47 protein-coding genes and 1 other RNA gene (1 of these 48 running past the window's edge) are annotated in these 57,671 nt (G+C 39.8%); 20 read left to right on the top strand and 28 right to left on the bottom strand.

What is annotated here, in order from left to right:
• From glgC to sohB, 4 genes are all read right to left on the bottom strand, one after another.
• Positions 1–905 carry the 5' portion of a glucose-1-phosphate adenylyltransferase gene (glgC, locus tag KSO91_RS04980; RefSeq protein ID WP_238741846.1) on the bottom strand. It extends 355 nt beyond the left edge of the window, so the window shows 905 of its 1,260 coding nt (coding positions 1–905); the start codon lies at positions 903–905; its stop codon lies beyond the left edge, outside the window.
• Positions 906–1,053: 148 nt separating this feature from the next.
• Positions 1,054–1,548: a hypothetical protein gene (locus KSO91_RS04975; RefSeq protein WP_238741845.1), complete on the bottom strand. Its 495-nt coding sequence runs from the start codon at positions 1,546–1,548 to the stop codon at positions 1,054–1,056.
• 193 nt (positions 1,549–1,741) lie between these two features.
• The gene (topA, locus tag KSO91_RS04970) at positions 1,742–4,393 is read right to left on the bottom strand and encodes a type I DNA topoisomerase (RefSeq protein WP_238741844.1); all 2,652 of its coding nucleotides are present in this window, start codon (positions 4,391–4,393) and stop codon (positions 1,742–1,744) included.
• 193 nt (positions 4,394–4,586) lie between these two features.
• Positions 4,587–5,630 carry a protease SohB gene (sohB, locus tag KSO91_RS04965; RefSeq protein ID WP_238741843.1) on the bottom strand — a complete coding sequence of 348 codons (1,044 nt, stop codon included), beginning with the start codon at positions 5,628–5,630 and terminating at the stop codon, positions 4,587–4,589.
• Between the two features lie 129 nt (positions 5,631–5,759).
• Here sohB and KSO91_RS04960 point away from each other — a divergent pair, with 129 nt between their 5' ends.
• On the top strand, positions 5,760–6,497 hold the full coding sequence (locus KSO91_RS04960; protein WP_238741842.1) for a YciK family oxidoreductase: 738 nt from the start codon (positions 5,760–5,762) through the stop codon (positions 6,495–6,497).
• Between the two features lie 35 nt (positions 6,498–6,532).
• On the opposite strand, the gene KSO91_RS04955 is transcribed toward KSO91_RS04960, so the two are convergent.
• The 5 genes from KSO91_RS04955 to KSO91_RS04935 all read right to left on the bottom strand — a co-directional run bounded on the left by KSO91_RS04955 (position 6,533) and on the right by KSO91_RS04935 (position 12,278).
• Entirely contained in the window at positions 6,533–7,498 is a 966-nt protein-coding gene (locus KSO91_RS04955; protein ID WP_238741841.1) for an LpxL/LpxP family acyltransferase, read from the bottom strand.
• 50 nt (positions 7,499–7,548) lie between these two features.
• An RNA gene (gene ffs, locus KSO91_RS04950) (signal recognition particle sRNA small type) lies at positions 7,549–7,646 on the bottom strand.
• Positions 7,647–8,003: 357 nt separating this feature from the next.
• Complete coding sequence (gene pssA, locus KSO91_RS04945) at positions 8,004–9,356, bottom strand: CDP-diacylglycerol--serine O-phosphatidyltransferase (RefSeq protein ID WP_238741840.1); 1,353 nt, start codon at positions 9,354–9,356, stop codon at positions 8,004–8,006.
• Between the two features lie 100 nt (positions 9,357–9,456).
• Positions 9,457–10,647, bottom strand: coding sequence for an amino acid aminotransferase (locus tag KSO91_RS04940; protein ID WP_238741839.1), 1,191 nt, complete (start codon positions 10,645–10,647; stop codon positions 9,457–9,459).
• Positions 10,648–10,736: 89 nt separating this feature from the next.
• On the bottom strand, positions 10,737–12,278 hold the full coding sequence (locus tag KSO91_RS04935) for a fumarate hydratase (protein ID WP_238741838.1): 1,542 nt from the start codon (positions 12,276–12,278) through the stop codon (positions 10,737–10,739).
• A 134-nt stretch (positions 12,279–12,412) separates the two neighbouring features.
• On the opposite strand from KSO91_RS04935, the gene pabB reads away from it, so the two are divergent.
• Positions 12,413–13,837 carry an aminodeoxychorismate synthase component I gene (pabB, locus tag KSO91_RS04930; protein WP_238741837.1) on the top strand — a complete coding sequence of 475 codons (1,425 nt, stop codon included), beginning with the start codon at positions 12,413–12,415 and terminating at the stop codon, positions 13,835–13,837.
• 36 nt (positions 13,838–13,873) lie between these two features.
• Here the strand turns inward: pabB and cysB are convergent, their stop codons facing one another.
• The gene (cysB, locus tag KSO91_RS04925; RefSeq protein ID WP_238741836.1) at positions 13,874–14,848 is read right to left on the bottom strand and encodes an HTH-type transcriptional regulator CysB; all 975 of its coding nucleotides are present in this window, start codon (positions 14,846–14,848) and stop codon (positions 13,874–13,876) included.
• A 143-nt stretch (positions 14,849–14,991) separates the two neighbouring features.
• On the opposite strand from cysB, the gene KSO91_RS04920 reads away from it, so the two are divergent.
• The 7 genes from KSO91_RS04920 to KSO91_RS04890 all read left to right on the top strand — a co-directional run bounded on the left by KSO91_RS04920 (position 14,992) and on the right by KSO91_RS04890 (position 22,305).
• Positions 14,992–15,678, top strand: coding sequence for a sensor histidine kinase (locus KSO91_RS04920; protein WP_238741835.1), 687 nt, complete (start codon positions 14,992–14,994; stop codon positions 15,676–15,678).
• Positions 15,679–15,748: 70 nt separating this feature from the next.
• Entirely contained in the window at positions 15,749–16,525 is a 777-nt protein-coding gene (locus KSO91_RS04915; protein ID WP_238741834.1) for a DNA repair ATPase, read from the top strand.
• A gap of 319 nt (positions 16,526–16,844) precedes the next feature.
• Positions 16,845–17,234, top strand: coding sequence for a TraR/DksA family transcriptional regulator (locus KSO91_RS04910; protein ID WP_238741833.1), 390 nt, complete (start codon positions 16,845–16,847; stop codon positions 17,232–17,234).
• A gap of 134 nt (positions 17,235–17,368) precedes the next feature.
• A complete protein-coding gene (locus tag KSO91_RS04905) occupies positions 17,369–19,003 on the top strand; it encodes a S16 family serine protease (RefSeq protein WP_238741832.1) in 1,635 nt (544 codons plus the stop codon).
• 148 nt (positions 19,004–19,151) lie between these two features.
• Positions 19,152–19,691: a bifunctional 3-hydroxydecanoyl-ACP dehydratase/trans-2-decenoyl-ACP isomerase gene (gene fabA / locus KSO91_RS04900; RefSeq protein WP_238741831.1), complete on the top strand. Its 540-nt coding sequence runs from the start codon at positions 19,152–19,154 to the stop codon at positions 19,689–19,691.
• A 91-nt stretch (positions 19,692–19,782) separates the two neighbouring features.
• On the top strand, positions 19,783–21,633 hold the full coding sequence (gene sppA, locus KSO91_RS04895) for a signal peptide peptidase SppA (RefSeq protein ID WP_238741830.1): 1,851 nt from the start codon (positions 19,783–19,785) through the stop codon (positions 21,631–21,633).
• Between the two features lie 189 nt (positions 21,634–21,822).
• Entirely contained in the window at positions 21,823–22,305 is a 483-nt protein-coding gene (locus tag KSO91_RS04890; protein WP_338049735.1) for a DUF2919 domain-containing protein, read from the top strand.
• 382 nt (positions 22,306–22,687) lie between these two features.
• Here the strand turns inward: KSO91_RS04890 and KSO91_RS04885 are convergent, their stop codons facing one another.
• The 7 genes from KSO91_RS04885 to fabB form a co-directional block, all read right to left on the bottom strand.
• Positions 22,688–23,974 carry an NAD(P)/FAD-dependent oxidoreductase gene (locus KSO91_RS04885; protein ID WP_238741828.1) on the bottom strand — a complete coding sequence of 429 codons (1,287 nt, stop codon included), beginning with the start codon at positions 23,972–23,974 and terminating at the stop codon, positions 22,688–22,690.
• A gap of 270 nt (positions 23,975–24,244) precedes the next feature.
• The gene (gene ycfP / locus KSO91_RS04880) at positions 24,245–24,784 is read right to left on the bottom strand and encodes an alpha/beta hydrolase YcfP (RefSeq protein ID WP_238741827.1); all 540 of its coding nucleotides are present in this window, start codon (positions 24,782–24,784) and stop codon (positions 24,245–24,247) included.
• 135 nt (positions 24,785–24,919) lie between these two features.
• Positions 24,920–25,930, bottom strand: coding sequence for a beta-N-acetylhexosaminidase (gene nagZ / locus KSO91_RS04875; RefSeq protein WP_238741826.1), 1,011 nt, complete (start codon positions 25,928–25,930; stop codon positions 24,920–24,922).
• Between the two features lie 83 nt (positions 25,931–26,013).
• The gene (locus KSO91_RS04870) at positions 26,014–28,209 is read right to left on the bottom strand and encodes a FimV/HubP family polar landmark protein (protein ID WP_238741825.1); all 2,196 of its coding nucleotides are present in this window, start codon (positions 28,207–28,209) and stop codon (positions 26,014–26,016) included.
• A gap of 162 nt (positions 28,210–28,371) precedes the next feature.
• The gene (locus KSO91_RS04865) at positions 28,372–29,448 is read right to left on the bottom strand and encodes an aspartate-semialdehyde dehydrogenase (RefSeq protein WP_238741824.1); all 1,077 of its coding nucleotides are present in this window, start codon (positions 29,446–29,448) and stop codon (positions 28,372–28,374) included.
• On the bottom strand, positions 29,438–30,589 hold the full coding sequence (locus KSO91_RS04860) for a 4-phosphoerythronate dehydrogenase (RefSeq protein ID WP_238741823.1): 1,152 nt from the start codon (positions 30,587–30,589) through the stop codon (positions 29,438–29,440). Before KSO91_RS04860 ends, KSO91_RS04865 begins: the two co-directional genes overlap by 11 nt.
• Positions 30,590–30,655: 66 nt before the next feature.
• A complete protein-coding gene (fabB, locus tag KSO91_RS04855) occupies positions 30,656–31,870 on the bottom strand; it encodes a beta-ketoacyl-ACP synthase I (protein ID WP_238741822.1) in 1,215 nt (404 codons plus the stop codon).
• A 121-nt stretch (positions 31,871–31,991) separates the two neighbouring features.
• Between fabB and mnmC the strand changes: the two genes are divergently transcribed.
• The 5 genes from mnmC (at position 31,992) to oleD (ending at position 38,923) form a co-directional block, all read left to right on the top strand.
• A complete protein-coding gene (gene mnmC, locus KSO91_RS04850; RefSeq protein WP_238741821.1) occupies positions 31,992–34,007 on the top strand; it encodes a bifunctional tRNA (5-methylaminomethyl-2-thiouridine)(34)-methyltransferase MnmC2/FAD-dependent 5-carboxymethylaminomethyl-2-thiouridine(34) oxidoreductase MnmC1 in 2,016 nt (671 codons plus the stop codon).
• Positions 34,008–34,169: 162 nt separating this feature from the next.
• Entirely contained in the window at positions 34,170–35,219 is a 1,050-nt protein-coding gene (locus KSO91_RS04845) for a 3-oxoacyl-ACP synthase III (RefSeq protein ID WP_238741820.1), read from the top strand.
• A 1-nt stretch (position 35,220) separates the two neighbouring features.
• On the top strand, positions 35,221–36,102 hold the full coding sequence (locus tag KSO91_RS04840; RefSeq protein ID WP_238741819.1) for an alpha/beta fold hydrolase: 882 nt from the start codon (positions 35,221–35,223) through the stop codon (positions 36,100–36,102).
• An 84-nt stretch (positions 36,103–36,186) separates the two neighbouring features.
• Positions 36,187–37,866: an olefin beta-lactone synthetase gene (gene oleC, locus KSO91_RS04835; protein WP_238741818.1), complete on the top strand. Its 1,680-nt coding sequence runs from the start codon at positions 36,187–36,189 to the stop codon at positions 37,864–37,866.
• A gap of 7 nt (positions 37,867–37,873) precedes the next feature.
• A complete protein-coding gene (oleD, locus tag KSO91_RS04830; protein ID WP_238741861.1) occupies positions 37,874–38,923 on the top strand; it encodes a 2-alkyl-3-oxoalkanoate reductase in 1,050 nt (349 codons plus the stop codon).
• Positions 38,924–39,122: 199 nt separating this feature from the next.
• On the opposite strand, the gene KSO91_RS04825 is transcribed toward oleD, so the two are convergent.
• Complete coding sequence (locus tag KSO91_RS04825) at positions 39,123–39,626, bottom strand: M48 metallopeptidase family protein (protein ID WP_238741817.1); 504 nt, start codon at positions 39,624–39,626, stop codon at positions 39,123–39,125.
• Between the two features lie 145 nt (positions 39,627–39,771).
• On the opposite strand from KSO91_RS04825, the gene KSO91_RS04820 reads away from it, so the two are divergent.
• Positions 39,772–41,367: a protein adenylyltransferase SelO gene (locus tag KSO91_RS04820; protein ID WP_238741816.1), complete on the top strand. Its 1,596-nt coding sequence runs from the start codon at positions 39,772–39,774 to the stop codon at positions 41,365–41,367.
• 37 nt (positions 41,368–41,404) lie between these two features.
• Here the strand turns inward: KSO91_RS04820 and KSO91_RS04815 are convergent, their stop codons facing one another.
• The 7 genes from KSO91_RS04815 to KSO91_RS04785 form a co-directional block, all read right to left on the bottom strand.
• Complete coding sequence (locus tag KSO91_RS04815; RefSeq protein WP_238741815.1) at positions 41,405–42,808, bottom strand: glycoside hydrolase family 1 protein; 1,404 nt, start codon at positions 42,806–42,808, stop codon at positions 41,405–41,407.
• Between the two features lie 757 nt (positions 42,809–43,565).
• Positions 43,566–43,775, bottom strand: a complete 210-nt coding sequence (locus KSO91_RS04810) for a cold-shock protein (RefSeq protein WP_238741814.1) — start codon at positions 43,773–43,775, stop codon at positions 43,566–43,568.
• A gap of 213 nt (positions 43,776–43,988) precedes the next feature.
• Positions 43,989–44,888, bottom strand: coding sequence for a putative metalloprotease CJM1_0395 family protein (locus KSO91_RS04805; RefSeq protein ID WP_238741813.1), 900 nt, complete (start codon positions 44,886–44,888; stop codon positions 43,989–43,991).
• 12 nt (positions 44,889–44,900) lie between these two features.
• Positions 44,901–45,173: a hypothetical protein gene (locus KSO91_RS04800; protein ID WP_238741812.1), complete on the bottom strand. Its 273-nt coding sequence runs from the start codon at positions 45,171–45,173 to the stop codon at positions 44,901–44,903.
• A gap of 231 nt (positions 45,174–45,404) precedes the next feature.
• Positions 45,405–46,898 (bottom strand): carbon starvation CstA family protein, encoded by a 1,494-nt coding sequence (locus KSO91_RS04795; RefSeq protein WP_238741811.1) that lies wholly within the window; start codon positions 46,896–46,898, stop codon positions 45,405–45,407.
• Between the two features lie 205 nt (positions 46,899–47,103).
• Positions 47,104–47,832 (bottom strand): two-component system response regulator BtsR, encoded by a 729-nt coding sequence (gene btsR, locus KSO91_RS04790; RefSeq protein WP_238741810.1) that lies wholly within the window; start codon positions 47,830–47,832, stop codon positions 47,104–47,106.
• 3 nt (positions 47,833–47,835) lie between these two features.
• Positions 47,836–49,530: a sensor histidine kinase gene (locus KSO91_RS04785; RefSeq protein WP_238741809.1), complete on the bottom strand. Its 1,695-nt coding sequence runs from the start codon at positions 49,528–49,530 to the stop codon at positions 47,836–47,838.
• A gap of 586 nt (positions 49,531–50,116) precedes the next feature.
• Here KSO91_RS04785 and KSO91_RS04780 point away from each other — a divergent pair.
• The gene (locus tag KSO91_RS04780) at positions 50,117–51,418 is read left to right on the top strand and encodes a DEAD/DEAH box helicase (RefSeq protein WP_238741808.1); all 1,302 of its coding nucleotides are present in this window, start codon (positions 50,117–50,119) and stop codon (positions 51,416–51,418) included.
• A 246-nt stretch (positions 51,419–51,664) separates the two neighbouring features.
• On the opposite strand, the gene KSO91_RS04775 is transcribed toward KSO91_RS04780, so the two are convergent.
• Both KSO91_RS04775 and KSO91_RS04770 read right to left on the bottom strand, forming a co-directional pair.
• Entirely contained in the window at positions 51,665–52,258 is a 594-nt protein-coding gene (locus KSO91_RS04775; protein ID WP_238741807.1) for a PhnA domain-containing protein, read from the bottom strand.
• Positions 52,259–53,065: 807 nt separating this feature from the next.
• Positions 53,066–54,118: a glycosyl hydrolase family 18 protein gene (locus KSO91_RS04770; protein WP_238741806.1), complete on the bottom strand. Its 1,053-nt coding sequence runs from the start codon at positions 54,116–54,118 to the stop codon at positions 53,066–53,068.
• A gap of 116 nt (positions 54,119–54,234) precedes the next feature.
• Between KSO91_RS04770 and KSO91_RS04765 the strand changes: the two genes are divergently transcribed.
• The gene (locus tag KSO91_RS04765) at positions 54,235–55,383 is read left to right on the top strand and encodes a methyltransferase (RefSeq protein WP_238741805.1); all 1,149 of its coding nucleotides are present in this window, start codon (positions 54,235–54,237) and stop codon (positions 55,381–55,383) included.
• A gap of 78 nt (positions 55,384–55,461) precedes the next feature.
• On the opposite strand, the gene pyrD is transcribed toward KSO91_RS04765, so the two are convergent.
• Positions 55,462–56,472 (bottom strand): quinone-dependent dihydroorotate dehydrogenase, encoded by a 1,011-nt coding sequence (pyrD, locus tag KSO91_RS04760; RefSeq protein WP_238741804.1) that lies wholly within the window; start codon positions 56,470–56,472, stop codon positions 55,462–55,464.
• A gap of 176 nt (positions 56,473–56,648) precedes the next feature.
• Between pyrD and KSO91_RS04755 the strand changes: the two genes are divergently transcribed.
• From KSO91_RS04755 to tnpB, 3 genes are all read left to right on the top strand, one after another.
• Complete coding sequence (locus KSO91_RS04755; protein ID WP_238741803.1) at positions 56,649–56,822, top strand: hypothetical protein; 174 nt, start codon at positions 56,649–56,651, stop codon at positions 56,820–56,822.
• 224 nt (positions 56,823–57,046) lie between these two features.
• Entirely contained in the window at positions 57,047–57,406 is a 360-nt protein-coding gene (locus KSO91_RS04750; protein ID WP_238741802.1) for a hypothetical protein, read from the top strand.
• Positions 57,403–57,671 (top strand): IS66 family insertion sequence element accessory protein TnpB (gene tnpB / locus KSO91_RS04745; protein ID WP_238741801.1); only part of this gene is annotated, 269 nt, incomplete at its 3' end. The genes KSO91_RS04750 and tnpB, both read left to right, overlap by 4 nt.

The raw sequence follows: 57,671 nt of genomic DNA, 5'->3' as shown, positions 1-57,671 counted from the left end.
GGTAGCTGCTGTTGAAAGGAATAGATGGGCCAGTGTTTATCGTATAAATTTAATTCAGGATCAATTTTCACTAAATCTAAATTGGCTTCAAAATATTGATCGATAGTGCCGACATCTTTCCAATAAGCTTGAACATCTGCGCAACCTTCACTGTCAAAGATATAAGCGCTAACATGGTAGTCAACAATCGCTTTAGGAATAATGTTATAACCAAAATCATGCAGTGACTCCGCTAAGTTGGCATCTTCTACAAGTAGTTTTTCTAGGATTGCAAAATTAAAAATATAAACGCCCATAGAAGCTAATGATTTTCCTGGTTGATCGGGTATTTCTGCGGGTACTTTGGGTTTTTCTTGAAATTGGATGATTTTCATATCAACGCTAATATTCAAAACACCAAATGAGCTAGCGCATTGACTATCGACTGGAATAGAGGCAATTGAAATATCTGAATTATGTTTAGCATGTTCGCGTAACATACGGCTGTAATCCATTTTATAAATATGATCACCACCTAATATTAATACATATTTACATTCCTCTTTACGTAATTTTCTTAAATTTTGATAGACAGCATCAGCGGTGCCTCTATACCATTGATCATCAATCTGCTGCTGTGCTGGCACAATATTGACATATTCCCCTAGCTCCCAGGGCATATGACTCCAAGATTTTTGTATATGATCTAATAACTCTGATGATTTATATTGGGTTAATACGTCCACCCTTCGGATCCCTGAATTCATACAATTAGATAATGTAAAATCGATTATTTTATATTTCCCTCCAAAAGGCAATCCGGGTTTAGCGCGATCTGCTGTTAACTGTTTTAAACGACTTCCTTTACCACCGGCAAGAATGACTGCAACCGTATCCCGAGTTAATAATCCAATATGCTGATTCATTATTGATCCTTGCGTACTTCGTTAATCCACTGCGCTAATATTCACTTATAATCGTTGAAATAAAAGCGAGCTAAACACAAATAATATTTGTATTTTTGTTGTAGACCTATGTAGATCATTGATTAGGTGAAATTACGATAACAATTATTTAATCAATCAAGGCTTTCCCATATTTAGCATGACTTAAAGGTACCGCTTTTAAAATATCTATCCAGGAATCATCGATTATTTGTAAGGCAGAGTGGATGGATCGGCTATTGTTTGCGATGATGTTTATATCATAGCCGTGATTTTGATAATTGAAATAAACTTTTAAAATACCCCGCTCTAAGTGCCACTTCCCAACATAATGGTCGTTATCAAATAAACTACTTATATTTAGCTGGTTGTTGTTATCGAACTTTAGGAGTAAAGGGGTGTTATTTTTGGAAGTAACAAGCCATGAATGCGCTATAATTTCACTTTCTAAGAGTTTTCTTTTTTCTAATTCCCAGAGAATATACTCCCCTTCGGTTAAAATATAAGAGCGATCTTCCTCAGTGAACACATCAAAAGGTAATAGTTTTTGGATACCACCTCTTTTTTCGTAAGTAAATAGAATTACTTTACGATCAAATTCACTTAGTAATGAGTACAAGCACATAAACAGCTCTCTTTAATATTTAATTAATATTAAATTAGTCTGTCTGAGCGAGAGTGTGGTTTGTAACATGAATAAGTATGAATGAGTTCAACAAATAACAGATATGGTTGTTTTTTTTTAGCGTGTGATCACATGTTTATTTGTAATACAAAGGTAGCGCAAGCTACCTTTATATTACAAAAGAAGGGTAAAATTATTTCTTTTCCTTCACTACTCTTTTGGCTTTTTGCTCTTCGATCCATTTACCATCGCTGAATTTAGCTGTCCAACCCGTCGCCTTCTTCTCTATCTCGGTCATCACATACTGTTCTTTATTTTTACGACTGTAACGTACCACCGCGAGATTGCCTTCAGGATCTTGTTGTGGGGCATCAGCTAGATAATAGAACTTAGGAGAAATTCTATCTCTAAATCGAATAAGCTCCGCAACCTTAGGTGCACGCGTTTCACGAGAACGAGGGAAGGTATTTGCTGCCAAGAAGAGGCCTGAAGCGCCATCTCTTAGAATAAAATACGCGTCACTTTGTTCACATTCTAATTCTGGTAGAGGAACTGGATCTTCTTTTGGTGGTGCAACTTCGCCACTGCGTAAAATTTTGCGAGTGTTGCTACATTCCTCGTTGGTACAGCCCATATATTTACCAAAGCGGCCATCTTTTAGCTGCATATCACTGCCACATTTATCACATTCAACAAGTGGGCCGTCATAACCTTTAATTTTAAATTCGCCTTGTTCGACGAGATGGCCGTCACAAAGTGGATTATTACCACAAACATGCAATTTGCGGTTTTCATCAATAAGATAACTGTCCATCGCCATTTCACATTTTGGACAACGTTTTTTGGCCATTAATGCAGCGGTTTCTAAATCTTCTGCGCTTAAAATATCAATAGCTTCTTCACCATCAATAAGATTAATAGTCGTTTTACAGCGCTCTTTTGGTGGTAGTGCATAACCCGAACAGCCTAAAAACACGCCCGTAGACGCGGTACGAATGCCCATTGCACGATCACATGTCGGACATCTGACGTCTTCAATAATTACCGGCTCATTAAGGCGCATTCCCCCTTCATCGACGGGAAGTTCTGCCTTCTCTAATAAATTGGTTAGATCTTTATAAAAGCGATCTAATTCATCGGTCCAACTCGCTTTACCTTCGGCTATCGCATCTAGATTTCTTTCCATCTGCGCCGTGAAATCATAACTCATCAGCTCAACAAAATTTTCACTCAAGCGATCGCTGACAATTTCACCCATTTTAACAGCATAGAAACGGCGCTTATCAACTCTTACGTAACCCCTGTCTTGGATTGTTGAAATGATACTTGCATAGGTTGATGGTCGTCCAATACCTAATTTTTCAAGTTCTTTAACTAATGCGGCTTCAGAAAAACGAGCCGGTGGTTTCGTAAAGTGCTGTTTAGGATCAAGTTCAATCAGATTTAATAGATCACCAACCGCTAAATCGGGCAGTTGTACTTCATCTACTTTACTTTTCGCAACGGGTTGTGCTTTGGTCCATCCCGCGAAACGCAACGTACGACCTTTCGCTCGTAATTGATAATTACCTGCCGCAATAATCAAGGTGGATGCATCGTAAAGTGCGGGCAACATCTGGCAAGCTAAAAATTGACGCCAGATCAATTCATATAAGCGCTGTGCATCTCTGTCAACATCATTAAGAAAGGCTGCAAGTTGATTAACATCAGAAGGACGAATCGCTTCATGAGCCTCTTGAGCCCCGGATCGACTGCTGTAGACCTGAGCTTCTTTCGGCAAATAATTTTTGCCGAATTCATCCGCAATATAATCCCGTGCCGAGGCAACGGCTTCTTTGCTTAAGTTGGTAGAATCCGTACGCATATAAGTGATATGCCCAGCTTCATAAAGACGTTGTGCAAGCATCATGGTTTTTTTAACACCAAAACCTAAACGGGTGCTGGCTGCTTGTTGCAATGTGGACGTTATAAACGGCGCGCTGGCTTTACTTTGCGTTGCTTTGTCTTCACGAGAGAGTAATTTGTATTGTGCTGATTTTAAGGCTTCAACTGCAGTAAACGTCTGCTTCTCTGTGGTCGGTTTAAATGATTTCCCATCTTCTTTAAATACTTCTAAACGTAAATCAGTTTTGTCAGCACTTTGTACATCGGCATGGAGATCCCAATATTCATCGGGATTAAATGCTTTAATTAATCGTTCGCGTTCAACGAGTAAACGTACCGCTACCGATTGTACTCGACCCGCTGATAATCCGCGTGCCACTTTTTTCCACAGCAGTGGAGACAGCATAAACCCAACAACCCGATCTAAGAAACGGCGCGTTTGTTGTGCTTTAACACAATCAATATTCAACTCTGTGGGGTGTTGGAAAGCTTCTTGAATCGCACTTTCTGTAATTTCGTTAAACACCACACGTTGATACTTAGCATCATCACCACCGAGTATTTCCCGTAGATGCCATGCAATTGCCTCACCCTCTCTATCCAAATCCGTTGCGAGATAGATAATAGGTGCATCTTTAGCTAGCTTCTGCAGCTCGCTGACAACTTTTTCTTTGCCTGGTAATATTTCGTAATGCGCTTTCCAGTTATTATTGGGATCAATCCCCATACGCGTCACAAGCGCTTCCTGTGCACGTTTGTTTTTTTCTTTCTCTTTTTTAGCGGGTGTCAGACCTGCTAATGACTTGTTGGTCTTGGCATCAATTTTTTGCTTAGCACTGCCGCTAGTCGGCAGATCGCGTATATGTCCAACACTCGATTTAACAATAAAATCTTTACCTAGATATTTATTGATTGTTTTTGCTTTTGCGGGAGACTCCACAATAACAAGTGATTTGCTCATAATTCTTCTATACCTAAAGTAGTCGTATTCGAGGGTGAAAATCTAATTTTCAATTCATCTAGTGAACTTTCTTTTTATATAAGCGAAAGTAACCACGAATAGCAAATTTTTTTTTCAATAAACAGAGAAATACACTAAAAAAGCCAACCATATCGAAGTTGGCGTAGCATATAGCATAAAAATCAATCAATTATTAAAATAAACGATTGCTGTTTAGCTGTAATAATTTAAACACACTATTTTCGATTGCAATTGAAGCTGCATGCCCCAATTTGTCGGCTAGTTTTTTGCGCTGCGTATATTTAATTTGTATGATATGGCGATTATCTAATTGCGAAACCAAATAATCATCACTGGTCGATATCTTATCGACTAGATTTCGCTCGATAGCCTGCAAGCCATACCAATGTTCCCCTGTCGCCACTTTATCAATATCAAGTTGACTGCGATGGGTAGATACAAATTGTTTGAATAATTCGTGAGTTTCTTGCAACTCTTGCTTGAACTTGTCGCGCCCAACCTGATCATTTTCGCCAAACATAGTAAGTGTACGTTTATATTCACCCGCAGTTAACTGCTCAAATTCAATATCATGTTTTTTGAGTAATCGGTTGAAGTTCGGGATTTGTGCAATGACGCCAATTGAACCCACTATTGCAAAAGGTGCTGAAATTATTTTATCTGCAATACATGCCATCATATATCCGCCACTGGCAGCCACTTTATCAACAGATATTGTCAATGGGATATGATGATCTTTAATACGTTGTAATTGCGATGCCGCTAAGCCATAGCCATGAACCATGCCACCACCGCTTTCAAGGCGTACAAAAACCTCATCTTTCTCAGTCGCAACACTTAAGATAGCCGTCACTTCTTCCCGTAACGAAACAACCTCTTTGGCATCAATACTACCCTTAAAGTCGATAACGTACAGTTGTGGCAAACCCTCATCGGCACCGTCTTTAGCGGCTTTTTTTGCTTGCTTATCTTTTTCTTTCTGTGCCTTTTTTTCCTTTTTATGGCGTACTTTTCTCTGATGAGGAGTCAATAACTGTTCTTCAATTGATTTTTTTGTCTCTTTTAACTGCTCGGACAGATCAGTTAAATCTAATTCGCCTTTTTTATTTTTTTGCTTGCTGACGATCGCGATGACAGCCACGAGTGTGATCACCACGGTGATGATAAAGGTCAACGCTTTCGCAAAAAAGAGACCATATTCCGATAAAAATTCCAAATTTATATTCCTTATTAATAAGATAGACCTAGCATATCATGACAAAAAGAATTCGTTGACACAAAGAGATTGAGACTTTTGTGCAAAAAAAGTTAATATTCCCACTTATTTATGAAAATGAGATGATTTATGAACAAATATCAAATGCAGCCAGATTGTTTAATAGGCAAAACAATTCTAATTACGGGTGCCGGAGCAGGAATTGGTAAAACATTGGCACTGCAATGTGCAAAGTTGGGCGCAACTGTTATTTTATTAGGCAAAACGGTATCCAAACTGGAGGCTGTTTATGATCAAATAGCCGCATTGGACAAATGCCAAGCCGCTATTTTGCCCTTGGACTTAAGGGGCGCGACAGAGCAGCATTACAAAGATTTAGCCGACACTATTCAGCGTGAATACGGAAAGCTTGACGGCCTTGTTCATAATGCCAGTCAATTGGGGGTATTAGGCCCTTTTGCACAGATTGAAAAAGCCCTCTGGGATGAGGTGATGCAAACCAATGTTAGCGCGCAATATTTGCTAACTAAATCATTAATTCCTGTTTTAACGCTTGCTGAAGCGGCCTCTATCCTATTCACAACATCAGCAGTAGGCAATCAAGGCCGCGCTTATTGGGGAGCTTATAGCGTATCAAAATTTGCCACTGAAGGCATGATGCAGATATTAGCTGACGAATATGAAAACAGTCATTTGCGCTTTAATGCTATCAATCCGGGTGCAACACGAACGACAATGCGGGCTAATGCTTATCCAGCGGAAAACAGTTCGCTGTTAAAAACAGCACAACAAATCATGGGGAGTTATATTTATCTACTAAGTGATGAAAGCAGAGCGGTAACGGGTCAGCGTTTTAACGCCCAGTGAAAGTTAACATACTCTAATGGGCAGTCTTTTCACTGTTATTTATAGATTTTCAAGCCCACTTCAGGGCGGGTTTTTAATAATTTTAGCGCCCACATATATTGTGCGCGGTTCTCGTCGATCAGTTTTTCAATGGCTCGATTCATTAATTCAGTCTGCGCCTGCTCGTCTAACTTAGAAAAGTCGTCCAGCGGCGCATGAAAAATAACATCAACCTTAGATGTCGCTGCGTTATATGAGGTATAAACAGGGATCACAACCGCACGTCCTAGTTTGGCTAGGCGTCCGATTATCGGCAACGTGGCTTTCTGAGTGGCGTAGAAGTTAGCAAATAGACTGTGATCTCTGCCGTGATCTTCATCAGGTAAATAATAGAAATGGGCTTTATCACGCAAACTTTTAATAGCCGGTTTTAGACCTTCACTGCGATGGTACAACATGCCCTTTCCGACGAGCTTAGTAAAACGGGTACGATAACCGGTTACAAACCAGTCAAATATCGGATTTTTATAGTCGTTAAACATACTCGACAAAGCATATCCCCTCGCAGCAATAGCAGCTACGCCAGCAAAATCAATACCATAGCAGTGTGGGCCTAAGAATATAATGGCTTGCTTTTTTGCCTCAGCTTGTTTGATATAATGCTCACCGATCATATTGACACGGTTAACTAAAAAAGACTGACTTCTGAATGCAAGTTCACCCAACGATAGGGATATTTGCGCAACAGCTCGCAAGTTTTCACGCATGAGGGATTCTTTCTGCTGCTGAGTGTATTCTGGAAAACATAGACTGAGGTTGGTGAATGCGATTTTTTTACGTTTATTCAAAAAGCTAGCGTTATAGAGTTTATCTACCACAAAAGCGGCAAAGCGATCGCGGATTTTGATCGGGCAGTAGCTGCAGATATATAAAAAACCCAGTAACGACCAAGTGCCCCAATATTTAGGCATAAAATGTTTTGCTTTAAGAGATGTATCAAAACGGGAGCTGTAAAGCGTCATAATTAGACCTTTAAAGAAGCTAATAATGATTAAATTTGAGGTGGGTGGTAGACTTCCCAGCAAACCCTCGGCACTTGAATCACCTACTATGGCTGCTGCCTTCCGGCTCTGACCAGGTTAATAAGTTATCAATGCGAAGAACCAAGAAGCCTACCATTGTCACTATTATCAAACCGTGTTCGACTTGATGAACGGAATTATACGTATCAAAACGAAGAATTCAACCGCTATTTACTGTTTCAGTTTCAAGTGCTTAATTAACCATCATTTCATTCGTTTTTTTACAATATCAGGCAATGAAGAATTTACTTAGCGTTAAGGTCACTTTCCAAGTCGATAAAATAATACTCAACGAGAGCCCTTCCGCTAAATAAATTAAAACCTCAATCGGAAAATTGAGGTTTGTAAAGGAAAGATGAAGAGACACTATAACGATACCAACAACGACACAAATACACTGACCATAATGGCCATAAAGCCCCTAAAAAGAGAGTGGCCTGTAGTACTAAATAAGACCTTTAACCAATCGGTCTACTTTAATTCTTCGCATCCTTAATAATAATTTTTTAACATGTTCAGGGTAGTTTTCGACACCATCAATCTGTTTCGCTGCTGTAATGGTGAGCGTATTTTTCAGTATTTCGTTAAGCTCTTGGTCTAATAATCCTTTTAGCGCCTGCTCCGGATCGTCGATTAGTAAGCCATTTTCAAGATCTAAGCGCCATGCACGTGGATTCAAATTATGTCCAGTAAGCATCACAAAGCGATTATCTGCATAGATCCCTTTCAAATGAAAACTATTACTGCCGTCTTTCCATAGATGTAGTTTCAACTGACCACTTTGCAAGCAATGTTGATGTTTTTGAGCGAAATATTTTAAGTTGCTTTCATAAAGATAAGGTAACCCACCGATGGTTTTAAATGGCTGCCCCTCTGGGATATAAAAGTCATTAGCGGTTTTGTCACCGACCACGATGGTTAATTTAACGCCCCGTTTCAATAATGCGCTAATGTCTCTTGCAAGTGCTCTGGGCAAATTAAAATAAGGCGTAAAAATGACAAGCTCATTTTGAGTGCTTTGCAGCATTTTTCGAATGCACTTATTAAGTTTATTATTTCGCGCACCTAAACCACACAGTGGCGCAATAGATAAAGTGCCAGGTAAAGCTTCCCCTTGGTAACTGTAGGATGCTTGTTTTAGGTTTTTAGCGAACTGTTTATGCGCCATCTTTAGATCTGCAATTTTGGGTACCAAGGGGGCATTTAAGTTGGCAACCGCCCCGCTACTGACAATTTCATTTTTTAAGAAGCGTACCATCGAATCAGCAAGCTCACGATTCTCAAATATCCAATAACGATCATAGCGATACCGATCGTTAGAATGTAAATAAATATTATTAAAGCTAGCGCCACTATAAAGCACACTATCGTCAAAAATAAAACCTTTAAGGTGCTGTACGCCAAACAGCTCTTTGCGCTTAACCGGAATGCCGAGTATTTTCACACCTAGCGCATGCGCTTTTTCAACCTCTTGGTACCAAGTTGTATTAGTGGATACCGCTTTCTTTTCACCAATTAAACCACGTTGTGCACGGTGAAAATCTACAAAAACAACGATATCTAACGCGGGCCTCTCTCTTTTGGCCTGATAGAGCGCCATTAAGATCTCTTCACCTGCAGCATCGGCTTCAAGATACAAAGCTGCTAAATAGATGCGTTGTTTGGCATTCCCTATTTGCCATAATAGTTTTTCTTTAAAAGATTTAGATGAAAAAAGACAGTCAACCGATTGCGCTGAAAGTGGGATTTTCTTCATATTATTTAGAAATAATAAACTCTGTTCAATTCGACGACTCATAGCTCTCTTTACACAACTGAAATAACCGCGCTGAAAATGAAAAAGGTTGCCTAGACAACCTTGTTAAAATTTCAGCAATTTTAGTAAGCTAAAGTATCCTTTAAATTACTTTTGCCAATGCATCGCAAAGTGGCTGCATATTATTTTTGGTCATACCCGCCACCGAGATTCGACCCGAGCCAACGATATATACAGCAAACTCTTCTTTGAGTCGATTGACTTGTTCAACTGACAAACCAGAAAAAGAGAACATGCCATTTTGACGAATAATAAAACTGTAATCGCCGCTTATCCCTTTTTCTTTCAATGTAGCAACAAACAGATCGCGCATCTCTTGAATACGTTCACGCATATCAGCTACCTCTTGTTCCCAGCGTTTATAAAGAGCGGGATCATTGAGGATTGTGGTTACGATCGCCGCACCATGTGCCGGCGGGTTTGAATAGTTTGAGCGAATGCAGGCTTTAATTTGGCTAAATGCAGACTCTGCAATATCGCTATCTTCAGCCACTAATGAAATACCGCCAACACGTTCATTGTATAAACCAAAGTTTTTAGAGAATGAATTTGCAATTAATAATTCTTTATTATATTGAGCAAAAATACGTAAACCTTGTGCGTCTTCCTCAACACCTTTGGCAAAGCCTTGATATGCAAAATCGAAAAATGGAATAGCACCCAAGTCGGCGACTAATTTTGCCAGTATTTCCCACTGCTCAATCGTCGGGTCGATACCGGTCGGATTATGACAACAGCCATGAAAAAGCACAAGTTCACCCACTTCAACCGTCTGCAGTGAGGCAATCATCGCATCAAAATCTAATTCTTTGCGTTGTGCATTATAGTAATCATATTTAGCAACCTTGAGTCCTGCACTAGCGAACACATTTTCATGGTTTGCCCATGTGGGGTTGCTTACCCATATTTTCTTAATGCCTAATTTTTTAACGGCAAAATCAGCGCCGATACGTAATGCACCAGTACCCCCGGGAGCTTGTGCCGTACGAACGCGGTTTGAGCTGATAATTTCAGCATTTTCACCGAATAAAAGTTTTTGCACCGCAGCGCTATAAGCAGCTGTCCCTTCAATAGATAAGTAACTTTTTGTAGTCTCTTCAGCAAGCAGACGTTTTTCAGCTTCCTTAACGGTTGCTAGAATAGGTGTAAAGCCACTTTCATTTTTGTAAATACCGACCCCTAAGTTAATTTTATCAACACGAGGATCTTTTTTAAATGCATCAGTTAACCCCAAAATAGGGTCCGCAGCCGCCATACTTACTTGTTCGAACATGATTATTCCTTCATTAACATCAGTAACACAACAGTATTTTGTAAATAGTGTTATACCATTTCTTGTTTCTCAATCAATAAAAAATAGATCTATTTAGATAATTTTCTATCAAGTTCCGCAATTTTTAGCTTCCAAATAGCCGGCCCCTGCGCATGTACATTATTTCCATCACTGTCAACCGCCACGGTAACTGGCATATCTTTAACTTCAAATTCATAAATAGCCTCCATTCCCAAATCGGCAAATGCCACCACGCGGGATTTTTTTATTGCTTTTGAGACCAGATAGGCAGCCCCACCGACAGCCATTAAATAGACAGATTTGTGTTTCGCAATGGATTCAACTGTTTTTTGTCCTCGCTCAGATTTACCTATCATGCCGAACAGCCCCATTTCCTCAAGCATAAAGTCTGTATATTTGTCCATTCTGGTTGCTGTGGTTGGTCCTGCAGGCCCAACCACCTCATCTCCCACAGCATCAACGGGACCTACGTAATAAATAAATCGGCCGTTAAAATCAACACCAGCAGGCAAACCTTCACCCGAGGTAACCAACTCGTGAATACGTTTATGCGCGGCATCTCGGCCGGTCAAGATTTTCCCAGAAAGCAACAAGGTATCGCCGCTTTTCCAGTTGGTAATATCAACTTTATTAAGTTCATCAAGATTAACACGATGTGATCCGTCTCCGACAGCATCAGTAATTAAGGGCCAATCACTTAATTGAGGAGGCGTAAACTGGGCTTCTCCGCTGCCATCAAGCGTAAAATGAAGATGCCTTGTCGCCGCGCAATTAGGGATCATGACCACCGGTTTACAAGCGGCATGCGTTGGATAACTTTTAATTTTAACGTCTAAAACTGTAGTTAAGCCGCCTAAGCCTTGTGCTCCAATACCCAAAGCATTAACACGGCGCATGATCTCCAAACGCAACTTTTCATCAGCGCTCAAATTGTCACTATCGGTTATTTCTCGTTGCTGTAGGTCGGTGATATCAACCGCTGCCATTAATGACTCTTTCGCTAACAGTGCGGCTTTTTCTATGGTGCCACCGATACCAATTCCAAGTATCCCCGGCGGGCACCAACCGGCCCCCATGGAAGGTAGCATCTGCTCAACCCAATCGGCAATCGAATCAGATGGATTTAACATCGCCATCTTAGATTTATTTTCAGAGCCACCACCTTTAGCCGCAACCGTCACCTCAACTGTATCGCCACGCACCATTTCAACATGGACAACCGCGGGAGTATTATCTTGAGTATTTTTACGTTCGCCGGCAGGATCACTCACAATCGAAGCGCGCAGCGGGTTAGTTGGATCCGTATAAGCTTTGCGCACCCCCGCGTCCACTATCTCTTGGATTGTTAAGTCGGTTGCAAAAGAAATGTTCATCCCTATTTTTACAAAAACATCCACAATACCTGTATCTTGGCAAATTGGCCGTTTTCCTTCGGCACACATGCGCGAATTAATCAGAATCTGCGCAATGGCATCTTTGGCCGCAGGGTTTTGTTCTGCCTGATAGGCTTTATGCATCGCTTGTATAAAATCAACTGGATGGTAATAGGAGATAAACTGTAATGCATTGGCTATGCTATTGATAAAGTCTTGTTGTTTAATCATCGTCATATGAAACTCCGATTTACTTAAATAAAACTAAGCTAAGTGATTATAAGTGGCTTGAGTATACAGAGAATGTTAATCTTCATCTTAATATTCGCCAACCTATTTATTATAAAACTGTTGCCTAAATTCGAAAAACTATGACGCATTGCACGACTGACCTACTTATTAAACCTATTTTATTAACCGCGAGTGAATTTTCTAATTTTAAAGCTCGTATTGCTGCTCTTGACTGGGGGGTTTTATTAGAATCAGCAGACACAGCTCATATCGATAGTCGTTGGTCAATTTACAGTGCCCAACCCATCGCTACTCTACAAACATTCACTAACGAAACACAAATAGTACAAAACCAGCATCACTCGGTGCACAATCAAGATCCCTTTGAACTACTCAGCACACTGCGCAGTACTTTGTTTGAAGACATTACGACAGAGCAATATCTGCCCTTTACGGGCGGTGCAGTTGGTTATATGGCCTATGAACTTGGCTATCAAATTGAACAGATAAATAATGCCGATAAACTTCAGGGGCTCGATTTACCCGTGATGGCTTTTGGCTTTTATGATTGGGCGTTAGTCTACGACAATCAGGACGCTCAATTTTACCTGCTCTCACATAAATCCCAAAATAGTGACCAAAACGTAGAAGACTTGTGGTTAGATCGCTTTGATTGGTTAAAAGAACAATGCGACCAAAGATCTTCGACACCGCTATTTAGATTGAGAGAGAGCTGGTCAGCCAATATGGACAAGCTCGTTTATCAGGCAAAATTTAAACGTATTCAGGACTACATACTCAGTGGGGATTGTTATCAAGTTAATTTGGCACAGCGCTTTGAAGCCGCTTACCAAGGTGATGAATATCAGGCTTATCAAGCACTATTTGCTGATAACAAGCCGCCTTTTGGCGCCTTTTTACGCTTACCTTCACAGGTTATTTTATCTTTATCACCCGAACGGTTTTTGAAATTAAATAAAGGTATTGTTGAAAGTAAACCTATCAAGGGCACCCGACCACGTTGTGAAAATAAAAGAGAAGATGAAGTCAGCCGACAAGCATTGGCTGACTCACCAAAGGATCGTGCTGAAAATTTAATGATCGTTGATCTCCTGCGCAATGATATTGGGCGAGTATGTGACGCCGGCAGCGTGCGTGTTCCGACATTATTTGCTATTGAAAGTTTTCCAGCTGTACATCACTTAGTCAGTACTGTTTTAGGTAAATTAGCAGCACATTGCAGCACAGAGGATCTGCTCAGGGCTTGCTTTCCGGGCGGTTCGATTACTGGCGCACCGAAAATACGAGCAATGGAAATTATTGCAGAATTAGAACCTAATAAACGCCACACCTACTGTGGCAGTATTGGCTATATTAACGGTAGCGGGCAGATGGATATGAATATCGCAATCAGAACATTGATATGTGACAATCATAGAATATATTGCTGGGCGGGTGGCGGACTAGTTGCAGACTCTATTTTTGAGCAAGAATATCAAGAGTGTTTTGATAAAGTCAGCAGGATTTTACCCTGCCTGTCAGCACTAAATAGAAACGAAGTGTAAAAAATATCGCGCTTGTTAAGCGCGTTATTTATTGGGTTAACGTGTAGGCAGTTCAATATCTTCAAATAACTTACTCACTTCTGCTGTGTATTTAAGCTGAATCGCTTTTTCAACAAGTGGGCGGGTAAGATGGGGAGCAAAACGTATCATAAAATCATACATATAATCACGTAAAAACGACCCCTTTCTAAATCCAATACTAGTGGTGCTTGATTTAAAAAGATGGCTTGCATCAATTACACAAAAATCATCTTCATCGTCCTCATTGACCGCCATAGACGCAACGACACCAACACCGACACCTAAACGCACATAAGTCTTAATGACGTCCGCATCGGTTGCCGTAAACACTACATTGGGGGCAAAACCGGCGGCATTGAATGCATCATCTAATTCTGATCGTCCAGTAAACCCAAATACATATGTGACAATTGGGAACTTAGCAATATCTTCAATACTAATATTCTTTACACTTGCAAGAGGATGCGTTTTGGGGACTATCACCGATCGATTCCAGTGATAACAAGGTAACATAATTAAATCTTGGTATAGATGAAGTGCTTCAGTCGCAATAGCGAAATCTGTTTTACCCTTGACGACCGACTCACTGATTTGGGTTGGAGTACCTTGGTGCACATGCAAAGAGACTTTTGGATAGCGCTTAATAAATCCCTGTATCACATCAGGTAATGCGTAACGCGCCTGGGTATGTGTTGTGGCAATATTTAACATACCTTGATCAGGTTGAGTATATTGCGAAGAAATCGCTTTTATACTCTCAACTTTACCTAAAATTTCCGAAGCAAAACGAATGATTTCTTTGCCGGCAGGAGTGACTTTAGTTAAGTGCTTACCACTACGTTCAAAGACTTGAATACCTAACTCATCCTCAAGCATGCAAACCTGTTTGCTGATTCCTGGTTGCGAAGTGAATAAATTTTCAGCTGTTGCTGATACATTCAAATTATTATTTACTACTTCGACGATATAGCGTAATTGTTGTAATTTCATATCAAAACCAATTATTGTGCACAATTGAAAGCATATTATTCTAGCAGAGTTCTAATAAACAGAAAGCGCTACTTTACCTACTTGATATTTAACGTATATCTCTCATACTAATAGTATTTTGCAAAACCGATGCAGAGGTTCTTATGAACAAACCTAGTGAACTTGATTTCAGCACCATCTTGGCAACCAGTGCGCATGACATGAAAAATTCGCTTTTTATGTTATTACAATCTATTGAAAACTTAGATCTAGCAGATAATTTAACTTCCAAACAACACCAAGCTTTCGCTGATCTGCATTACCAAACATCAAGAATTAACGGGGGCTTAATGCAACTGCTCGCTTTGTATCGAGATGAGCAAAATCAACTCCCTATTTATATAGAAGAGCATTCTGTCGCCGAGATGTTTCAAGAAGTACTCGACAGAAATCGGCTTTATTTGAATAGTCATCATGTGAAAATTTTATTAGAGGTAGATCCTGATTTAACAGCCTATTTTGATCTAGATTTAATCACCTACTTAATCGGTGATATTTTTATTAATGCACTTCGACATACAAAAAAAAGTATAATATTGCGTGCTTTTATGGATAATCACTATCTCAATGTACAGGTAGACGATGATGGTGAAGGTTATCCTGACCATATGCTGGCCATCAATAACACCACAAATGCACCATTTAATGCCAGTAAAGGACGAAGTGGTTTAGGTCTATTATTTGCGCAGCGAATAGCCGCGGAGCACAAAAACAAGCAGTTGCAAGGTCACATTTTACTAGAAAATAAAATTGAATCTGGCGGAAGTTTATTTACCTTACGGCTACCTTAATGCACACTACGTCATTGAATGCATTATTTGCAGTGACATCTAACCTAATTAATTTGTTTTACGAGAGCCTATGTTATTCCCACTAATTTTATCACTGATTGCTTTATTACTGTTTGTTTTAATTGGCTACAATATGATTCAACAATATAAGCAAAAGATTGAAGCCGAAAGAAGAATCGCGATCAGCAAACAACGCGCCGTAATCACCGAAGTGGATGAACTGCTGCTCAATGCGACACGAATGCCCTTCAGTAAATCCCTGCTATTAATCCTGCAAAACAGGATACGTAATGCGCTAATGCGAATGGTAAAAAGCTCTCCAGACAGTTTACAAATTCGCGAGCATCTTAAAAACACCGATGCGCAAATAGAGCAAGTACGAACTAACTATACCCCTCCAGATGAGAGCATTTTTCGTACTCCCGAAACGGATAAAGAAGCTTTACAATTATTACAAGTAACCAAGAAAATAAGAGCCGTGCTTCGCTCTGAACACGCGAAAGGAAAAATAAATACTGAAATTTTTGTTTCAGAAGATCATCGCATAGAGCTAATGCAATTAAAAATCAATTTAGAGAACAGTATTAAGCGAATTATTAATGCAAAAATGAGCAAACAATTCGGCAGTGCTAATCAGATGATCAACAAGTTAATTTCTATTCTTGACAACATTCCAGATAAAGATAGTTACCTTGAGAAAAAACAGCTTCAGCTACTCGAGACAAAGAATGAGATAAAGTCTTATTTAGTGAAACACAGTGATAAAGAGCTAGAAGCAATTAGAGCGAAAGAGAAAGAAAAGAAAGACGATCTTGATGTTATCTTTCAAGATAAGAAAAAATGGTAAATTAGAACCACAAGCACTCGTTAGTAATCACGTTTATCGGCAGATTAGCCAGCATAAATCACTAATGAGGAGGATTAAGGCGTAATACCTAAAAAGTTACGCCAAGATTCAACATTAGCAGGACATATCAAAGCCTCACCGTTAATCTATTTTTGCTATCACCATCGATGATAAAAAATTAATCAACAAAAAACAAACGTGATCTATATCAAGTGAGATTAAATCAGTGCCGAAAATATGTCGGAAATTGACTTAAATCATTAGCTTACACCGCGTCTAACTTTAACATAAGGGAATAATTTTGTTACGGTGAGTCTTTATGCAACATATCAGTGAAGCACAACTAAATCAGTACCAGCAATCCCTTTTAAATTCCTTTGATAAGCTGCGTCATGAAATGACAGATATTTTAATGCGCTCAAATCATACCAGTCATAACTTAGCCGCAAATAAATTAGAAAAACTTGCGTCAGATGATCTACTTGATATGGCGATAAAAATTGAAATTCCTTCTATTTCTCATAAGATTTCGGCAATGAGAAGCATTGATGCCGCACTTAATAATATTGCTATCGGTTTATATGGTTTATGCGCAGACTGCGAAGATGAAATAGATATACAACGACTTAATAATGAGCCGACAACACAGCGTTGCTTAACCTGTGAAAAGTTATATCAAAAACAGAAATATAATGATTATAAATTATAAATGATGAGTAATTGCCAATGAGTATTTAACCATACTCATTGCATCACGGAGTTGTACTACATATAATCATCTATTTTAGAGTTGCTACTTTGCCGATAAATTATTCAGTTGATAAACAACACATCGAAAACACAATGCACGATAATGCGTTAACACCATTAACGGTAAAGCAATGTACTCCCGATTTTATCTCTCAATTATCTACCCCCTCTGCTGAGGAAGACAATTGGCTATCAATATTCCCCATTGTTTCGCAGCTTGTTCAGCATTTTATGCTTCTACCTCAACCCTTGCTCATTTTCAATGCGCGCTTTTGGCAAGCAGCTGTTGCAGTTATCACTGAGTCAACTGACAACAACCATAAGCAACTTGCACTGCAGAATTACGATCAGCAGCGACTTTTTGGGCGACTAAGTTTACTCAAAGAACCAGAGATCGATTTCCTACAAGGTGAAATTTATAATTTTAACCATGGCAGCTTGATCCTACACATAAGCCCATTGCTAGTTAATCCAAATTTATGGTTTTTACTTAAAGCTTTTTTAATTGATCGTAAATTGCCTGCTACCTCAGCGGTAAATGGCGACAAACTAAAAGGTCAATACCCCCTCGCTCCATCGCAAGAAATAACAACCAAAATTATTTTAGTTGCAAACCGTTACCAACTTGATGAATTGGCTCAAATTGATCCTGAATACAATCTCGTTGGATCTTTGTTTACTGAGTTATCAAGCGACATAAAATCAACAGATAAAAATATTCATGCGCTACACAATTATTGCCTTAAACTAATCGCAAAGCGCAATTTAATGCCAATATCAACACAAGCACTGGCATTACTCTTTCATCATCTGTCGAGCCAATGTGAACACCAGAAAAAAATTCTATTTGCACCCGAATTAATTGAAAATCTACTCCGTTATGGTCAACTTTTTAATACTGAAGAATCACTTCTTTCAGCCGATAGCCTGCAAAAAGCACTTGATATCCAAGTGCAATCACAATCTTTGGTCGAAAATTTTAGTGACCAAGCTTTATTAGAAAAACAGCTTAAAATTCAGCTTAAAGGTCAGGAAATTGGTCAGATAAATGGAATGTCGGTTGTTGAGTTAATGGGTTACCCTACCGAGTTTGGTGAAATTTTTAGAATATCAGCGAGTGATATGTTGGGCGATGGAGAAATCGTTGATGTTGAACGCAAAGTAGAGTTAGCAGGCAACATACATGCTAAAAGCATCTTAATTGTACAGGGGTATTTAAACCATTTTTTCACCCATATTCAACATTTTCCATTGTCATGCAACGTAGTCTTTGAGCAGTCTTATCAAGAAAGCGATGGGGACAGCGCCTCTTTAGCCATCTTTCTCGCGGTTACTTCTTGTTATGCACAGACGCCTATATCACAAAATTTATTCGTAACAGGCTCATTAGATCAACATGGTAATGTGTTAGCGATAGGCGGGGTCAATCAAAAAATCAAAGCCGTCACGCGCTTATTTTTGCTCGGCCTTCTCAGTGAGCCCGTCACTATTTTAATTCCTAAAGCGAATCAAATTAACCTCACTTTAGAGGTAGAGACACTGAAGTTAATAAGCCGTAAAAAAATTAATATTTATGGAATTGATCATTGCCAAGAAGCTTTTCCTCTTTCCATGAAACTAGCATTCAACGAGATCGTAATACGCATCCACAAGCGTATTGAAGAGCTTAATAAAGAAGATGAACAAGAAAATAGCGTATTAAATAGATGCCTTGCTTTATTTCGCTAGATAAGTAATTACACACAACAAGATTTTGATTAAAGTTGATTGTTAGTAGCCTGTCATATAAAGTACGGCAGCATAAAATTTTTATGGTATTGAAAATCAAGTGTTTCCAATGCCGCAGCAATTTCTCTCTATTACAAGATAAGTGATTATGACTAAAACCCTATCCCAAAAAGAGTTGGGGAAAAACTCTTACGACAAAGAAGAATTAGTGAAATGTGGTCAAGGTAAGCTGTTTGGCGAAGGCAACTGTCAACTTCCCGTTGATAATATGCTCATGCTAGACCGTATTATATCCATCACATCGGATGGCGGTGAGCACGGTAAGGGCGAATTAATTGCTGAATTAGATATTGATAAAGCGTTATGGTTCTTTCAATGCCACTTCCCAGGTGACCCGGTTATGCCCGGTTGTCTCGGTCTTGATGCTATGTGGCAACTAGTAGGCTTCTTCCTTGGTTGGAGCGGAGGTCCTGGTAAAGGTCGCGCATTAGGTGTCGGTAATGTTAAATTTACAGGTCAAGTATTACCTACAGCTAAAAAAGTAACTTACCGTATTACTATAAAACGTTTAATTATGCGCAAGCTTGTTATGGGTATTGCGGATGGTGTTGTTGAAGTTGACGGTAAAGTGATTTATAGCGCTGAAGATCTCAAAGTAGGTCTCTTTGTTGATACGTCGAACTTCTAGTATTATAGCGCTTACATGACGTTTATTAGAGCACTGTATATGCGAATATCCAGTGCTTTATTTTTACCTTCTTTTTTTACAAGGATATGAAATGAAATCAATCTATTCATGGCTAAAAACAGTTGCTAGTGTGATCAATTTCACCCGTTTATTGGTTATTAATGCCCTTTTTTTAATTATCATATTACTCGTTGTTATCGCCATTAATGCCGACGAACAAGAAATTGTCATCGCCGACAATTCAATCCTGCATCTAAATTTCAGTGGTAATATTGTTGAACAAAAACAACCTCTGGACTTCTCTTCTGAACTGTCAAAACAGCTAATGTCATCTGAACAGTCACAACTGACTGAATATCAAATTGATGAAGTTATCCAAGTAATCCATCACGCCGGAAATGATCCTAAAATTAAAAGCATCTTATTGGAATTAGATGCTTTAAATAGCGCCAGTTTTAACCATCTTAGCGATATTGGTGACGCGCTAAATGCGTTTAAAGCAAAGGGGAAAACGGTTAACGCGATTGCTGATAACTATTCACAAACGCAATACCTGTTAGCCAGTTTTGCCGATCATATTTACCTCAATCCGCAAGGGTTAGTCTTTTTACAAGGTTTTTCAGTATACCGTCTCTATTTTAAAGAAGTGTTAGACAACCTCCTCATTACTCCACATATATTTAAAGTCGGTACCTATAAATCTTTTGTCGAACCTTTCACTCAAAATCACATGTCAGAAGAGAGTAAGTTAGCAAATCGTCATTGGTTAAACCAATTATGGACGAATTATATTGATACGGTGATTAATGAGCGTAAAGATAAAAGTAACATCACCCCTCAATCGTTGTCACCGTCTCTCGCACAATTAAAATCAGCGCTACAAAATGCGGGAGGGGATACTGCACTCTACGCAAAGCAAGTCGGTTTAGTCGATTTTCTAAATAATCGTTTTGAAGTAATCAATAAACTTAAAGAACAAGCAAAAGATGCCGCTATTGATTTTACTTTATTGAGTTATGCAGATTATCAATCGACGTTACCTCGCTTATATCAAAGCACGGGCAACCATGACCAAATAGCATTGATTCATGGCAGTGGTGAAATTTTAACAGGAACGCAAAAAATAGATGCGATAGGATCAGAGAGCTTTAATGCACTATTAGACAAAGCGCTTAACGATAAACAGATAAAAGCGGTTGTTATTCGTCTTGATACACCGGGTGGTAGCGCTTTTGCATCTGAAAAGATTCGCCAGCAAGTATTAGCATTAAAAAAGGCGGGTAAAAAAGTGGTCGTCTCAATGGGCAGCGTAACCGCATCTGGCGGTTACTGGATAGCATCAGCAGCTGATTATATTGTTGCATATCCATCAACTTTAACCGGCTCAATTGGCATTTTTGGCATGTATGCCAGCACAGATAAAGCCCTCAATAAATTGGGCATATATAATGATGGTGTGGGAACAAGTGAACTATCGGCGCTAGACCCAACACGCGCACTGAATCCCGAACTTGCTGAAATTATGCAGATAGGGATTGAACACGGCTATCAGCAGTTTCTAACAGTCGTAGCAGAAGGTCGCAGCATGACATTGCAAGAGGTTGATAATGTCGCACAAGGGCGTGTATGGACAGGTACTGATGCAAAACAGAGCGGTCTTGTTGATCAGCTAGGGGGATTGCAAGATGCTATCGACCAAGCTGCAATATTAGCAGGGCTAGGCCAATATGATATACAGGAACTTGAACCAACGCTGTCTGCAAAACAACAATTACTCAATGAGATATTTATCTCGGCGGTGCAGTTCGTACCTCAAAGTGTGCAGATCAGTCCCCTTCTACAGCAAACGATTAGTGCGCTGCAATCACAAACAGCACTATTGACAAAGTTTAATGATCCCCAAGGTCGTTACGCTTACTGCCCTATGTGTATGATAAAATAAGTCAATACAAGAGGGGTATTATGCCCCTCTTGTGACTTGTAATCGTTATCAATCAAAATGCATTTATCAATTGTTAGCTCGAACACCAAGACAAGCGCAACATTCGATAAGGGCTATCCCTTATCGAATGTCGCAGCCTATGGAGCAAGCCCAGAGGCGGCTTTTTGCATCTAAAATGCTAACGGATATATATCCAATCGACAATGGAATGATGTTATTAATATTTTTGCGCTTCAACACTACACCGAGTCAGGCAATCTAAAAGCACCGCTATTCTTCCATATTAGCTTGCTTTTTTTGGCAAGAACTTGGGTGCTACTGGTGATTTCTGTTGTTTCTCGCAACACAGGAGATAGCTTATTAGCCCTTTTCTATCCTGTTACAGGTTATTTTTATTTGGGGTTAATATCTGGTTTTATTGCTCTGCCACTATTTATTTTATCAGGCAGAGATCATGATAAGCATCGTCGGCTTTCCAGATTGTGGCAACTAGGATATCCCTTTTTACTGTTAAGCATTATTAGTGACTTTACGCTGCAAATTTATTATCTATCCATTGACCATTTTCAATATTCACCGTTCGCATCGATACAGCTGGTCGCCATTATTTGGATATTTTTATACGCGATTCGTAGCAAGCACCTGAAAGCGAGTTTTATACGGCATCATTAGGATCTGATTATCTTTTCTGTTTTTTCCTGCTGGGAGGCGCTATGTTAATTGCACTTCCCAGTTGCTCTTATACCAATTCCGTTAATTATGTGATCTAAAATAGATACTATTATTGGAGTAGGATATCGTGGATCAATGTTGTCGGACTTGGAATGATTTCTGTGATGATAAAAATAGCGTTATATCATGATGTTGTAGAGACTGGGTAAATTTGGAAACTTAATTAACGGGATTGGTATTCTTATAAGAATAAATAACCAAGGTAACATTCATTTTAACAAGTACAAATGCATACATAATTAGTCGAATTGCTATATTCACAGGCAGGTACGTTCGATTGCGTCATTCGCAGTCTTAACTACGACCTGCCTATTTTATTTTCTTAATGGAGTTTAAGGCGAGGTCGTAATACGCGATTAATTCGCTCGACTAATACAATTAATCCGGTACGCACGAAGCCATGAAGTGCCACTTGATGCATACGGTAAAGAGAAATATAAACTAGACGCGCTAAACGCCCTTCAATTTTCATCGACCCTTTCATTAAATTTCCCATTAAACTGCCAACCGTACTGTAGTTACTTAATGAAACGAGTGACCCATAGTCCTTGTATTTATATGATAATAGTGGCTTATTCTTCATACTCGCAATAATATTTTTTGCAACTAAGGATGCCATCTGATGAGCTGATTGAGCTCGAGGAGGTACAAACCCACCACCAGGTAATGCGCAACTAGCGCAATCACCAATCGCGTAAATAGATTCGTCGAAGGTAGTCTGCAAGGTGTCTTTAACCATTAACTGATTAATTCGATTTGTTTCAAGACCGGCGATCTCTTTTAAAAAATCAGGTGCCTTAATGCCAGCGGCCCAAACAATCAGATCTGCTTCGATCAGTTCGCCTGTTTTAGTCAATAACCCCTGCTCCGTTGCTTCAGTCACCATTGTATTAGTACGGACATCAACGCCTAGCTTTTGCAACTCACGATGAGCAGAAGCAGATATCCGTTCAGGCAATGCCGGCAATATTTTATTCCCCGCTTCCACTAAACTTACTTTGAGATCTGTTGGTTTTATATGTTCGAAACCATAACTTGAGACTTGCTGCAATGAATTGTAAAGTTCCGCAGACAATTCAACCCCCGTTGCGCCAGCGCCAACAATCGCCACACTGACTTGGTTGGTTTGCTGCTCGCCCAACTGTAAATATTTATTGAGCATAAGATGGTGGAACTTTTTGGCTTGTTGCGGGCTATCAAGGAAGATACAGTTATCTGCGACCCCTTTTGTCCTAAAGTCGTTGCTGACACTACCAAGCGCCATCACCAGAATGTCATAATGGAGTTCACTTGCAGGCAATATTTGCGTACCATCTTGATCAATTAATTTCGATAATTTGATGATCTTAGTTTTGCGGTCAATATTCGCCATTTCACCAAGCTTAAAATGAAAGCCATGATTTTTTGCATGCACTCGGTAACTTAGTGCATCAATACCATCATCTAGAGAGCCAGCCGCAACTTCATGTAATAAGGGTTTCCACAGATGGGTTCTGTTTTTATCAACCAAGGTGATCTGCGCTTTGTTTTTGCGTCCTAACTTATCCCCTAATTCAGTTGCAAGTTCAAGACCACCGGCCCCACCACCAACAATAACAATTTTACACATACAAACCTCGATTTTGATAGATACAATTACATTAACACTCTTTATCATCACGCAGAGGAGAGTAAAAAAATACGAGTGTAATTGAATATATTAAATAATATTATCGAACTATATCACAAGAAAATGTAACTATGTTACAGATGTTAAGTAAAAAAACACTAAAATGGTTTGCTTTGTGCTTTTTTAGTTATTTTATTACAACAAGTTGTTAATGCAGGAAAGCAACAAAAAATAGAGCATAATCTATTTTTTGTTGTAATTAAAAGTAAATTATAGCAGTTTAAATTTTTTAATTGTTTGCAGATGGTGGGATATATCCTGGAATTTATGGCCTTGTTTTTCATCAAAAATAATTTCGTAGTACTCACAAAGCTCATGAACACTTTGCCCCGAGTCAATCATCTCATCGGTTTTTGACAGAATACAGAGACAGTTTTGTGTGTTTTGTCTGCGAAAATCACTCACACATTTAGTCTCAATATCTAAATATTCTTCAGGCCATTCTATTTTCCCAACCATATTATCTTCTGGATGCAGGTTGGGATTAAAGATAACTTGTTTAATGCCACATAAAAATCCGATTCGCTCACTCCAAAATGCCCCCAGTCCAACACCACAAATAATGGGGCATTTGTCATCGCTACTTTGAATATGCTTATGAACCTCTTTTAAAATATGGCTCATATCATGTTTCGGGTGGATGGTACTGTAATGCACAAAACGAACATCATCATCGATAAATTTTAATTGCATCACTTTTTCATGATTACCAGGACTAGTTGCATCGAAGCCGTGTAGATAAATGATCATTTAATTATTCCCGCCTTTATTATTCTAATAGTAAATTTAGCGATTTGTTTTATAAAAATATGGAGTTATAACTTTAATAAATTACTTATTAGTTTATGGATATTTAGTTAGAGTGCAAGCGCTGGCATTAACTAATTAGAGGCGCTCTGCAAACCGCTTTAGCTTTTGACTGTTTTCTATCCAAATTGGATTTTTATGTAAAGGAAAAGCAATCTGATTGTGAGTATAACGTAGCTTATTGACAACAGACTCACGTTGTTTGGGTACATTTAAATTATCCATTATAGAAATAGCACCCTTGCTGTCGTTACAGGCTAAAATAAGATCGCAACCTGCATTGATTGCATTGATTGCGCGACTTAAATGATTCCCAGCAAAGCTAGCCCCATGCATAGATAAGTCATCACTAATAATAACACCATTAAAGTTCAGTTGTTGACGCAACACCTGTTGCAACCAGTAGCAAGAAAAGCCAGCAGGCAGGTCATCGCATTGCTGGTAGACAACATGTGATGGCATCACAGCATCAAGTAATCCACGCTGAATGAGCTGACTAAAAGGTAAAATGTCTTTATTAAAGATATCCACTTTAGGGCGGTTATCTACTGGCAAGTCAATATGTGAATCCGCTTTGACGCTGCCATGACCCGGAAAATGTTTGCCCGTTGAGCACATGCCAGCCGCTTTCATTCCTTTTATATAGGCTTCAGCCAATAGGGTTGTTGAATCAACAGAAGAGGAAAAAGCGCGCTTTTGTATGACATCTGAAATACCGTTCAAATCGACTACAGGCGCAAAACTCATATCGATATCGCAAGCAATAAGCTCACTCGCCATCACCCAAGCACTAGTAAAGGCTAAATTTTTCGCTTCTTCTAGCTTGTTGAATTCAAGTAAAGTGCCCGCCGAAGGAAGTTCTGTGAATCCAGCTCTAAAGCGCTGTACTCGTCCCCCTTCATGATCAACTCCGATTAATATCTCATTACGTGCATAAAATCGTATTTGTTGAACAAGCTCCTTTAATTGTTTAACATCGACAAAGTTACGGGTAAATAAAATAATTCCAGCAACAAGAGGATGGCTCAATATCTCTTTTTCCTCAGCTTGCAACTCAACACTATGCAGGTCTAAAATTAAGGGTCTCATCTGCTCACTCTTCTTTAATATAGAAAAACCAGCATTGCTGGTTTTCTATTTTCATCAAACACTTCAAATTGAAGCCGTAAAAATTATTTAAGGCGAATGAGTAGCTTATCAATCTCGCTACGCTGCTCACCATTACTTATATCGATAATAGATAATAAGATCTCTTTGGCCCCTACTTTATCATCTATTTCTAAATAAGCACGCGCTAGGTCTAGCTGAGTGCCTATATCATCATCATCAATATCAACCTCCTCTCCGGCATTTACAACATCTGGAAAATCGTCAAAATCTAGATCTAACTCTGCGTAAGGCTCATTTTTACTGACATCATCACTATCTTCTAATAATGTTTCAATCGCGATAAAATCATTTTTTTGTTTAGAATCAACTTTAGGAAGGGGAGCATCTTCATTAAAGGCAACATCACTCAGCTGCTTTGCGAAGGAATCATTTATATCTTCTGATGCAGGCTCGTTTGCCACTTGATCTTCTGTCAAATTATCTAAAGCAGACGCATCAAATGGTTGATTTTCATCTAGTTCAACAACGGCTTGATCAGTATCATCTGTTACCGGCTCTGATTCGTTTGCACCTCCGCTAATAACCTCATCGCTATCAGCAATTTCAAATTCAGATAACGCGTCTTCAGTCGCAGTGGGGCCGCTTAAATCATCCGCTTTTATCTGCTCTACATACGCAGCTTCAGACGCTGTCAAATCCGAATCGGGGGTCTCTTCTACCTCATCAGTCGCTAGTTCATCGTCTGCGGGTAAACTATTCTCGGTTTCATCGATAAAAGCGTCAATATCAAATGATGCTGCAGTTGAATCTTCGTTTGATTCCTCTTTCTCCACAACATCATTTTGCTTTACCTCTTCTTCAGCCGCAAGTTGAGACTCCCATTCTGCAGCCAAATCCAAATCAGCTTGCTCTGCCTCAGAAATTGCTTGAGGTTTGTTCTCAGTTAGACTTATATCCCCTTCTTCGACCAATGCACCGATACCAAAGGGATCATCTTCATCTGTTTGCGATTCTGTATCATCCAAATCAGTACTTGAAATAAGATCTTCTTGAGCAACCAGTGCACCGATGCCAAAAGGATCATCCTCTGTTGTTTGAGAATCATCTTCATCTGTTAAATCAACCACATCAAAATCATTATCTGCAGAATCGGACAGATCAATACTTTCTATTTCATCTTCTAATGTTATCGCTTCATCATTATCACGTGCTTTTGGCGGCTGTTGATCAGCGTCTACTGAATCAAGTTCGGCATCATCAGTGAAGTCCAACTCTTCTTCCAGCTCCTGTGAATTATCATCTGTTAATAAAGCATCAAACTGACCGGCCTGCTCCATTAAAATTGCAGTTGATTCAGCCAGTTCCTTCTCTTGTTCGGCAAATAAACGCTTAGATCTGATACGCGTTATAACCACAAAAACAGCCACCAATAATAAAAGTGGGGAGAATATAGTAATCAGCAAATTGGTTAATGACGAAGTAATTAACCGCAATAGTTCATTTAATAAGCCGCCACCACTGAAAGGACGAGCCTCTACAGCATCAAGTTGTGCACGATAGTCATCAATAGTTTCTTGTAGTTGTTGGTTAATTAATAATGATGCATCCGATTCGCTTTTTAAAGCCGATAGTTCATCTTGAAGAGGCTGCAATTTAAGTTTTAAACTTTGATTGGTCTCTGTCGCGACCAAAAATTGCTCATTAACAATATTTAATTCATTTTGCAGCGCAGCAGATCTATTTTCCGCGACTATTAACTCTTTTTTACCCGCTAAATTATCGGCGTTTAATTGATCCACCTCAGCCTGATTATTTTTTGTGATCGGCTCTTGGGGGATTGTCACTGTCGGCTCTACTGCCGGTTGCGATTTTATTTTTGATTTCGTAAGAGGCGTCTTTTGTGGCGGCGAGTATTTAGCGATTAATGCTGCGGCTTCTTTATTTGTCTGTCCCTTAATAAACTCAAGCGACGGCACTGAAATAAGTGATTCAGGGATCAGTTTGTTAATATTTCCCTGATAGAATGCATAGGGGTTAAGTTTGTATACGGCGACCATAGTTTGTTGGATAGACACTGAATTATCAGGTCGGAATTTTGTCGATATACCCCATAACGTTTCAATAGAAGTAATTGGCCCATACTGCTCATATGAAAGCGCTTGTTCCCCACTGGGTCCGGTCAAAACAAGACTAAAACTGCTGGGTGAAGAAAAAACTAGCGGGGAGCAGCATACAAGAGTAAGCAGGAAGCGCTTCATATTCATTCCTTGGTTAATATAAAAAGTTAAGGCAAATAAAACAGTTAACAATAGACTCGATTAGCGATAAATAATAAACCAGCCTACTCACAAGCCGTAAAATAAAAGAACAAGTAAGGCTAGAATTGCGACCTAGCCCACTTTATTTAAGGCTTGTGCGTTTTATAAATAGGTTTGGATAAGTTTTTCAGCAACTTTGACTGCATTACTGGCAATACCAAAATAGACATTGTCTGCACACACCCATAAATTAATGCCATTAGCATCACAAACATCTTTGCGTAAACGACCAATTTTGACATCAGCATGGCCTATTACATCACTTATCATGTCCGGATAGTCACAAACGGATTTTGATAGGCTTATTCCATCACTATGGTGAAGGGCATGTGCGACCTCTTCTAAATCCACAGGATAGTGAGTTTGCAAGTGTACAGCTTGCGCACAACCATAAAACATAGGTACAACAACTTGTGTTGATGAAACAATAATTGATGGATCCCCTAATAAAGTGCGAATCTCGTTAACTAGGCGCAACTCACCTAAGCTAATACCCTCTGCATTAAGATCGCCTAGTTGCGGGAAAACATTAAACGCAGATTGTTGTGGGAAAAGAGATGGTTCAACACTTTTCGCATTTAACAAACGCGCGGTTTCCCCAGCCAACGTAGTGACCCCAGCTTTACCTGATGCGGAAACCGAATGGTAACTCGATACGCTTACACGCAGTAAGCCCACTTCCTGATGGAGCTGTTTAATTGCAATAGCTAGTTGCGCACTTTCACTGCTTGGAATCGCTATTTTGTTAGTTTGAGCATAGCCTCCAAGACTATCGTCATTGACGCCTATCTGCACTAATGGCACCGCCTCATCAGCTAAGAATGCACCACTATTATCTATCACCACACAATATTCACTGGCTATATCAGCCCATTTTAACGTGGTTTCTGTATCCGTTAAAAAAAGTGCTATATCCGCTTTTTGCCAGTCAAAGTTATCGAGATCAATCACATCCAGTGGTTTTCCCGCAAACATAACCGTATTCGCTTGAGGCTCAAGCTCCTCATCATCAAACTCGTTTTCAGATTCATCGATAGGTGCACTGGTAAACAGTTGCCCGCCACTTACTAAAGGAAAGACTTTTGCCACAGGGAAGTTTCGCGCAGCCAGTACTTCGAGCGTTATTTCCATCGAGCCGTTTAATTCACCAATTAGGGCGATATTATATTCAGATTTCATGTTGATCCTTTATGTTATTGAGCTCGTTGGTAGAAAAACCTAACGACTGCAGTAATCTATTTTGTTTTACGCTTGAGTGAATTGTCAATGTCGATAATTCACGTCGTTCGTGGTAAGTTTTGCGCATAGTATCAAAACCGTCAACGCTATCAATAATCTGCCGAAATAAGGCATCATCTCGACGAACATCAAAAATAAGGTGCATTAATGATTTTAATAAACTTTGATCCAGCTTTTGAGAGATAGAAACTGCGTTAATAGCAGGCAAAGCGACAAACTCATTGGCACTGAGCTTCGGCTTGCGCATCAGAAAAGTAGATAAAGCATGGTAAAGCATCTCCGTGCCTCGCACTTTTCCATCTAGGCTATAACCTGCAATATGAGGCGTTGCAATATCAACAAAGGGGAGGAGATCTTTATTGATATTGGGTTCGTTTTCCCACACATCTAACACTAATGTTGGCATCATCCCTTGTTGCGCAAGTTTAAGCAAAGCCTGATTATCAATGACCTCACCACGAGAAGCATTCATTAAAATCTGTTTATTATTAAGCTTTCGTAACACGGCCTCATCAAAGAGATGCACAGTAGGGAATGGCCCTACTGCTGTTTTAGGCACATGTAAGCTAATAATATCAGCGCTTAGCACCTCTGCAAAAGAGCAAAACTCGCGTTTATCACCCGCTAACTGCAAAGGTGGATCATAAAGCAGATAACTCACACCCAGTGCGAGTAAAAGATCCGCAACCGCCGTTCCGGTATTGCCTGCGCCGACAATAGCGACTTTTTTATCCGTTAACTCAAATTGCTGCTGTTCAGCTAATACAAGTAGACTGCTTAAAATATATTCGCCGACCGATATTTTATTGCAACCCGGTGCACTACTAAATTTAACCGCTCTACTTTTTAAATAAGCAGTATCTATATGGTCGGTACCAATGGTCGCCGTTCCTACGAATTTAAGACTGTTATTGAGGTAAAGTAGTTGTTCATTAACTTGCGTAATTGAGCGAACCAGCAGTATATCGGCATCTTGGAGTTGTTCCGCCGTCACGCCTCGGCCTGAAAAAAAATGCAGCTGCCCCAATTCAGTAAAAAATTCTTTTGCATAGGGAATATTTTCATCAATATAAATATTCATTTTATTATCCTAACAACGAAAAAAGGAGCAAAAAGCTCCTTTTAAAATATGACCTGTATTAAACCGTTACGAGTAACGTTTAAATACCAATGTTGCGTTTGTACCGCCGAAACCAAAGCTGTTTGACATCACAATATTTAATTTTGCATCAATCGCTTTATTAGCAACAATAGGCAGATTTACCGCCTTCTCATCAAGCTCTTCGATATTAATTGATGGTGAAATAAAGTCATTTTCCATCATCAGTAAGCTATAGATAGTCTCGTGAACACCTGCCGCTCCGAGCGCATGGCCCGTTTGAGATTTAGTAGCACTGATTTTTGGCGCTTTCTCAGGGAAAACAATATTAATGGCTTCTAGCTCTTTCGCATCACCAACAGGTGTCGAAGTACCATGAGTGTTGAGATAATCAACATCCCCCTCAACTGTTGCAAGTGCTTGACGCATACAACGCACCGCACCTTCACCCGATGGTGCAACCATATCGTAACCGTCAGACGTTGCTCCGTAACCTACGATTTCAGCATAAATCTTTGCGCCACGGGCAAGCGCATGTTCAAGCTCTTCAACGACAACGATACCGCCGCCACCGGAGATAACAAAACCATCACGTTTGGCATCGTAGGTGCGCGATGCACTTTCAGGTGTGTCATTGTATTTGCTTGAAAGCGCGCCCATTGCGTCAAATTCACAAGCCATTGTCCAATCCAGTTCTTCGCCACCACCAGCAAAAACAATGTCTTGCTTACCCAGTTGGATCTGTTCAAGCGCATGACCGATACAATGTGAACTGGTCGCGCAGGCACTACTCATGGAGTAATTGATACCTTTAATTTTAAAGGGTGTCGCGACACAGGCAGATGTTGTACTCGCCATGGTACGCGGTACCATATAAGGACCGACTCGACGTACGCCTTTATCTTTCATGATTTGGCAAGCTTCAACTTGGTTTTTAGACGAACCGCCACCAGAGCCTGCAACTAAGCCCGTTCGTTCATTAGAAACCATTTCATCTGGCAAGTTCGCATCAGCGATGGCCTGCTGCATCGAAAGGTAAGTATAAGCAGCTGCGTCACCCATAAAACGCATTATTTTGCGGTCAATGTGATCTTTTGGCTCAATTTTTAAGTCTCCCCAAACTTGACTGCGCATTTTCATCTCAGCAAACTGCTCTGAAAATGTAATGCCGGACTTACCACTTTTAAGTGATGCCAAAACTTCTTCTTTATTGTTACCAATACTAGAAACAATACCGATACCTGTAATTACTGCTCTTTTCATTATTAAGCCTTTATTGCTTGAGGGACTAATTATATGATGATCAAAATGTAGCCATTTATTATTAATTCAAGGCACACCGATTTAAAACTTAAATATCATTGCACAATATGGGAAATATATCTTGTCTGAAGACAAAAACAAATTAATTACGCACGCGAAAATAAACTGGTCTGATCAGTCCGAACCATTTTCACAGCTATTTCAAGATGTCTATTTTAATACTGAGCAAGGATTAAACGAATCTTTATATGTTTTTATACAAGGCAATAACTTAGCGCAACGCTGGTTAGATTGCAGTGAACCATTATTTACCGTTGCAGAAACAGGATTTGGTACCGGTCTTAATTTCTTAATAACCTGCTTAGAGTTTCAAGCGTTCCAAAAAAGTCATCCAGCAGCGCAGCTGCAACGTCTGCATTTCAGTAGTTTCGAGAAATTCCCTCTAAATAAACAAGATTTACAAAGTGCCCTCAACCGCTGGCCTGTATTAGACTATTTTATTAAACCATTGCTCGACCAATATCCGCTGGCATTAACCGGTTGCCACCGTATTACACTGAATGAGTTTAATATCACCTTGGATCTCTGGCTTGGCGATGTTAAAGAGATGCTACCCGCGCTTTACCTTTATGATGCTGGGATTTTTGATTGCTGGTACTTAGATGGCTTTGCGCCCAGTAAAAATCCTGAGATGTGGAGTGAGCAACTGTTTAAGCAGATAGCGGATAGCTGCAAAACGGATGCTACTATTGCTACTTTCACTGCCGCAGGTTTTGTGCGCAGAGGGCTTATCAATGCCGGCTTTGCTATGCAAAAACGTAAAGGCTATGGCAAAAAAAGGGAGATGCTAATTGGACAATTTTCACGCGCAGATCTGAAAGTACCAACATATGGCGCCAATTACCGTGCAGCTGCCGACAGTCCAACACGTGATATCGCCATTATCGGTGGAGGCATTAGCAGCGCTTGCCTAGCGCTTGCCTTGATAAAACGTGGTTTTAAGGTCACGCTTTATTGCAAAGATGCATCACTGGCTCACGGCGCATCAGGTAATGAACAAGCTGCTTTGTACCCTCTGTTAAACGGTCACCACTCTGCTCTTAGCCAGTTTTTCACCAATGCTTTTTTATTCGCACGAAATTATGTGCTGCAGTTAGCGCAATCCAATCCTTTTGCATTTGACTTCTCAGGTCTACTACAACTCTATTATGATCCAATATCGGCAAAGAAATTAGATAAAATATTACTGGGGCAATTCCCAACTGAACTTGTCGTGCAAAAATCGGCAATGCAAAGTAACTCGATTGCTCATATAGATATTGGCCAGCGTGCCTTATATTACCCCCTTGCAGGATGGTTAAGCCCGAAGCAGATGGTAAACGCTCTATTTGATAAAGCGCAGCAATCGGGTAACTTAACTATCCACTTTAATCACAAGCTGAACTCATTTTCGCAAAATCCGCATAGCTGGCAGCTAAATTTCGCTGATAAACACGTTGATCATCAACTGTTAGTATTAACGACTGGTTTTGATACTTTAGATTTTAAGCAATGCGAAGCGCTTCCACTTTCTGCGGCACGCGGCCAAGTTAGTCACATACCAACAAATAACACTATTGATAAATTACAGGTGACACTTTGCCACGAAGGTTATCTTACCCCTGAAAATAACCAACAACATTGTATGGGCGCAACATTTAAACGCCATACAACTGATCAATGCTTTTCAGTTCAGGAACAAGACGACAACAAACAAAAACTGGCGAAGTGTATCCCAGATAAGGTTTGGGTCGACGACATTGATATCTCTGGGAATAAAGCTAATGTTGGTATTCGCTGTAGCACACGTGACCACTTCCCCTATGTAGGCGCAATACCCGATTACCGCGCGACCACAACGTTTTATCCTGACGTACAGAAATCCCCCCCCCTTGCTAACGCCCCTTTCCATAAAAACCTTTATATGTTGACCGGATTAGGATCGCGCGGATTATGCACGGCCCCTTTACTAGCAGAAATGTTAGCCGCCCAGATAAACCACGAACCCTTACCTTTGAGCAGTGAAATTCTAAATTCACTGCAAGGAAATCGGCAATGGTTGAATTATTTAAAAAAAGGGAAACCGCTAAAATTTTAATAAATATTAAAGACACATGTAGCAAACAGGTGAAAAGCGATGATTCTTTGCGGATAGCCCTTTGTTAAAATTAAGAATTGCGTTAATCTACGCCCTCGATTTAAGGGTAAGATTAAATAGTGCCCTTTTAAAAGTGAAACAGATGAGAAATAAAGCAGTTTAATGAAATATTCCCGCGTTTATATCAATAGCCTGGCTTATGAACTGGCACCACATATTATTTCAAGCACCGAATTAGAATCGCGTCTGGCGCCTTTGTATCAAAAGCTACGTATTCCTATGGGCCAACTTGCCGCTTTAACTGGCATTCAGGAGCGTCGTTGGTGGCCAGCTAATCATCGTTTATCAGATGGTGCGATTGCTGCTGCAAATAAAACTATCACTGAAACTGCCATTAATATAAATGATATTGGCGCAGTAATTTATACGGGGGTTTGCCGAGATCAACATGAACCCGCAACAGCTTGCCGTATTGCAGCCGAGTTAGGTGTTAATAAAAATACTGCTATCTACGATATCAGTAATGCTTGTTTAGGTGTGCTATCCGGCATTTTGGATATCGCCAACCGCATCGAACTAGGTCAAATTAAAGCGGGACTCGTTGTTTCTTGCGAATCAGCCCGCCATATTGTCGATATCACTATTGATAATATGCTTGAAAATCCAACTATTCAGAATTTCTCTCAGTCTTTAGCAACCTTAACCGGTGGTTCAGGCGCGGTGGCGGTTTTACTTACGGATGGTAGCTTACCGTTAAAAAATTCACGTCAACATCAATTATTAGGTGCCAGTCATCTTTCGGCCCCAGAACATCATGATTTGTGTAAATGGGGATTACAAGAGGTTGGCCTGAAACTGCACCGTGAATTTATGCGTACGAATGCGGTACCGCTACTTAAAGAAGGAGTGGCTTTAGCACATGACACTTGGAAACATTTTTTAAGTCAGCGTGATTGGGAGGTTGAACAGGTAGATAAAGTAATCTGTCACCAAGTGGGTTCTGCTAATCAAAAACAGGTGTTGGCTGCATTAAATATTCCTGCTTATAAAGAATTTCCCACTTATCAAAAACTAGGTAATATGGGCACGGTTTCCTTACCCGTAACCGCGGCAATGGCTCATGATCAGGGGTTCTTAACCAAAGGTGATAATGTCAGCTTTTTAGGAATTGGCAGTGGTTTAAACTGCATGATGTTAGGCGTGGAGTGGTAGTATGAATTTTGAGAGCTTATTTCCTTTTAAACGCAATTTTTTAACACGTAACGGACAGCAATATCATTACCTAAATGAAGGCTCTGGAGATCCCGTTGTGATGGTGCACGGCAACCCAAGCTGGTCTTTTTATTACCGTAATTTAGTGCAAGCACTGAGCAAAAATTATCAATGTATTGTACCCGATCATATCGGTTGTGGTTTATCTGATAAACCCGGTGATAAAGATTATCAATACACACTTAAAAGCCGTATTGATGATTTAGAAGCATTGCTGGACACGCTGCAGATAAATGAAAATATCACCTTAGTCGTACATGATTGGGGCGGCATGATCGGTCTGGGTTACGCAGCACGTTATCCAGAACGGATCAAACGATTAGTTATTTTAAATACCGGTGCTTTTCATCTCCCACAAACAAAAAAATTCCCGATCGCCTTATGGATTTGCCGTAATACTCTATTGGGTACATTGTTGGTGCGCGGTTTTAATGCATTCTCTGCCATTGCATCTCACATAGGAGTGAAACGTAAAGCGATGCCCAAAGCGATCCGTCAAGCTTATGTCATGCCCTTTAACTCATGGAAAAATCGTATTTCTACACTACGCTTTGTGCAGGATATTCCACTTCTGGCGAAGGACAAAAGCTATCAGTTAGTATCTGATATTGATGAAAGTCTAGTTCACTTGCAAACGGTACCGACTATTATCTGCTGGGGTTTAAAAGACTTTATTTTCGATAAACATTTCTTAGACCTTTGGAAGAAAAAAATGCCCCATGCGAACGTCTACGAATTTGCTGATTGCGGCCATTATATTCTTGAAGATGCCAGTGACGAGGTTATTCTTCTCATTGAAAAATTTATGACGGCTAATCCATAAACAGTCGATCTTTATCTCCATCGCCATTGCATCCTAATGGCGATAATATTCATTCAATTATTTAAGTCAGATACGCAGATATTTATGCAAAATAGCAAACATGCCAATCTTTGCCGGCACCTTGTGGATGCAGCACAGCAGATCCCGACTGGGCTTGCAGTTGCGGTTCAACAGAGAAAATTTAATACACTTCGCTATCAAGAGATTGATTTTTTCACACTCAATCAACGCAGTGACCAAATCGCTTTTGCATTTAATCAATATGGCATAAAAAGCGGTGACAAAGCGGTTTTGATGGTCACGCCAAGTATTGATTTTTTTGCCATTACTTTTGCCCTGTTTAAAGCAGGCATCATCCCTATTTTGGTTGATCCCGGCATGGGTACTAAAAATCTTAAGCAGTGTTTTAATGAAGCTGCACCGGATGTCTTTATCGGTATCCCCAAAGCACATATTGCTAGACGACTGTTTGGTTGGGGAAAATCGACCATTAAACATAATATTACGGTAGCAGGATTGAGTTTTTGGGGCGGAAGCAGTTTAAATCATTTACTTAAAAAATATGTGACAGTAGATCCCTATCCGATGGTCGGACTTGATGCGCAGCAAATGGCTGCAATCCTTTTTACTAGCGGCAGTACTGGCAGCCCCAAAGGGGTTATTTATAGCCATGCGATGTTTGAAGCTCAGATAGAACTGTTAAAACATGATTACGGTATTATAAATGGCGAGCGAGATTTAGCCACTTTCCCACTGTTTTCTCTGTTTGGCCCAGCTCTTGGAATGGCTTCTATTGTACCTGATATGGATGCCAGCAAGCCGATCACCGTCAATCCTGATAATATATTTGCTGCCATCGAAAAATATCAATGTACGAATCTATTTGCCAATCCAGCGTTAATAGAGCGATTAGGCCAGGCAGGAATCGTCACTGGAATTAAATTAAACACGCTTAAACGTGTTATCTCGGCAGGCGCACCCGCAACGCTACCCTCAATAGAGCGGTTTACTAAATTGCTTAATAAAGGCGTTGAAATCATTAACTCTTATGGCGCCACTGAATCACTGCCTATTAGTAAAATTGGTAGCCTAGAATTGCTTAGAACAGAAGCTATTACTGATACAGGCGGCGGTATCTGTGTTGGTTTACCTGTACAAGGCACCAATATAGCCATTATTGAAGACAGCGACTTGATTATTGCCCAATGGCAAGACGGGCTTAATTTACCCGCTTATGAAATTGGTGAAATTGTAGTGAGTGGGCCGCAAGTGAGTAGATGCTATTACAATAGAGAGAACGCAACCGCTGCCAGTAAAATATTCGATGGTGATAATGTCCGCCACCGTATGGGTGATCTTGGTTATCTTGATGAACATGCCAGATTATGGATGTGCGGGCGTAAATCTCATGCCGTACATGCAACCTTTGAAAAGCAAGTTAAAAGCTATTTCTCAATCCCTTGTGAACGTATATTTAATACGCATTCTGCCATCAAGCGCAGCGCATTAGTGGCCGTTGAATATGAACAACAAACCGTGCCTCTGTTATGTATTGAGCTGCTCAATGAACCATCAGAAAGTTCAATTAAACTCTTTAATGAATTGACCTTTATCGCGAAAAGGTATCCTCAGACAGTTGGTATCAAGCACTTTTTGATCCATTCGGGTTTTCCTATGGATATCCGCCATAATGCAAAAATTTACCGTGAAAAATTGGCAGTTTGGGCTCAGCAACAGGTGAATAAACGCATTGGACAGAAATAATAGCAAAATGCAATTTAATGCTTTAGATGAGAAACAACAAACGGTTTTAACGTTATTATCATCTCAGGTAAAACGGGTATTTGTCACTGGTGCTGGCGGTTTCTTAGGTTATGCATTATGCCGTCATCTACGCACTGCTGATATTGAAGTGGTCGGTTTTGCTCGTTCAGATTATCCAGCTTTAAGAGCAATCGGTGTAATATTAATTAGAGGTGATATTGCTGAACAACAAGTTGTACTAGAAGCGATGCGCGGATCCGATGTGGTTTTCCATGTTGCCTCAAAAGCCGGAATTTGGGGCAGTAAAGCATCCTATTTTCAAGCTAACGTTTGCGGCACTAAGAATATTATTGAAGCTTGTCGAGTTCTTGATATCCGACGCTTAGTTTATACCAGCACACCTAGTGTTACCTTCGGCGGTGCTGATGAAAATGGTATTGATGAATCTACACCTTATGCGGTCCAGTTTTTAAATTTTTATGGTTTATCTAAGGCGATTGCAGAACAGCATATATTAAATGCTAATGGGGCAATGCTAAAAACCGTTGCACTTCGCCCTCACCTTATCTGGGGACCTGGCGATCCACACTTAGCGCCACGAGTATTGCAACGTGCAGCCGCGGGTAAACTAAAATTAGTAGGGAAAGTTGATAAACTGGTAGATACGACTTACATAGATAACGCAGTTTACGCACATCTTTTGGCTGCAGTTAAACTCAATGAAGCGTCCCCTATTTGTGCTGGTAAACCTTATTTTATAAGTAATGATGAGCCTATTTTGATGGCAGATATGCTTAATAAGATATTAGCCTGTAAAGGACTTGCTCCCGTTACTCAACGCGTACCTGCATGGCTTGCCTATGGTCTGGGCACATTATTAGAATGGATCTATTTAGGCCTTAGAAAAGAACAAGAGCCCATGATGACCCGTTTTGTCGCTCGTCAACTTTCAACCAGTCACTATTTTGATATCCGGTCAGCAAAAGACGACCTAGGTTACCAACCTCTAGTCAGTATCGAGCAGGGCATGGAAAAACTCAAAGCAGCCCTAAGGTAACTAACCTCAACTCGAAATAATGAAAACGAATTTATCTTTAAGATCATAAAGTTGAATATTCACAACATACCATGTTGATGCTTTTGTCTAGTTTAAGGTGACTCAGCGTAGCAATAGGGAGCTATTAACAGCTGAGTTAACGCAGAAAAACACGTAAATTGCGGAACGATATCGATCTGCATATCCGGAGCTGAAGTTACTAATAAAGTGATCCATTAAGCTCATATTCAATCAGAAATAAACGCGTATCAAGCTCTAACTGATAATAATCAGGTAGCATATGTAAGCACAATTTATAAAACGCTTTGTTGTGATCTTTCTCTTTAAGATGCGCCAACTCGTGTACCACAATCATATCCAATAGCGCTTGCGGCGTTTCTTTAAACAAGCTAGCGATACGGATCTCCTGTTTCGCTTTTAACTTACCGCCCTGCACACGTGAGATATAGGTATGGGTGCCCAACGCATGCTTTACTAGTTGTAACTTAGAATCGTAACTGACTTTGCTAATAGGTGAAGACTGTTTTAAATAACGTTTTTTATAGTCCAACACAAAGTCATAGAGCGCTTTTTCACTGCTAATAGCATGTTTATACGGATATTTGCTTTTTAAATAATCCCTGAGCTTATTCTTTTCGATTAGCGATCTCACTTGCTCCACGATATTAACGGGATAATGATTGATATACTCAAGTACTTTCATCGGTTTCAGACTTAATTATTGATAATAAGAGCGATTATAACAGCTGTTTTTAGTTACGCATAAACGACTTGCACTGCACTTGCGTTAAATAACCTAGTAAATTACTATACTATTCATTGTTGTCCTATTAAAAGAAACCAATGCCATGAATAACCTCTCTTTTGACAACCGCTTTATTAACAATTTACCGGCGGATGCACAAACTGAAAATGATTGCCGCAGTGTAGAAAACGCCGCGTACTCGTTTGTAACGCCGTTTAAAACTATTGCGCCGCATTTAATTACCGTTACGCAGCCATTAGCCGCACAATTAGGGTTTTCAAACGACGATATTGAATCACTTCAATTTACCCAAGTGATGACTGGTAATGATCTGTTACCGGGTATGCAAAGCTATGCACTATGCTACGGAGGCCATCAGTTTGGGCAATGGGCTGGGCAGCTCGGTGATGGCAGAGCGATCAACCTTGGCGAGCTTGTAACTTCAACGTTAGGCTACCAAACCCTACAACTTAAAGGTGCCGGTAAAACGCCTTATTCACGTCACGCTGATGGTATGGCGGTATTACGTTCATCAATCCGTGAATTTTTATGCTCCGAAGCAATGTTCCATTTGGGTGTGCCCACTACGCGAGCATTAAGTTTATCTTTAACCGGAGAGCAAGTATTACGCGATAAAATGTATGACGGCAATGCTGCATATGAGCCTTGCGCCATTGTGTGTCGTGTATCCTCCTCATTTTTACGTTTTGGCAGTTTTCAACTGCCCGCCTCTCGAGGTGATGAAACGCTACTTACGCAATTAGTTCAGCACTGTATCAAAACCGATTTCCCTCATTTACTTTCTGAAGATAGGGAGTTTTCTACACACGTTTACCTTAACTGGTTTAGCGAAATTTGTGACCGTACTAGCGATCTGATAGTACATTGGATGCGTGTCGGTTTTGTTCACGGTGTGATGAACACCGATAATATGTCGATTATTGGTGAAACGATTGATTACGGTCCTTATGGTTGGATTGATAATTTTGACTTGAATTGGACGCCCAACAGCTCAGATGCCCAAGAAAAACGTTACCGCTTTGGTAATCAGTCACAGATCAGTCAATGGAATCTTTTCCAGCTGGCAAACGCAATATTCCCACTTATAGGAGAGGCTGAACCGCTGCAAACCATTCTAAGTGATTATGCGGTTAATTATCAGCAAAAATGGTGTGACATGATGGCTGCAAAATTAGGTCTAAAAGCTTACCAAGGCGCGGCAGATTTACATCTTTTTCAATCATTAGAAAAACTATTATTAGCCGTTGAAACGGATATGACGCTCTTTTACCGTTTACTTGCTAATCTTCCCGATGATCTGGATCTGCAATCACACAGCCAATGGTTTGCACTATTATCCCCCTGTTATTACCAGCAGTCAGCGCTTGATGATCCGTATCGACAAGATTTCAGGGCGTGGTTAAAACGCTACTTAGCACGCCTCAATGAGGACGGATTGACACAAAGTAAACGCGCAAAAGCAATGAATCAAATCAATCCTCTCTATGTGTTGCGTAATTACATCGCGCAGCAAGCGATTGAGCTTGCCGAACAAGGTGATTTTAGTGAAATTTTAAAACTACAACGTATTTTGCAAAATCCCTACCAAGAGCAAGAGGGAAACCAAAATTATGCTAGAAAACGACCTGATTGGGCGCACCAAAAAGTGGGATGCTCTATACTTTCCTGTAGCTCATAGGCACTTTATGCTTAGATCAATTGTATATAATTAGCGGTTATTCGCTAGGTGCGGTAAGTAGCTCCCCTTTTGACTCAATAATACCCTGGTACCAATAAAAACTTTTTTTACGTTTACGATTGAGACTGCCCAGACCCTTGTCATCGCGGTCAACATAGATAAAACCGTAACGTTTAGACATTTGCGCTGTAGAGGCACTGACTAAATCAATCGGCCCCCAGCAGGTATACCCCATTACCTCTACGCCATCTTGCAACGCTTCGCCCACTTGATAAAGATGATCATTGAGATAGTCGATACGGTAGTCATCTTCAATCTCACCATTTCCATTTAATATATCAACTGCGCCTAAACCATTTTCAACAACAAATAACGGTTTTTGGTAGCGTTCATAGAGAAGATTAAGCACTATCCTCAGACCTTTAGGATCGATTTGCCATCCCCACTCGGTGGTTTTGAGGTAAGGGTTGCTGCCCATTTTTAACATTTTTTCATCGAGTATATGTGTCTTTTTGTGAGAGCTGACACAGCCCGTCATATAATAGCTAAAAGAAATGAAATCGATGGTCTCTTTTAAGGATTCGCTATCCTCTGCGCTGATCTCAAGTGTGACACCGAGTTGTTTAAACTTGCGCATCATATAACTTGGATAGTAGCCACGGCTTTGCACATCACCAAAGAATAGCCATTCCCTATTTTGCTGCATGGCCTCAAAAATATCATCGGGGTGACTGGTTAATGGATACTGGATGGCCCCCAACATCATATTACCTATTTTTGAATCGGGCGATAAATCATGACAAGCTTTTACCGCTTTCGCACTGGCTACCAATTGATGATGAATAGCTTGGTAAAGTTGTTGCGGGGTACTGTCTCGTGGAACCCCAGAGCCTGTGAAAGGTTCATGTAAAGTGATGTTTATTTCATTAAAGGTTAACCAATGCTTGACCCTATGACCATAACGTGTGAAGACCACTCGAGCATAACGCTCAAAAAATTCAATTAAAGAGCGACTTCGCCAGCCCTTATATTGATCAGCCAAATGCAATGGCATCTCATAATGTGAGAGCGTCACTACTGGAATAATGTCATACTTTTCTAACTCATCAAATATGTTGTCATAGTATGCCAGCCCCAACTCATTAGGCAGTAATTCATCTCCTTTAGGGAATATTCGACTCCAAGCAATTGATAAGCGGAAACAGGTGAACCCCAGTTCTTTAAACAAGGCAATGTCTTCCGGGTAACGATGATAAAAATCGATCGCTGTATCTTTGATATTGAAATCCCCTTCTTGGCGGCCAATCAGCTCACCAAAAGATCCAAAGGGCTGAACATCAGAGGTTGACAATCCTTTGCAGTCGGCCCTGTATGCGCCCTCAATTTGATTTGCGGCTGTTGCGCCGCCCCATAAAAATTCATTTGGAAAACGAAAAGACATAAACATTCCTCATCACGTTATTTAACCTAAAATTGGAAAAAAGAAAGCTAAATAATATTTAATATCATAAAGTTAAAAGCTAACATCCTACAGATTTTGTTAATGGTTTTGTGTGATTCAAGGAAAAAAAGCGTAGCAATAGCTACGCTATTGGTAGCGGAGTTAACACAGAAACACACGGGAATAGTTATACTGTATGGATTTTTTTATCCCAAGCTAAGGTTATTTAGTTAAAAATAAAATAGATTCTAATTAAAAGACAATAAAGAGGAGAATACAACTTAATTCCAATCAACTCTAAATTAATACAGCTAATGTATAAAGCGATACTATTAAATTTGAGCGGTTGCAGCCGCTTTTTGAGCGTGCGGTGGGTATCTACAAGCACATAATATCAGAGGGTATCTTTGGTAACAGCAATGCGTGATACGTTTATTTTCCCTAACGGGGTGAGGTTAAGTCAAGATTTAACCGCAATATTAGCAATCTGACTAATTAAATAATCTAGTTAGGTGGAGAAAAAACGGATGAAAGCAAAGTATTCATTGCACTAAGCCTTTGAGATGATTTTGAAATAAATCAGCAAGCTAGCATTATAATTAATAAGTATAAATGAATAGATAATGAGCACAAGACCTTTATCCATGACAATGGCTCACTTTCCCTGCTTTTACAAGCAAAAAAAATGGTAGTCCCAAAGGATTACCATTTATAACGTTCATTTAGCGCCATATCGGAGCTAAGAGATCATAGTGAATTAAATCGCTACGATGCTATCAGCTTGAGGACCTTTTTGGCCTTGGCTAACAGTGAATTCTACTTTTTGGCCTTCAGCTAAAGTTTTAAAACCTTCGCTAGCAATTGCACTAAAGTGAGCGAATACATCTGGACCAGATGCTTGCTCGATAAAACCAAAACCTTTTGCTTCGTTGAACCACTTAACGGTTCCTTGTACTTTCTCTGACATAATAATATCCTAAAATTGTAATTTAAATTGCCTTTAAAGGCTGAATAGCGTAAAAACAGACTGGAACTTAAAAACTACAGAGCGAGGTATTATTAATAAAACAACGTTATGGAGAATGTAAACAAGAGGCTTTCTTTTTGCTGTGTTGAATTATATAGATTAAGCGATACAAGTCAAACTCTTTTTCAAAAAACAATAACGTTTTGTAAAAATCTATATTTCCGTCTGAAAAGTCGTTCGGATTTTATCCGTTGACGAATTTTGGTAAAGGTTTTTAATCTGTTGAATACGCACATTTAATTCTTTCTGTATATCATTGTCCTTGGCTAAATTGTCCTCAGCCAAATATTGATGACTTGCAAAATGTTCCGGCACAGAGGTTTCATAATTAGCCGTTGATATATTTGTTTTACGGCCATTCCCTTGTTGCTCTTGAAAAATATCACTGCGAGCTTGGGCGGCTATTTGATCCGCCTTAGCTGCGACACGCTTATCTTGACTCGAAGGTTCAGCGGGTGCTAATGCAGCCGCTTTAATCTGAGTGGCTTTACGCAATGTTGCTTGCGGATCATTCGGCACTCGTGATGTGTCAATTGAAACCTCCCCCGAGACAGCATATTTCACCCCATCTGGTCCAGTCTGATAGCTATAACTAGGTGATCCTGCATGCTGCCCGCCAACAGCTGAATGAGCTCTTTCATGAGCCTCTACTTCTGTATCACGTGATTTTAAATTGCTAATCTGTTTTAATTCAAGATCACTGTATTGCGCCTGATCACCACCATCAGGCTGGTCTTCTTTTGTTACGTTTCTCTCTGTTGACTGTGGATTTTGCGACTCAATACTGTTAGGACTATCGCTTTGCTGACTATTTTCCCTACCTAAATCGCTATTTTCTGATCGCTTATTGATGGCTCTATCGTAAGTTATATTTTTATCAGAACTTTGCGAAGAAATATCTGAAATTTCAGCTACAGGAGGAGTACTTGATGTTATTGGATTAGTTTTAGTAACAGAATGATCGGACGCAATATTAGAAGCCTCTGTCTTATTTAGTAAAACAGGGGTTCGGTTTAAAACTTGTAGTAGGCCACTATTCGCCGATATATTCATCAATACAAAAAATTAAACACGCACATCAATTAAACTACCAACCGCTTCATCCGCAGCCATCATATTTCCTGAAGATAATGACTGATGCTCAGATACACGCTCATTAACAATATCTTGATTTAATTTTATAGTTTTTTGTACTGGTTGCTCAGTTGTCACTTTATCAACACTTTGAGATTGTTGCTGATTTTGGACCGCTATAGACTCTAGAGTTGAACTATTTGGTTCATTGCGATATAACGCTGTTGACTGATTACTAAGATTCGATGTTCCGGAAATATCCATTAATTACCCCATTCATTAAATAGTCTTGCCGTTAATTATCGTACAACAATCAGCAAAATACTAATGTTAGTTGTCTATAAATAAAGCAATTTTTTATAAATAGAGTGCATATATAACGTTAGTAGGATTTTCCATACTGCTTATTTCTTTGTAAAAAAGGGCTATTCATCATTCGAATAGCCCTCAATATTTTTACAGCTTTGTCAAAATGTAGGTTTTCCCCGCATAACGCTACACTTTCACTTCTATGCTCTTTTTACCTACAGTGCTTGTCTCAACCGGCTCATCTTCAATATGCTTACCTTGCGAACGTTTAATGACGTAAGTGGTGATCATTAACATAGCAAAGATACCAACAGCCGTTGAGATATTCATCGCCAAGCCAAACCCTAGCGTACTGTTATTGAGGATAAATGTGATACATACTGTAGTCATAAACATAGCTGGCACGGTGCTAATCCAATGGAATTTATTATGACGAAGTAGATAAGCAGATGCAGTCCATAACATCATTACTGCTGTTGTTTGGTTGGCGAAACCAAAATAACGCCAGATAATACCAAAATCAACTTGGGTTAATATTGCCCCTAGAACAAACAAAGGCATCGCCATTAACAAACGGTTGCGAACAGATTTTTGTCCCAAATTGAAATATTCAGCAAGGATCAAACGGCTCGAGCGAAATGCAGTATCACCTGATGTGATTGGTAAAATAACCACGCCGAGAAAAGCCACAATGCCACCGAATCCACCCAATAAACCGATTGAAGTATTATAAACAATGGCACCAGGTCCACCTGCACTCACTGCCTCGGATAATGCCCCAACAGAGCCAAAGAAGGAGAGAGCCAGCGCACACCAAATAAGTGCGATAATCCCTTCACCTATCATCGCGCCATAAAAGACGAAACGACCATTACTTTCATTTTCAAGGCAGCGCGCCATTAATGGAGATTGTGTCGCATGGAAACCTGAAATCGCTCCGCATGCGATAGTAATAAACAGCGCAGGCCATAATGGCATATCATTGGGATTCATATTGCTGAACATCTGGCTTATTTCATAATCACCCAATAAAGTATGCTCGCTTGAGAATACTAATGCGACGATCAGGCCAACCGACATAAATACTAATAAAGCACCGAAAAAAGGATAGAAACGACCAATAATTTTATCAATCGGCACAATGGTCGCTATCATATAATAAGCAAAAATTATCACCACCATGGTAATCATCGGCATCGCTAAGTCAGTCTGTTGATTGACTAAATTTGTTATCATGCCAGCAGGAGCAGAAACGAATACCACCCCGACCAGTAATAACAAGATCAGAGCAAATATATTCATAAAATGTTTTGCCCCTTGACCTAAGTATTTACCGGTAATAGTGGGAACAGATGCCCCACCATTACGTATCGATAACATACCCGAAAAATAGTCATGCACGCCACCAGCGAACACGCAACCCAGTACTATCCATAACATAGCGGCAGGCCCATATAATGCGCCCATAATAGGGCCAAATATTGGACCAACACCAGCAATATTGAGTAACTGCACCAGATAAACTTTGTTTTTACTCATTGGCACAAAATCGACACCATCTTGCTTACTATAAGCAGGCGTTGTGCGCTGCGTTTTAATGCCGAAAACCTTTTCTATTATTTTGCTGTAGATAAAGTATCCACCGAGTAAAAGAGCCACACAAAACAGAAACCAAAGCATATTATTCTCTCCATTGTTCACATTATAAAAGGGATAACAGCTTTGATAGGTGTAATGTCTGAGCAAACTGTTATGGGTAGCACTCTACCCGTTATAGTGACAGCTTCACTCTTTAAAAAAGGCAGTGGTCATATAGGAGATTAAACGGCAGCTGCAAACCTTGAGTGGTTTTGCGTCAATCTGATTAAAGTGCAGCGGATGCTCTCTATGAAAGAGAAAAACGGTCTTTTAATGCTTTTAAATAACGTCGGCTAACGGGTGCAATAGCGCCATTACAGGTAATAATTTCAGCCAAAGAGTTATCTAACAGCTTGATTTCACGAATGGCAGTGGGATTGACTAAATACTGACGATGACAGCGGATCAAGCAAGTTTTTTCTTCAAGTACTTTTAAACTAAGCGAACAAGTGGTTGAATTTACATTTTTCAAGTCCGCACTGCAGATCACATGCACACCCGATTGATCAGAATAAGCGAGTTCTATCTCCTCGGGTTTAAGTAATAAAATGCGGTTATAGCCTGCACAAGGGATTAATTCTAGCTGTTTTTGCAACAGTGGAGTGAAATCAGTCGGCCCAACAATAGACTTTAAACGCGTCAGTGTGATCGCTAACCGCGATGGTTCCACTGGCTTTAAAATATAATCAAAGGCATTATCTTCAAAGGCTTTTAGTGCATATTCATCGTAAGCCGTGACAAACACAACCTTTGGCATCGTATCAGGATCAAGCATGCTCAGCATTTCTAAGCCACTTATTTGTGGCATCTGAATATCCAAGAAAATAACATCGGGTTTTAAGCAGTTTACTTTCTGCAGCCCCTCAATCGCATTATGACAAGATGCCACAATTTCAATTTGCTGCGTTTCTTTTAATAACGCAATTAATTCTTCTCGAGCATATAATTCATCATCAATAACAATTGCTTTTAGCATTGCCTATATCACCCTATTTTCAACTAGTGGGAAAAGTAGTTTGGCTGTCGTAGATATCCCCGGTTCACAAAGCATTTGCAAACCGTATAACTCTCCAAATCGGTTTTTCAGACGCTTATCGACAATTTGTAAACCAAGTCCACTGTCATTTTCTTTTAGCTGGTAAGTACCCGCATTATCAATAACCTGCAACAGCACAAATTTTTGCTCTTTCCTTGTGATTAATTCACCCTTAATTTCTATTTTTCCATTTTCTAATAACGTTGCCGTACCGTGTTTAATCGCATTTTCCACTAGAGGTTGTAATGTAAATGTCGGTACCAGCAGATTCAAAAGATTCGGATCCACTAAAAATTCAACCTGCAAGCGATCCGAAAAACGTGCTAGTTCCACTTCAAGGTAGGCACGAATATGTGCAAGTTCCTCTTTAATTGTCACTGACTCGATATTGTTTTTAAGATTACAACGAAAAAATAGTGACAGCTGTTGAATAAGGTCTCGAGCTTTATTGGGATCTCGACGGATAACTGCGCTTATAGTATTTAATGCATTGAACAGAAAATGGGGATTAACCTGCGCTTGTAACAGCCGTAACTCAGATTGCATTAATAATCGCTGCTGTTCGATATATCGTCCAGTTAAGATCTGGTTAGATAATAACTTGGCCAGTCCTTCACCCAATGTTAAATTGATAGTGGAAAACAGTTTTTGTTTAGGCTCATAAAGCTTAATCGTACCAAGTACTTTATCTTCGCCGCCAAGCAACGGAATAATCAATGCGGATCCTAATTTACATTTATTATGCAGTGAACATTGATAGGGAATTTCATAACCGTCAGCATAGATCAGTTCACAATTCTCAATCGCTTGCTTGGTAAAATCAGAAGAGATAGTGGTGCCTGGCAGATGATGATCCGCACCAATCCCAATAAAGGCGAGGATTTTTTCTCTATCGGTAATAGATACTGCTCCAACCCCCGTTTCCTCATAGATAATCTGTGCTATCTCTTTAGTACTCTGTTGATTAAACCCTTGGCTTAAAATTCCCACAGAGCGCTCTGCTATTTTTAAGGCTTTACTTGAAAAAGCAGCTGAGTATTTCTCATAAATCGCTTTTCTATCTTGGATAATACTCATAAACAGTGCTGCGCCAAACGCATTAGCAACTATCATCGGTAAAGCAATCGCTTGTACCAGATGTAATGCAAGATCAAATGGCTTTGCAACAATCAGTATAATGGACATTTGCATCATTTCAGCAAGCAATAAAATAACAAATGCGACACTCGGTTGGAATATTCTATCCACTAAACCACGACGCACGTAATAGCTATGAATTAACCCGCCCAATAAGCCTTCGGCCGTGGTTGATATGGCGCAAGCTGTGTCTGTAAAACCGCCCATTGAATAGCGATGAAGTCCCCCTGTTAATCCCACCGCAAATCCAACTAAGGGACCGCCGAGTAAGCCGCCCATCACAGCGCCAATAGCGCGCGTATTGGCAATTGCATTTTCAATGGACAGGCCAAAATAGGTCCCAAGAATACAAAACAGACTAAATACAACATAACAAGCGATGCGTTGAGACAAATGGCCGGACACCGTGGTCAAAGGCATAAACAGCGGTGTTTTACTGAGTAGATAAGCGATAACTAAATACACACTAAGTTGCTGTAGCAGCGAGAAAATCAGTTCCATAACCGAGCCTTTATAGTGAATAAAAAACGATTCTATTATAAGCAGCGTCTTATCTGTATTTTATAATTGCGATCTTGTAGGCCAAAGCGTGATTGTAGATAAAACTCTCAATGTAAAATAATACGCCACATAACCGCCAATAATGACCGCAACCATAAAAACAGCCAAAAATTGTTCAGCAAAAAAGCAATGCGAGATAGCCTGCGGTTATTGCCGCATAGGTAGGAGGTTATTTCGTATAATGAAAAAGCCTTGGTAACGTTAAATAATTCGTTTCTATGTGCGAGCTAGGCGAACAACCTGCAATACCAAGCGCCAATAAAGTGACAACGCGGTAACAGTTGATCGGATCATTTTCATATTGATCCCCTTAATGTTGATAGTTGTAGGACATATTGCACATAAAACAACCAACATTAAAGAGTAGATTATCTGGAAAATGGTAACTAATCAATAATTCGCCGCTTAATGGTCTAACAATAAGAAGTTGGGATATTTTTAAATATTATTAACTGCTATCGCCATTGGTACTGTTATACTCGCGCCCTTAATTTTTGTTTACGTTATTTGAATAAGTGGTGGTCTGATGAGTGTTGATGCGATAGGTTTATCTTCGGAATTATTAAAAGCGGTAAAAGCGTGTGGTTATAAAAACCTAACCCCTATCCAGCAACAAGCTATCCCGCTTATTCGTAGTGGTTCGGATCTGCTCGCAAGTGCACAAACAGGGACGGGTAAAACAGCCGCTTTCGCTCTACCTATTTTAGATCTCGTGGCTAAAAGCTTGAGTGACAAAAAAGCTAATAATACCACTATCCGAGCGCTTATTTTAACGCCAACACGTGAGCTAGCCCTGCAAGTCGCTAACAACATCAAAGAGTACAGTGAATTTTTACCACTGAGTTCAGGCGTTGTATGTGGTGGCGTCAATGTCGGCCCGCAAACAAAAATGCTTAAAAGTGGCGTTGATATTTTGGTCGCTACCCCCGGCCGACTACTTGAACATGTTACCTTAAGAAATGTCGATCTTTCCCATGTAAAGCATTTGGTCTTAGATGAAGCTGATCGAATGTTGGATATGGGCTTTTTAAAAGATATTGAACAATTAATGGATGTGATCAAGCAAAAGCATCAAACATTAATGTTTTCGGCCACTTTTTCCAACAAGGTAAAAACCTTAGCGAAACAGTTATTAAACACGCCGAAAACGCTGGATATCTCGCCACAAAACTCCACCTCTGGCAAAGTAAAACAACAAGTTTATTGGGTATCAGAAACACGAAAACGAGAGCTACTCTCAGAACTTATCGGCGTCAAAAACTGGAAGCAGGTGCTCGTATTTGCAGGTACAAAAGAGAGTGCAAACTTATTGGCAAAAGAACTCCAGCTTGATGGTATAAAAGCTGCTTTATGTCACGGCGATAAAACCCAAGGTGCACGCAACAAAGCGATTGAAAAATTTACTGAAGGTAGCGTCCGCGTGCTTGTCGCAACTGATGTCGCAGCGCGCGGTTTAGATATTCCAAATCTGCCCCATGTGGTGAATTTCCACTTACCGTTTTTAGCTGAAGATTATATTCATAGGATTGGCCGCACCGGCCGCGCAGGTAAAACTGGTGCCGCGATTTCATTAGTGAGCCCTAAAGATGAACAGTTTTTAGATAATATTGAAACCTTGATAGGTCGTAAATTTGAGCGCATTGTTTATCCCGGTTATGAATTGGACAGCGAACTACCCGCTCAGTACAACAACCAATCCGATCAGCCTCTTAAGAAAAGCCGTTATAAAGCGACGCAAGAGCGCAACCAAATGATCGCGCGTAAAAAAGAAGAAAACACGCCGGCAGCTATCCGTCGAGCTAAAGCAAAAAACAGAAAAAAGAGATAACTAGCATAAACGAAAATGGCAGAGCAATACCGTTTTATTGCCCTTTTTTTACAGCCGTTAACGGGTTCGTTAATGACTGTAAAAAGACGCCTCAGCCAACTTACGCTTTTTTACTGCTATGAAATGACTGTGATAAACGGACAAGTATAAAAAAACCCACCTGTAATTACCTTTAGAGTTTCTCTGGTAAATCACAATATGGGTTAAAAAAGCACAAAGCACTTATGAGGTTAGCGGTTAGCCATTTTAATCTTCAAATACAGGCATTTTCTTAAGATAACATGTTAATAAAACAATGCGCACACCATTTACCCGCCCTTCAATATGCTCAGGATTATCCGTTAATGCGATATTACGTACCGGGGTACCACGTTTAGCGGTGAAATTACCGCCTTTGACATCTAAATCCTTAATTAATGTAACGTTATCACCAGCGACTAAAACACTACCGTTTGAATCACGGGTAGGCGCTACAGCCTCAATATTATCAGCGGCAACACCATAATCAGCCCAAGCTTTCTGTTCGTCTTCCATATACATCATATCAAGCAAGTCTTGCGCCCAGCCTTCAGTTTTAGCTAAACGCGTTAACATGCGAAATGCGGTTACCTGTACAGCAGGTACTTGACTCCACATACTGTCATTTAAACAACGCCAATGGTTATTATCGAGTTCACTATTTTTTTCTATTTGTGATAAACAAGTGTCACATACTAATACCGATTTATCTGAATTTGGCTCTGAGGCTGGTGGTACGGCATAAACAGAAAGATTATCAGTTGCACTACAGAGTTCACATGCAGAGTTACTTCGCTCTAACAAGCTTGTTTTAATGGGCATGAATTAACACCTTAAAAAGTAGGGAGAAAAAAAGAGGGGCTATTATGCTCCGCTTTTGTCACAAAAAAAAGTGGCATTTGATTATCTGTATATACACCCCCGATTGTCGTTTCGATCTTGAGAATATGTCACCTCACTTTCTGTGTATAACCTTGCGAACATCACCTATGCTACAAAAGTTGTTAAGAAGGCAATCTTTTCTTGTCGTACAGGCGTTAACGACATAGAAGATAAAATCACATCTATTTTTTCCGCTTTCAGCAACAGCTGAAAGTCACTCTCAATTCAACTGTACTGTACTTCGATGCGTTTACAAATTTTATTAGCAAATCGATATCAAAACCTGCCAGTAAATCATCTAGCTTTTTGATTTCAAATGGTGCATAACCTGACTCCACACCCAGTTGAATAGTTTCAGTGGCAAAACTCATTCATTATGCTGTTACACCAGCAATAATTAGTAATTAGAGAAAATAGTCATTTTTTATTTATTAAACCCTTGATCATTATAGATAATGAATAGTTAGAGCACATAGCATGGCAAATAATCAAATGAATTTATGGATCACATAAAGCGCTGCAATAAGTAATTTTTCATTCACTATAAAGGCATGGGGTAAAATTAAATTCAAATAAACAAAGACCCCCGGACAAATCAAATATGATTTTCACTCCAGAAAAATAAACCCACACAATTACAGCTAGAAATGTACAAACCAAGACGCTATCACACCAAAAACAGAAGGAAATCACAGTGGATTTGCGCCGTCGTTTTTAGTATTAATCCGGCGCATAGAATAAAGAATCTCAGTCGCAGAGAGTCACTGTCTCACCTAATGCGGTTTCACTCATCACATTCAATAATGAATACTCAAGTAAACTGTCCTTATAAGTATCTTCCTCAAGTGACATGAGCATCACACCACCTGCATAGCTCAGTGCATAATTGGTTTTATAGATAACTGTTGGAATACCATTATAATTGCGATCTTGACTTTCATCTGTACAAGCATCTGCACGTTTGAAATCAATAATGTCAGCGTAAGTGTCGACACTATCGCCAGCCGAATAAAGGGGGATACCAAGGACTAATTTATTTTGAATAAGACAACGTCCAGTCCAATAATCAATGGCATCAATGGCATCTTGCTGAGATGAGTGGAGATCATCACTATTATCCGTATCAAAAGCCCTAACATTTACAAAATCTACATAATCAAACACCGAGCGGTCAATCACGTCTGCAAGATCTTCATCATCACCGACGCCGGAAATAACCGATATACTAAAAAAATAACCGTCATCCCATAACGCCTCGGAGAGATCTTCCACTAAATCTTCAAAAAGCTCTCCTTCATCATCCGATGGTGTCTGCCAATTCAGATCAACCCCTTCAAGATCATTATCTTCAAGGAACGTAATAACATTATTTACAAATGTACTAGTAATAGAGGAAGAGTTAGCAATAGTTTCAAAAGTACTAGCGTAACCAGGTCCGCCAATAGAAATCCCAACAGTGACTCCTGCCGTGCGAGCGTCTGAAATAAAACCCTCCATTTCTTCATCAACATCAAAATCGTTTAGACTCCCATCTGCATTAACTGTCAAATAAGTATAAAAAAGATATGTTAACTGTGAATAATCTACATCATCTAGATTATCCCTATCATTACCATTCCAATAACCCACTCTTTTGAAGTCAACGGTGGTGGTGTCAGTCTCGCAAACAGCGTCTTCCATAGATTCCAAGTCATCGATAATTGACTCAAAAATCCCATCACAAGCGGTTAAACTGAAAAGAACCAATAAGCTCGGTAGTATTTTTTTATTATTCTTAAAGTATGTTCGTATATTGAACAAAATAACGCTCCATTAAAGTAATTATTTGTATGTGGATAATATCAATTTCCTAAAGTGCCGAAGCAAGTTAAAATGAATTATTATTACTTTATTACACTTATTTAGGCAAAAATTCTATGAATGAAACATTGAACATTGCAGAACAAACACTGGTTCTGCATCGTCATCCAAGAAACAAGCAAGAAACGTTACAAGCATGGGATTCTGCTGATGAATACCTGATTAACTACTTTACTGATAATGAGCTTGGGAAACATCTTGGCGCTGATGAGCAAATGCTATTAATCAATGATAGTTTTGGCGCATTAAGTTGTTATTTTCAAGAAATCGAACGCACAGCTATTTCCGACTCTTACATTTCCCTGAGCTCAATTAAACTTAATATGCAGCGTAATAATTGCTCGGAAGAGAATATTGTTGTCCAAGACAGCTTACAAAACTTTCCAAGCAATGTGAAAATAGTGTTAATTAAGATCCCTAAAACACTCTCTTATCTTGAATTTCTCTTGCAAAAATTGCGTGAAGTAATCACCCCTGAAACCATTATTGTGGCTGCGGGTAAAGTGAATATGATTCATAACTCCACACTTGCGCTTTTTGAACAGTATATTGGCAGCACTAAAACATCACTGGCTAAAAAGAAATCACGCTTAATTTTCAGTTTAGTTGAACAACAAAACATTCCCGAAAAAGAGATAGCTATTACTTGGGAAATTGAAAAACAACAGTGGAAAATCCATAATCATGCGAACGTATTTTCACGTAACCATCTTGATATCGGTGGCCGTTTTTTAATGGATAACTTACCGGAAGGCCCCTTCTCTAAAGTTGTTGATTTAGGTTGTGGTAACGGTATTGTGGGTATGGCAGCGGCAGAGGCTTACCCTAATGCACAAGTCACTTTTATTGATGAATCTTATATGGCGATTGACTCTGCCCGTATTAATATGGCCAAGAACTTGCCTGAAGATCAAAGTGAAAATGCTCGCTTTGTGGTTAATAATGGACTAGTTGGTTTTAAGCCCAAAACCTACGATCTTATCCTATGTAACCCCCCTTTTCATCAGCAACAAGCGATTACTGACAATATTGCTTGGAGCATGTTTAATGATGCGCGTTTCTGTTTAGTCGATGGCGGAGAGCTGGTTATCGTGGGCAATCGTCATCTCGATTACCAAGATAAGTTAGAGCGTATTTTTGGGAATTGTGAACTGGTATCTGAAAATCAAAAATTTGTTATTCTACGTGCCGTAAAAGAAGACTAATCTTCCTTAACGCATCTGCCCTATTAAAAAAGGCAACTCACTGAGTTGCCTTTTTTATTTTTATTGTTGTCTTTGCTACTAAATATTATTAACTATCTGTTTAACCAACTGTGGGCCGTGATAGATAAAACCAGAATAAATTTGTACCAAACTTGCACCGGCATCTATTTTTTCCTTAGCCGCTATCACGCCATCAATACCCCCTACACCAATAATAGGGATCTGACCTTTGAGGTGCGCGGCAAATTTTGCAATCACAAGTGTACTTTTGCTTTGCAGTGGACGGCCACTTAAACCACCAGCTTCACCGGCATGTGACATGCCTTTAATTATTTCACGGTCAAGCGTTGTATTAGTTGCAATTAAGCCATCTATATTATATTTAAGCAACGATAACGCAATAGCTGCAATTTCCTCATCACTTAAATCAGGAGCCACTTTGAGTGCAATAGGCACGTATTTATTATACTTTTCTTGGAGCTCTGTTTGACGTGTTTTTAAGGCATCTAATAGATCATCGAGTGCTTCACCATACTGTAATGAGCGTAATCCAGGAGTATTAGGGGATGAAATATTGACCGCAATATAACCTGCATAGGGATAAACTTTATCCATACAGAGTAAATAATCATTTTTTCCTTCTTCTACTGGTGTAGAGAAGTTTTTGCCGATATTAATGCCAATCACGCCTTCAAAATCACTCTCTTTTATATTGGCAATTAAATTATCTACGCCGCGATTATTAAACCCCATGCGGTTAATAATGCCTTCTGATTCTAATACCCGAAATAATCTCGGTAATGCATTACCCGGTTGAGCAACGGGTGTTACCGTACCGACTTCAATATGACCAAACCCCATTGCACCGAAAGCATCGATACATTCACCATCTTTATCAAGACCAGCAGCTAACCCCAACGAATTAGGAAATGTTAATCCCATCACTTCAACCGGACGCTGCTGTACTTTTTGGCGATAAAAGAGATCCAAAATCGTACCGTGCGTTAATTTAAGCTGCTTTAATGATAAATTATGTGCTTTCTCGGGATTAAACATAAATAAAAAACTGCGCATTATTCGATAAAACATAACAAAGGCCTCTAAAGTAAAGAAAAAAACTATCTATATTATACCGTTTATCTGTCAAAGGTGTACTACAAAAAATGCTACAGCATTTGCTTATTTACCCACTGCCCGTAATAATGAAAGTACACTTTTATTCAATATTGTAGTGTGTTGTTATCTTATGAGTAATGAGGCTTAGCATGGAGAATACGTACGCGTTTTTAAGTCTAGTTCTTGACTCAATTACTGAACATATTGTTGTCATCGATGAAGTCGGCGATATTCAATTTGTAAATAAAAGCTGGACTGCATTTGCAAATAATAATGATTGTGTTGTAGGTGATGACTGGCGTGGTGTGAACTACATAGAATAATGTAATAAAGCCTCTAAAATAGGCGATGATTTTGGTACACAAGCGGGGAATGGTATTCGAAGCGTTATAGAATAAAAGCGCCATAAGTCATTTTATTTTGAATACCCTTGTCACAGTGCAAATGAAAACCGCTGGTTTATAATGCGTGAGCTTACGGCAGCGTAGCTCAACTTCCATTTTTTGTTCTGATTTAATACGGGTAACTCATCCATCAGGACTTAATTATGTCAAATCCAGAGCAACTTAGTAGCGTTATTACTGCATTTGAGCAGTGGCGTCACCATAAAAATGGACGTCAAACACCAGCCCTTTTACGTCAACAAGCGGTCGCATTGCTAGATAATTATTCTTCTAGCCGAATTACTTCGGCATTACGAATCAGCGGTACTCAGCTAAAACAGTGGACAGAGTCACTTCAAGTGGTGAATAAACCTGCTCCATTCGTTCACCTTCCGCTTTCTTCAAGCGTACAACATAAATCACTCAATTTGGAACTGCATTTTCGTCATGGCGAGCAACTTACCCTTTGCGGTGATATTTCCTTGAGTCTGATCACTGCAATGATCCAGGAAATGAAATCATGATCCATTTAACCGCCGACACTCACATTTTATTGGCTACCAAGCCCGCCGATTTTCGTCAAGGGATTGATGGTCTCGCTGCCGTTTGCCGCAGCAGATTATTGGCCGAACCTCGATCAGGGACATTGTTTGTTTTTATTAACCGTAATAAAACCATGATACGAGCACTTGCTTATGACGGCACTGGTTTTTGGCTGATGACCAAACGATTATCTACGGGGAAATTCCCTCATTGGCCAACGTCGAACAAGGTGATTCAACCTCTGGC

It is taken from the genome of Psychromonas antarctica, from assembly GCF_022267535.1.
Taxonomy (GTDB): Bacteria; Pseudomonadota; Gammaproteobacteria; order Enterobacterales; family Psychromonadaceae; genus Psychromonas; species Psychromonas antarctica.
The sequence above is the reverse complement of the archived record's forward strand: the minus strand, read 5'-3'. Positions and strand labels throughout refer to the sequence as shown.

Bases quoted from the DNA above. Each gene is read 5' to 3' on its own strand.
- KSO91_RS04975 (WP_238741845.1), bottom strand. From the start codon at position 1,548: ATGTGCTTGTACTCATTACTAAGTGAATTTGATCGTAAAGTAATTCTA.
- topA (WP_238741844.1), bottom strand. From the start codon at position 4,393: ATGAGCAAATCACTTGTTATTGTGGAGTCTCCCGCAAAAGCAAAAACA.
- KSO91_RS04960 (WP_238741842.1), top strand. From the start codon at position 5,760: ATGAACAAATATCAAATGCAGCCAGATTGTTTAATAGGCAAAACAATT.
- KSO91_RS04955 (WP_238741841.1), bottom strand. From the start codon at position 7,498: ATGACGCTTTACAGCTCCCGTTTTGATACATCTCTTAAAGCAAAACAT.
- pssA (WP_238741840.1), bottom strand. From the start codon at position 9,356: ATGAGTCGTCGAATTGAACAGAGTTTATTATTTCTAAATAATATGAAG.
- KSO91_RS04940 (WP_238741839.1), bottom strand. From the start codon at position 10,647: ATGTTCGAACAAGTAAGTATGGCGGCTGCGGACCCTATTTTGGGGTTA.
- KSO91_RS04935 (WP_238741838.1), bottom strand. From the start codon at position 12,278: ATGACGATGATTAAACAACAAGACTTTATCAATAGCATAGCCAATGCA.
- pabB (WP_238741837.1), top strand. From the start codon at position 12,413: ATGACGCATTGCACGACTGACCTACTTATTAAACCTATTTTATTAACC.
- cysB (WP_238741836.1), bottom strand. From the start codon at position 14,848: ATGAAATTACAACAATTACGCTATATCGTCGAAGTAGTAAATAATAAT.
- KSO91_RS04920 (WP_238741835.1), top strand. From the start codon at position 14,992: ATGAACAAACCTAGTGAACTTGATTTCAGCACCATCTTGGCAACCAGT.
- KSO91_RS04915 (WP_238741834.1), top strand. From the start codon at position 15,749: ATGTTATTCCCACTAATTTTATCACTGATTGCTTTATTACTGTTTGTT.
- KSO91_RS04910 (WP_238741833.1), top strand. From the start codon at position 16,845: ATGCAACATATCAGTGAAGCACAACTAAATCAGTACCAGCAATCCCTT.
- KSO91_RS04905 (WP_238741832.1), top strand. From the start codon at position 17,369: ATGCACGATAATGCGTTAACACCATTAACGGTAAAGCAATGTACTCCC.
- fabA (WP_238741831.1), top strand. From the start codon at position 19,152: ATGACTAAAACCCTATCCCAAAAAGAGTTGGGGAAAAACTCTTACGAC.
- sppA (WP_238741830.1), top strand. From the start codon at position 19,783: ATGAAATCAATCTATTCATGGCTAAAAACAGTTGCTAGTGTGATCAAT.
- KSO91_RS04885 (WP_238741828.1), bottom strand. From the start codon at position 23,974: ATGTGTAAAATTGTTATTGTTGGTGGTGGGGCCGGTGGTCTTGAACTT.
- ycfP (WP_238741827.1), bottom strand. From the start codon at position 24,784: ATGATCATTTATCTACACGGCTTCGATGCAACTAGTCCTGGTAATCAT.
- nagZ (WP_238741826.1), bottom strand. From the start codon at position 25,930: ATGAGACCCTTAATTTTAGACCTGCATAGTGTTGAGTTGCAAGCTGAG.
- KSO91_RS04870 (WP_238741825.1), bottom strand. From the start codon at position 28,209: ATGAAGCGCTTCCTGCTTACTCTTGTATGCTGCTCCCCGCTAGTTTTT.
- KSO91_RS04865 (WP_238741824.1), bottom strand. From the start codon at position 29,448: ATGAAATCTGAATATAATATCGCCCTAATTGGTGAATTAAACGGCTCG.
- KSO91_RS04860 (WP_238741823.1), bottom strand. From the start codon at position 30,589: ATGAATATTTATATTGATGAAAATATTCCCTATGCAAAAGAATTTTTT.
- fabB (WP_238741822.1), bottom strand. From the start codon at position 31,870: ATGAAAAGAGCAGTAATTACAGGTATCGGTATTGTTTCTAGTATTGGT.
- KSO91_RS04845 (WP_238741820.1), top strand. From the start codon at position 34,170: ATGAAATATTCCCGCGTTTATATCAATAGCCTGGCTTATGAACTGGCA.
- KSO91_RS04840 (WP_238741819.1), top strand. From the start codon at position 35,221: ATGAATTTTGAGAGCTTATTTCCTTTTAAACGCAATTTTTTAACACGT.
- oleC (WP_238741818.1), top strand. From the start codon at position 36,187: ATGCAAAATAGCAAACATGCCAATCTTTGCCGGCACCTTGTGGATGCA.
- oleD (WP_238741861.1), top strand. From the start codon at position 37,874: ATGCAATTTAATGCTTTAGATGAGAAACAACAAACGGTTTTAACGTTA.
- KSO91_RS04825 (WP_238741817.1), bottom strand. From the start codon at position 39,626: ATGAAAGTACTTGAGTATATCAATCATTATCCCGTTAATATCGTGGAG.
- KSO91_RS04820 (WP_238741816.1), top strand. From the start codon at position 39,772: ATGAATAACCTCTCTTTTGACAACCGCTTTATTAACAATTTACCGGCG.
- KSO91_RS04815 (WP_238741815.1), bottom strand. From the start codon at position 42,808: ATGTCTTTTCGTTTTCCAAATGAATTTTTATGGGGCGGCGCAACAGCC.
- KSO91_RS04810 (WP_238741814.1), bottom strand. From the start codon at position 43,775: ATGTCAGAGAAAGTACAAGGAACCGTTAAGTGGTTCAACGAAGCAAAA.
- KSO91_RS04805 (WP_238741813.1), bottom strand. From the start codon at position 44,888: ATGAATATATCGGCGAATAGTGGCCTACTACAAGTTTTAAACCGAACC.
- KSO91_RS04800 (WP_238741812.1), bottom strand. From the start codon at position 45,173: ATGGATATTTCCGGAACATCGAATCTTAGTAATCAGTCAACAGCGTTA.
- KSO91_RS04795 (WP_238741811.1), bottom strand. From the start codon at position 46,898: ATGCTTTGGTTTCTGTTTTGTGTGGCTCTTTTACTCGGTGGATACTTT.
- btsR (WP_238741810.1), bottom strand. From the start codon at position 47,832: ATGCTAAAAGCAATTGTTATTGATGATGAATTATATGCTCGAGAAGAA.
- KSO91_RS04785 (WP_238741809.1), bottom strand. From the start codon at position 49,530: ATGGAACTGATTTTCTCGCTGCTACAGCAACTTAGTGTGTATTTAGTT.
- KSO91_RS04780 (WP_238741808.1), top strand. From the start codon at position 50,117: ATGAGTGTTGATGCGATAGGTTTATCTTCGGAATTATTAAAAGCGGTA.
- KSO91_RS04775 (WP_238741807.1), bottom strand. From the start codon at position 52,258: ATGCCCATTAAAACAAGCTTGTTAGAGCGAAGTAACTCTGCATGTGAA.
- KSO91_RS04765 (WP_238741805.1), top strand. From the start codon at position 54,235: ATGAATGAAACATTGAACATTGCAGAACAAACACTGGTTCTGCATCGT.
- pyrD (WP_238741804.1), bottom strand. From the start codon at position 56,472: ATGTTTTATCGAATAATGCGCAGTTTTTTATTTATGTTTAATCCCGAG.
- KSO91_RS04755 (WP_238741803.1), top strand. From the start codon at position 56,649: ATGGAGAATACGTACGCGTTTTTAAGTCTAGTTCTTGACTCAATTACT.
- KSO91_RS04750 (WP_238741802.1), top strand. From the start codon at position 57,047: ATGTCAAATCCAGAGCAACTTAGTAGCGTTATTACTGCATTTGAGCAG.